We start from the raw sequence: 53,919 nt of genomic DNA, 5'->3' as shown, positions 1-53,919 counted from the left end.
GATTGGAACGATCATGTATTTGAAGCTTCGGAAACCCGTTTACTTCATGTTTCCGGTATTGTTTCAATCAAATTTGATACAACATCATTAAATTTAAGTGAAATTTCTCAACTAGATGAAGATGAATTTGATGACTACTTCCATGATGTTTATCGAGAAGCTGAATTAAATATCGAATCTATTGAAGAAATTGTATCTACCTAACTCTATCATCCCAACCCTCTCCTTTTAGGAGATAAACAGCACTGCTGCGCAAGGGAGAGGTCTGCTTTAATTTAGTACACACCCGCCACAAATCCTCCAACACCGCATCCGTCAGCCCCAACACCTCATGATTCCAATACCTCACAACGGTTAAACCCAAAGCCTCTAAAAACTTGGTTCGTTCCGCATCATATTCTTTTCCCTCATCTGTTCCATGCTTACTACCATCCAACTCAATCACCAAACCAATTTCATGACAGTAAAAATCTAGAATATAAGACTCAATCACCTGCTGACGACTAAATTTGAGCGCCATAAAGCGTTTGGCACGAAGTCGCTGCCACAGCAAATTTTCAGCATCCGTAGCAGCATGACGCATAGATTTGGCAAATTGTAATAGTTGTGAATTCATCTTCTGATTCATTATTTTTTGTATTTATAGTTTTTAGCCATCATAACAAATTTTTATTTTCCTAAACCACTCAAATAATTGCAGTTCTTTACTCAAAACCACTATTTTACCCACTCAATTTAAGCATAGTATCAAGCATCAAAATAACAAAATAGATAATCTATGGATTGGTTTACCATCTTTATTCACGATACTACATGGGCATATGTTGCCGAATTAATGATTCGGTCAGCACTCATGTTTAGCATGATTATTATATTTTTGCGCCTCACAGGAAAACGCGGAGTACGCCAGCTTTCTATTTTTGAATTGGCCATTATTTTATCGCTCGGTTCTATTGCGGGCGACCCTATGTTCACTGAAGATTTACCCTTGGTACATGCCTTGGTGGTGATGACAGTGGTGATTGGGATGTATCGCCTGACCACATGGCTCATGATGAAATACCAACCCTTTGAAGATTTGATTGAAGGTAAATCGCTATATATTGTAGAAGATGGTGAATTGGTCTTAGAAAAAATTAAGTACGGTAAAATGTCGCATGATGAATTCTTTGCCGAAATGCGCCAACAAGGCGTGGAGCATTTAGGGCAAGTACGTGTTGGCTTACTAGAAAGTGATGGAAAATTCAGCATGTTGTTTTTTCATGGCGATGCCACACGCTATGGTTTACCCTTATTTCCTAAAGCTTGCCAACTCGCGTACCGCATAGTTCCACACACTTATTATGCCTGCATGTATTGCGGGCATGTCCGTTTACTTAAACATGCCAATGAAGTCTGCCCGCGTTGTAATCACCAACAATGGACACTGGCAATCAATACTGCATATCGCAGCTAGAATATGTTGATTTTAGCTGCAACACACCTCTATGCGACTTAAACTGTCGCAGGATTGTCATAATTTAAAGTTATACTGCCTGCGCTGCCGAAGTGAAGCACTGAAAGCGCAAATAATAATTTTTGGAAATACAAAAAAGAGATCGGTATTTGCTTCAATGTGGATACCTTTTATACTCCAGCGACTCTTTAAGGGTCGCTTTTATTTTTTCCACTCAATGACTTTTTAACGTGGTTCAAGCCTATTATTCTGCATTGATGATCTACCTTCTTATTCAAGTGCTGATGATTGAACGCTTTTCGCAAGCTTTGCCCATTTCCAGATCGGTACAAGGCAAAAAATCGCAACAATACAAATCAACAATAAGTAATTCGCATAGCCTAAAGCATCGCCCAACATTCCACTCAGGGTATAGAGTACCCCGCTCACAGTCGCCATAATCGCAACCTGAAATGTAAAGTCGGTCCCTGCGTATTGTTTACGGCTGTACTGCATAATCAAGGTCAGCATCACCACAAGTAACATGGCAGAGCACAAATCTTCTGCAGCATTAATGCTATAAATCAGCCAGTGTGCAACATCAACTTGCTGTTCATACAATTCAGCCAAATAAGCATAGGCCACTAAACTCAAAATTTTAAGCACAGAAAAAATGATGAGGGCATGCGCTCTAGACCACCATTTCAGCATCAACCCTGCGATGCCTGCACCTAACAAAGCGGCCATTGCCCCCAACATGGTCACGTAAATGCCAATTTGAGAAAAGCTTAAGCCTAAATCCACCATTAAAGGTTTTAATAAGGGACCAGCCAAACCATCGGCAATTTTAAAGCTGAGTAACACCCACAGCCATGCGTACAGTACGGGCGTTTCCACAAAATAGCGCAGATATTCACGAATCGCAGCAAGGCGTGTGTGAAATGACATTTTGCTTTGAGCTTGAACAATCACTTGTTTAGCCGCATGTCGTGGCTCTTTAAACATTAAAATTGGTAAGGTATTTAAAAACACCAATGCCGCTAAAATCAGAAAGGTTTTTTGCCAATCTAGCCAATCCAATGCCCACAGCATTGCTCCACCACCCACAATAAAGCCTAGTCGTGAACCAACCACCTGAAAAGTATTGCCCCAATGTTGCTGTTTGGCTTGTAAAATATTGACCGCCAAACCATCGGTGGCAATATCTTGAGTTGCACCGACCAAATTCATGCTGAGCAAAGCTACAAAAAACACCCACAAATAGATAGGGTGATTTAAGGACTCAATCGGTAAAAAGGACAGCCCAATCAGCACCAAAACACTCAGCCACTGGCACGGCAAAATCCAGCTACGATAATGCCCAAAATATGAATGTCCAAAGCGATCCACCAAAGGTGCCCAAAACACTTTGATTGACCATGGCAGCATTAACAAACCGAAACCGCCAATATGTGCCAAAGACACACCTTGCGCACGTAAAATCACAGGCAAGGCATGGGTCATAAAACCAACAGGCAAGCCCTGCGCCCAATACAGAGAAAATAACAACAAATAAGTTTGGCGCAAATTGGGCATAGCATCTCAATTTAGATATGGGCAAAAGATCAAAAAAACGCAGTACTACACTAAAATTTTGAATAATGGATTGTTATTTTTCATCACTTTCACATTCAGATTTCGACTATTTTGCCAATGAATCAGTCAAAGCGAAAGTCTAATATCTTGAATAGATTTAGATTCATGCGTCATGATATTGGATCTTTCTTGTTGTTAATCACGCACGTCAGGATGACATCGCATTCATGAAACTCAGCAATCCTTTTGCACGCAGTGCACGGCAATTTCCACAGTTACCCGACCAAGTGCCACAACGTGGAACAGCCAGTAGTCGTGCTTTATTTAAAAATATCTTTTTGGCGCAAGGCTGGCAAATGGTGGGCGAATTTCCTAACTTGCCCAAAGCAGTTGCGATTATTTCTCCGCATACGTCAAATATTGATGCGTGGCATGGTTTTACTGCCCTACTCGGTTTAGGTCTTCAAATTACTATTTTTGGTAAGCACACTTTATTTGAAACCCCGCTCAAGCCATTTTTAAACTGGATTGGGGTGATTCCTGTGGTACGACATTCTCCACAAGGTCATACCCAAGATATTATTGAGATTGTACGAAAAAAAGAAAAAATCTGGATTGGTATGGCGCCCGAAGGTACCCGCAAACAAGCCGAAAATATTCGCAGTGGCTTTTATCATATTGCCTACGGTGCCAATATTCCAATTGTAATGTTCTCTTTTGATTATGCACATAAAACCATCCATATTTTGGGCGTGTTCGTTCCTACAGGTAATTATGCTCAAGATTTAGAGGCAATTTATGCGCACTATAACGGCAAATTTTCGGCTAAAAATCCACATTGGTTGGCGAAACCGTTACAAAAGCTTTTGAAAAAGGGCTAGTCAAAGTTTGTATTTTTTGTTCAGATGGGCGCAATATTCTTTGATCTAAATTTAGACTCGATATGCAACTGATTCGTTATTCTTTAGTGGGCGTACTTGCTCTAACTTTGGCTGGCTGCGACAAAACAACAAAAACACCGCCAAGCACCACCCCCATCCAAGCACGTGAGCCTGTGATTGCACTGGCTTTAGGTGGCGGCGGTGCCAAAGGCTTTGCACATATTGGCGTCATTAAAGTTTTAGAATCTCACGGGATTAAACCCAAAATTGTCACAGGCACCAGTGCAGGCAGCTTTGTCGGCAGTTTATATGCCAGCGGCAAAAGTCCTTATCAGCTCCAACATATTGCCCTAACCTTTAAAGAATCCGACATTCGTGATTTAACCTTAAACCGTCAGGGTTTTATTGCAGGTCAAAAGTTACAAGACTTCGTCAATCAACACGTGGCGAATAAACCGATTGAGAAATTTCCAATTCGTTTCGCTGCCGTTGCCACACGTTTAGATAATGGACGTAAAGCCGACTTTATTAAAGGTAATGCAGGTCAAGCTGTGCGCGCCTCTTGCAGTATTCCGAATGTTTTTGTGCCTGCCACCATTGGCGGAACGCAATATGTGGATGGCGGCTTGGTCAGCCCGATTCCCGTACAGACGGCTAAAGCCATGGGTGCCGATTTAGTCATTGCGGTGGATATTTCTGCACGTCCAACAGGCAATCAACCTGTCAGCATGTGGGGCTTACTCGATCAAACTTTAAATATTATGGGGCAGCAAAGTATCAATCAGGAATTGGCGCAGGCCAATATCGTGATTCAACCAAAAGTTGGACATATTGGCACACTGGATTTAAAAGCCAGTAACCAAACCATTTTAGAAGGTGAAAAAGCTGCGCAATTACAAATCAAAGCAATTCAGCAAGCCATCACTCACTTTAAAAAATCACCTGCCGCGCTGAAACCTGCACCGCGTCCGAAATTTTAAGATTCAGTGATTTTTTTTATATGGCGTATTCATAAACTTATTGATCTGTTAAAGTGATGAGAGCGCATCTTTTTAAGCCGATGCGTTTCTCTAAGCAACTAGAATCAACCAATCGTAAAAATACGCGAGTAGATGTATGGAATTCGTTCTTGAACCTTGGCACTGGTTTGTACTAGGCGTTTTATTAATGCTTTCAGAACTGCTCTTGCCTGCGTTTGCCGCTTTATGGTTTGGCATTGGGGCAATCATGGTCGGTATTTTATACTGGATGTTCCCCATGATGGGCACGACTACCCAATTGGTGATGTGGATTATCTTGTCGGTACTGTGTACCTTGGCGTGGTTTAAGTTTATCAAACCCTTATCTACCGATAAAACTAAAGCAGGTTTATCACGCGAAGCCACCATTGGACAAATTGGCATGGTCATTCAAACCAACTTGGAACATGATCAAATTAAAGTCCGATTCCCCATGCCTGTGTTGGGTTCAGACGAATGGAACTGCCGCACCACGAGCCCAGTACAAGTGGGAGATCGGATTCGCGTGATTGATATTTTGGGTAATGATTTGGTGGTGCAGCCGCATCACAGCGCACATGACAACGAAAAAGTGAGAAATTAAAATGTCTGGTGGATCTATTATTGTTTTAGCGATTTTAGCCTTTGTTGGAATTACCATTTTTAAAGGCGTGCGAATTGTTCCGCAAGGTTATAAGTGGATTGTGCAACGTCTGGGTAAATACCACACCACGCTTGCACCGGGACTTAACTTCGTCATTCCTTATGTCGATGAAGTGGCCTATAAAGTCACCACCAAAGATATTGTATTAGATATTCCATCTCAGGAAGTCATTACCCGTGACAACGCAGTTCTGCTCATGAATGCGGTAGCGTACATTAATCTCACGACTCCTGAAAAAGCAGTGTATGGTATTGAAAACTATACTTGGGCGATTCAAAACCTTGTTCAAACCTCATTGCGTTCTATTGTGGGTGAAATGGATTTGGATGATGCCTTGTCTTCGCGCGATCACATCAAAGCCAAACTCAAAGCAGCCATTTCTGATGATATTTCAGACTGGGGAATTACCCTTAAAACTGTAGAAATTCAGGATATTAAACCATCGCATACCATGCAGGCAGCTATGGAAGAACAAGCTGCAGCAGAACGTCAGCGTCGTGCTACCGTAACCAAAGCCGATGGTGAAAAACAAGCGGCTATTTTAGAAGCCGATGGTCGTTTGGAAGCTTCACGTCGTGATGCAGAAGCGCAAGTTGTATTGGCAGAATCTTCTCAACGTGCCATTGAAATGGTCAGCTCTGCGGTAGGTGATAAAGAAATTCCTGTGGCGTACTTATTGGGTGAGCAATATGTAAAAGCCATGCAAGATATGGCGAAATCCAACAATGCCAAAACTGTGGTCTTACCTGCAGATGTCCTGAATACCATTCGTGGTGTTATGGGTCGCAATAATCCATAAGCAAATCAGATAAACATCAAGATGATAGGCAGCTTTCAAGCTGCCTATTTTATGCCCATTCAGAAAAAAATCTGAAATATTTTTTAATGTATGGTTAAATTTCGCGTTTCTTGATGAAATCAGCACCGCAGATGAGATGTCTGCACTCACCAAATTGAGTGACTCACATCTAGCAGCGGTCTGTATTTTAGTCGACTGTCCAAAACCCAAATGGATACTGTATGAGCGCACTCAACCCCACCATTATTACTTTCCTGTTTTATATTGTCGCCATGATTGTCATTGGTTTATTGGCTTATCGCGCGACTCGAAATTTCTCGGACTACATTTTAGGTGGTCGTCGTCTTGGCAGTTTTGTCACTGCACTTTCTGCAGGCGCATCCGATATGAGTGGCTGGTTGCTGATGGGCCTACCCGGTGCCATTTATCTTTCAGGTTTGTCTGAAATGTGGATTGCCGTTGGTCTGATTATTGGCGCATGGCTAAACTGGCTTTTGGTGGCAGGTCGTTTACGAGTACACACCGAAGTACAGCACAATGCACTGACTTTGCCTGATTATTTTTCTAACCGTTTTAATGATCAAAGAAAAATTTTAAGGATTGTATCTGCCTGCGTAATTCTAATTTTCTTTGCGATTTATTGTGCTTCGGGCATGGTTGCAGGTGCGCGCTTATTTGAAAGTATGTTTGATCTGCCTTATAGCACTGCATTGTGGATTAGTGCTATTGCCACCATCAGCTATGTGTTTATTGGTGGTTTCTTGGCAGTCAGCTGGACGGACACCATTCAGGCTGGCTTGATGATTTTTGCGCTCTTGCTGACCCCTATCATTACCCTACTCAGCTTTTCTGACCTAAGCCAAGTCACACTTGCTTTAGAAGCGGCTCGTCCGCAGGCGCTGAATTTAGTCAGTGATTTAAGCTGGGTCGCGATCATTTCCCTCATGGCATGGGGCTTAGGCTATTTTGGACAGCCGCATATTTTAGTGCGTTTTATGGCGGTTGATTCAGTCAAGTCTATTCCGAATGCACGTCGTATTGGCATGACATGGATGACACTATGTTTAGGCGGTGCGGTGGCTGCGGGCTTTTTTGGTATCGCCTACTTCCAGCAACATCCTGAACTGGCAGGTGTGGTCAATGCCAACCCTGAAACAGTATTTATGGAACTGACCAAAATCCTGTTTAATCCGTGGGTGGCAGGTGTGGTACTGGCTGCAATTTTAGCTGCTGTGATGAGTACCCTAAGCTGTCAACTTTTGGTCTGTTCAAGTACTTTAACCGAAGATTTTTACAAATCGTTCCTGCGTAAAAATGCCTCACAAAATGAATTGGTGTGGGTCGGACGCGGCATGGTACTCATGATTGCGCTGCTTGCTATTTGGATGGCGGGTAATCCTGAATCCAAAGTTTTGGGATTGGTTTCTTATGCTTGGGCAGGCTTCGGTGCAGCATTTGGCCCACTGATTATTCTGTCTTTATTCTGGAAACGCATGACTTTAAACGGTGCATTGGCGGGGATGGTTGTCGGCGCACTTATGGTTATTCTCTGGAAAAACCTTTGGGCAGATACAGGTATTTATGAAATTATTCCAGGCTTTGTTTGTTCTTGGATTGCGATTGTCGTAGTGAGTTTATTGGGCAAAGCGCCAAGTCATGAAGTGACAGACCGTTTTGAACAGGCCGATCAGCTATATAAAGAATCGCACTAAGTTATAGATTGATCTGCATAGAGATAAAAAAGCGATAAAAAACCAGTGCCTTGAACTGCACTGGTTTTTATGTCTGAGAAAAGTTTTAGTACACTCAAATCAAGTCAATGAATCTGTAGTTTTCTCTTTCTCTGCTGCGACTTTTTTTCTTGCCTTACTAAACCGTTTGGCAGGCCAAACCATCATAAAACGTGCACCACCCAAGTTCGGACTCTGATCGACTTCAATTTTGCCACCAAACCAATAAGCAATGCGGCTTACAATAGACAAACCTAAACCATAACCACCTGAAGCACGGGTGCGGCTGTCATCTAAACGAGCAAAGGCTTCAAATACACGTTCTCGGTCTTGTTCGGGAATCCCCGGCCCATCATCTTCCACACAAACATAGGCCATGCCTTGTTCGTTAATACCGCCACTGATCAAGACTTTATGGTCACAGTAACGGACTGCATTGCCCACCAAGTTCTGTACCACACGGTGCAAGTAACGGCGTTCAGCTTCCACTTCCAAAGTCACAGGTGGGGCAAGCAATTGAATATCTTTTTGGGTTTTCAATGCTTCTGTTTCCGTAGCCACCTGCTCTAGCACTTCAACCAAAACGATCTTTTCAATTTCTAAAGATGGCATGCCCTGTTCAAGTTTGGCATAGGTCATGATCTCATCAATCAAGGTGTTTAAAGCCTCAATATCTTTATCAATCATTTCGACTTGCTGTAAGCGATATTCGTAATCATCTTCTTCTGCCAGCATTTCCATACCAAAACGAATACGTGCCACAGGCGTGCGCAGCTCATGCGATACAGCGCGCATCAGTTCACGCTGCGCTTCAATCAAACGCTGAATATGGTCAGACATGCTGTTATAGCTAGATGCCAAACTTGCCATTTCATCTGTGCCATCTACAGGCAAACGCATGTTTAAATCGCCCGATTTAGTACGGTTTAAGGCATAGTTCACTTGGCGAATCTTACGCTGCATAGGCAAGATCAGACCATAAACCCCCAAGCTCAACATAAACATACTGAGCAAGGTAATGCCTGCTGCCAACTGGAATGGCATCCAGTTAAATAACGGCACAGGCCCTAAAACCAAGACTTCTGAGGGTGAATTTGGCATCGGTGACACAATCGAGATGGTTGTACCACGCACGGTGGCATTGTCACGATATAAAATAATGCTGTGATCGAGTCTTAAACGCCCAATCTGTTCAGAATCGAGTGGCAGTTCCTGAATATTTTTAATATTGACTGGATAAGAAAAGTGCTGCTGAATTTTGGCTAGATATTCTTTTTCCTGACCTGGGTAATACACCAAATAATCTAAAACAAAAATCGGCAAAGCTTTCATTTGCCGTTCTGTAATTTTATCTGCCTTGAAATATAAATAATGATTTGGATCATCTTTCATACCCAAAATAATATAGGCAATCATATTTTCGGCATTATAGCGCACAGCCGCTTTACGTTCTTTAATCCGTCTAAGCTCTGCGCGCGACAAATCTACTTTGTCTGCCTGCACATAGTAGATGGGCAATTCCAGCAAATCGGATGCATCAGAAATCCAGTCTTTCTTTTGCTGTTCGTTTTGCTGTCGTGCAATCCCTTCACTAATAATATAAGCCATACCATCAGTTAAAGACTCACGATATTCTTGCGCACGCTGATAGTTGATGATTTGCACCAATAAGTACGCCAAAATGGCAACTACTGCAACTAAGATCACCAATCCTGCATATATGCGCAAGAATATACTGTGTTTAAGCACAAAACCCGTCCTATGTGACTTATTTTATATTTGAGTCAGTATTTGACTCAGAAAAAAGCGTATTACATGCCGTTGGTTTCTTTAACGAACAAATAACCTTTACTGCGCACAGTTTTAATACGTTTTGGATTTTCAGGATCATCGCCAATTTTTGGACGAATACGTGAAATACGCACGTCAATTGAACGGTCTTGACCATCATATTCAATACCACGCAGACGCTCAAAAATATCTTCACGAGATAAAATACGCCCTGCATTTGAAGCCAATAACCATAACAAGTCATATTCTGCGCTGGTGAAATCAACCAGTTCACCATTTAAAGTCACAGAACGACCACCGTTATCAATCACTAAATCATCAAATTCAATGCGCTGTGCGACTTCATCTTCAGTCACTTTGTCGGTACGGCGTAATAAAGCACGAATACGCGCCAACAATACGCGCGGCTGCACAGGTTTTGCAACATAGTCATCTGCACCCATTTCCAGACCTAGCACCTGATCCATATCTTCAGTACGCGCAGTCAGCATTAAAATCGGTTGATGATAATGTGGACGAACTTCACGACAAATGGTTAAACCATCGGCACCTGGTAACATCACATCAAGCACCACAAGGTCGGGCTGCTCGGCAATAATACGGCGAATCGCGCGGTTGCCATCTGGTTCTACCCCAACTTCCAAACCATTGCGAATTAAGTATTCCTGCGTAAGTCGTGCAAGGCGTTCATCATCTTCAACAATTAAAATTTTTGGTAACTTTTCTTCTTGACTCATAACCTGTCCCTTTATTGGATTCGACCTATCCTTTTAAAATCTGAGAGATAGGTCTTGATATAATTTGCAATATACACACGTTTACATTGTAAACAAGATACTGTTCACCAAACTGATACATCTGCGTATTATTTTGTTATATTTTTATTAAGCATTGAATTTATAGCACTTTTCTAGTTTTGGTGATTTTTAAACAGATTTAAGAAATATAAAGTTACAAAATGGGTATTTTTTGCACTAGATCAAGCCTTTGCCGCCTTTGGAAAAATTATCTCACAACTTTTAAAGTTATCCACAAGGTTATCTATAAGCAGTTTTTCCGAGCTTTGCTATGCTATGCCCTTGTCTGATAAGGCTTATAGCCCAAAGGACAAAATTCGGTATTTTTGAGATAAATTTGAATCCTAAAATAGTCAAAATTTAAAAGAAAAAGTCAATATTGATCTACCCTCAATTTTCCCGTATCTTGTGTTCAATTCAATTTTAAACCACTAAGTCTTGTGTTTATCCCTCAATCACTGCGGCCTAAGTTTTGCCCAGTTTAATGGTCCATAAACATAACAATAGATGACAATGGAGCTATGCTGACATGAGCGTAATCACCTCAACCCCTGGTCAATTACAAGTGATTAAACGCACTGGTGATGTTGCCGCTTTTGATGCTGAAAAAATTGCAGTTGCAATTGGCAAAGCGTTTTTGGCTGTAGAAGGTCAACAAAGCGCCGATTCAAGCCGCATTCATGATCGGATCGAACAACTGACTGAAATGGTGTTGAACACATTCAACCGCCGTTTACCGTCTGGCGGAACTATTCACATTGAAGAAATTCAAGACCAAGTTGAACTTGCGCTCATGCGTACAGGCGAGCAAAAAGTTGCTCGTGCTTATGTCATCTACCGTGAACAACGCTCAGAAGCGCGTAAGCAAGCAGGTGAAAACCATCACCCGACGTTACAAGTCACTGATGCAAACGGTCAGCTTAAACCACTAGATTTAGGTGAGTTAAAAGCAACCGTGAATAAAGCGGCAGAAGGTTTAGAAGGCATTGATGTAGATGCCATCATTGATGAAACCGTGAAAAACCTCTACAACGGTGTAAAAGAGTCTGACATCTCAACCACCATGATGATGGCGACTCGTACCCGTATTGAGCAAGAGCCGAACTATACCTATGTGACTGCGCGTTTATTGCGTAATGACTTGGTAGCAACAGGCTTAGAATTTTTAGGTTTGGCAACAGATACACCTGAAGGCGAAGCATTAGAAACTTTCCTGAAAAAAGGTGTAGAACTTGATTTGCTTTCTGCAGACTTACTTGAGTTTGACCTTGCCAAACTTGCTGCAGCGATTCAGCCTGAACGCTCAAACCAGTTTACCTATTTAGGTCTGCAAACTTTATTTGACCGTTATTTCATTCACTCAGATGGCGTACGCTTTGAACTTCCACAATTGTTCTTTATGCGTGTGTCAATGGGTCTGGCGCTTAATGAAGATGACCGTGAAGCACGTGCAATCGAGTTCTATAACTTATTGTCTAGCTTCGACTACATGGCTTCTACGCCTACCCTGTTTAACTCAGGTACGCTACGTCCACAGTTATCAAGCTGTTACTTAACTACAATTTCTGATGACCTTTACAACATTTATGGTGCAATGCGTGACAACGCAATGCTGTCTAAATGGGCAGGTGGTTTAGGCAATGACTGGACGCCAGTACGTGCCTTGAACTCATACATCAAAGGAACAAACGGTAAATCTCAAGGTGTTGTTCCGTTCCTTAAAGTTGCTAACGATACAGCTGTTGCGGTCAACCAAGGTGGTAAGCGTAAAGGTGCGGTATGTGCGTACTTAGAAACTTGGCACTTAGACATCGAAGAATTCCTAGAGCTGCGTAAAAACACAGGGGATGACCGTCGTCGTACCCATGACATGAACACAGCGAACTGGGTGCCTGACTTGTTCATGCAGCGTGTCTTTGAAGATGCAGAATGGACACTGTTCACGCCATCTGAAACACCAGACTTGCACGACTTGACGGGCGAAGCTTTTGCCGAGCGTTATGCGTACTACGAAAGCATTGCCAAAGAAACCAACATGCTGCATAAGAAACTTCGTGCGAAGGACTTATGGCGCAAAATGTTGTCAATGCTGTTTGAAACAGGTCACCCGTGGATCACATTCAAAGACGTATGTAACTTACGTTCACCGCAACAACACGTTGGTGTAGTGCACTCATCTAACTTGTGTACTGAAATTACCCTCAATACTAACCAAGATGAAATCGCGGTATGTAACTTGGGTTCTATCAACCTTGTACAACACGTTCAAGGTGGTGTGTTAGACCGTGAAAAATTAGCACGTACTATTAAAACTGCAGTGCGTATGCTCGACAACGTCATCGACATTAACTACTACGCTGTACCACAAGCACGTAATTCAAACTTGAAACATCGTCCTGTAGGTATGGGCATCATGGGCTTCCAAGATGCGCTTTATGAGATGAACTTGGCTTATGGTTCAGATGCTGCAGTTGAATTTGCCGATGAATCTATGGAAGTAATCAGCTACTACGCGATTCAAACGTCTAGCGACTTGGCGGTTGAGCGTGGTACTTACGAAACATTTAAAGGTTCATTGTGGGATCAAGGCATCTTGCCAATTGACTCTTTAGACATTGTGGCGAAATCACGTCCAGAACGTATGTTTGAAGTAGACCGTACACAGCGTTTGGATTGGGACAGCTTACGTGCCAAAGTTCAAAAAGATGGTATGCGTAACTCAAACGTGATGGCGATTGCTCCGACTGCAACCATTTCAAATATTTGTGGCGTTTCTCAGTCTATTGAGCCGACATTCCAAAACTTGTATGTGAAATCGAACTTGTCTGGTGAATTTACAGTAATCAACCCTTACCTCGTTCGTGCATTGAAAGAGCGTGATTTGTGGGATTCTGTGATGGTGAATGACCTGAAACACTTTGAAGGTTCAGTACAAAAAATTTCACGTATTCCTGAAGAATTGAAAGCGATTTTTGCGACTGCGTTTGAAGTTGAACCACGCTGGATTGTAGATGCAGCATCACGTCGTCAAAAATGGATTGATCAGGCGCAATCGTTGAACTTGTATATTGCAGGTGCAAACGGTAAGAAACTTGACCTGACTTATAAAATGGCATGGTTGCGTGGTCTGAAAACGACTTATTACCTACGTGCATTAGGTGCAACATCTGCAGAGAAATCAACCATTAACACAGGTGCATTGAACGCAGTAAAACCTGCAACTGTTACGGCAGCGCCTGTAGCAACTCCTGCACCAGAAGCGGCTGCAGCTGTTGATGAAGATTTTGCTCAAGCTGCACCAGTGCCAATGGCATGTTCAATTGACAATCCTGATTGTGAAGCTTGTCAGTAAGACTTGACCTCCCCTAGCCCCTCCTAAAAGGAGGGGGATCACAGCTCATTCATTTGAGATGTGAAAGTCCCTCTTTTTTAAAGAGGGATTTAGGGAGATTAAAAATATAAATTAAGGAACCCACCATGCCACACATGACCCACAACTATATGTTAGGACTCGCGGTCTTGCTGGTTTCCTTTGTAGTGTTGTTTTATTTACGCACCGATTGCTTACTTTTGGGTACAAGCGGCAAAACAACAGCGAAAGCAAAATAAGTCGTGAGCAAATTGGTCGGAATGTACATTTTTCAGACCAAGATGAGCAAAACTTAATTTTGCTTTCACAAATTAAGCGTATATTAAGACATCTCAGCGTGGCTGGATGTCCATAAAAGATATAAAGCAACGAAGAGAGAATTGATATGTCTATCCTAAGTTGGGACGATTTCGAAGATGATTCGCAAAAACCGGCTGCTCCTGAACACAAGTCTGCGCCCGTCGAGCCGCAAAAAACGCATGATACGCAGATGGTATCTCATGCAGAGCAACCACAGAAGACTGTGGCAGCTGCACAACCCGCTACAGCCCCTAGAAGTGGAGCAACAGATTCAACCGATCCGTTGGCAAGAGCATCTAACGCTCTAGATCAATTGGACGTTGCACCTGGTCTTGAAGAACTGGAAATGGGTGCATCGCGCGTACAGGTTGATGATAAAGCCATGATCAACTGTCGTGCAGACTTAAACCAGCTTGTACCGTTCAAATACGAATGGGCATGGCAAAAATATCTAGATGGTTGTGCAAACCACTGGATGCCACAAGAAGTCAACATGAACCACGACATCGCATTGTGGAAGTCTGAAAATGGTTTAACTGAAGATGAGCGCACCATTGTAATGCGTTCACTTGGTTTCTTCTCTACCGCAGACTCATTGGTTGCTAACAACTTGGTATTGGCAATTTATCGCCACATTACCAACCCAGAATGCCGCCAGTACATTTTGCGTCAAGCCTTTGAAGAAGCGATTCACACTCACGCTTACCAGTACTGTATCGAATCGTTAGGTATGGATGAAGGTGAAGTCTTCAATATGTACCGCGAAGTACCATCGGTTGCACGTAAAGCAGCATGGGGCTTGAAGTACACGCAATCTTTAAGTGATCCTACTTTCAAAACAGGTACACCAGAAAACGACCAAATTTTGCTACGCAACTTGATCGCCTTCTATTGTGTACTTGAAGGTATTTTCTTCTACTGCGGTTTTAGCCAAATTTTGTCAATGGGTCGTCGTAACAAAATGAATGGTGTTGCAGAGCAATTCCAATACATTTTACGTGATGAATCTATGCACTTGAACTTTGGTATCGACATGATTAACCAAATCAAGATTGAGAACCCACACTTGTGGACGGCAGAATTCCAGCAAGAAGTGATTCAAATGATTCTTGAAGGCACGATGCTTGAAATTGAATATGCGCGTGACACTATGCCACGTGGCGTATTGGGCATGAACGCAGGCATGATGGAAGAATATTTGAAATTCATCTGTAACCGTCGTTTAAGCCAGCTCGGTTTACCTGAACAGTTTGTTGGCGTAAACAACCCGTTCCAATGGATGTCTGAAATGATGGACTTGCGTAAAGAGAAGAACTTCTTTGAAACGCGTGTGACTGATTATCAGACGGGCGGTGCGTTGAGCTGGTAATATCGCGACACATAAAATATCGTTGTGAGACACATGAGTTGTCATTGAGAAAACCGCCATTCATGGCGGTTTTTTTAAAGATACGATCGAGTATTTAATGGCTAGGTTGTGCAAATACCTAACAATTTGATTTTTTTAATTTATTTATTTTTAAAATTTCCATAAACCTTTAAAAATCGTTATCTTACAAAATATTTATACAACAATGCCGTTTTTTTACTTCTTTTGTTCATTATGAGAATAGGACAATAATCCAACAGCCCAAAAACGACAAAAAACAAAATAAATAAAGGCGCATCACGCGCCTTTATTCAGGCTGCTCACATTTATGCAGGAATACGCAACACCTGTCCTGGGAAAATGTCATCGGCATTTTTTAGTAATGGACGGTTAGCTTCAAAGATTTTGTTGTATTGGTTGGCATCCCCATAAAATTCTTTAGAAATTTTAGATAAGGTATCGCCTGATTTTACTGTATAGAACTTGCTTTCTGGTTCTGGGGTTGCAACTGTGAGTTGATCATCTACTTGTGCAACATGGTCAATATTACCCACTGCAAGAATAATTTTTTCACGGTCTGCCTGACTGTTGACCTGTCCACGCACTGTCGCTAAGTCAGTAGTTGCGTTATAACTCACCGATAAACCTGTCACAGGTAAGCCTAAACTTTTCACATGCCCCAAAAGTTTATTGGCAATTTCTTGTGCTGATGGTTCTGCAGGTGTGCTTGGTGCAGCTTGTGGCTCTGCAGGTGCTGTATTTTTCTTACCAATCCCTTTTACAAAATCAAAAAGACCCATGAGGTACTCCTATTTTTTTCTGCTGTTATAAAGCGTCGCTCACTTACATAAGCACGTTTCTGTTCTCATTCATTTATAACTAAAAAAATAAGCGACTTCGGTTGTGATTAGACACTAGCCTGGTAACAAAATGTAAGCTACATCACACATTTAACAAAATGCGCCTTTTTCATATTCGATTGTAAAAACGACAGCGCATAAAAAAGCCACCTTGCGGTGGCTTTCATTTCAGCAGAGCTGAAATCAACAATTAACCAAGTTTTTTAGTTACGTAGTCGATTGCTGATTGAACTGTTGTGATTTCGTTAGAATCTTCGTCTGGGATTGTGATGTCAAAATCGTTTTCGAAAGACATTACAAGCTCTACTAAGTCTAAAGAGTCAGCACCTAAGTCATCCATAAAAGATGCTTCGTTTTTGATTTCTTCAGCTTTAAGACCAAGTTGTTCTGCAACCGCTTGTTTAACGCGTTGTTCGATATCGCTCACAGGAATTCTCCTCATTGCTTGTGGCGTTTTTAATGCCGTTAGTTTAATTGAATCTATAAAATTTTGAAAGTTTATACTTGAGCTTAGCTCATGTATAAACCACCATTTACGTGTAACACTGTACCAGTGATGTAACCAGCTTTGTCAGAAGCCAAGAAACTCACTGCATTTGCGATATCTTGTGGATCACCTAAACGGTTTAATGCCACTTGCTCACTCATTTTTTTGCGAATTTCTTCACTTAGCTGATCTGTCATTTCAGTTGCAATAAAGCCCGGAGCAACCGAGTTTACTGTAATTTGACGACTGCCCATTTCTTTGGCAAGGCTACGGCTGAATGCTTCAATACCGGCTTTTGCCGCAGAATAGTTCGCTTGTCCTGGGTTCGCAAAATGTGCTACCACAGAACTAATATTAATAATGCGTCCAAAACGTGCTTTGGTCATGCCCTTCAAGACACGTTTAGATAAACGGTAAACTGCCTTTAAGTGAATGTTGAGAATGTCATCCCAATCATCTTCTGACATACGCAGTAACAAATTATCTTTGGTAATGCCCGCATTGTTAACTAAAACCAAAACTGAACCATAGCTTTGTTCAATTTCAGAAACCAATGCATCAATGGCTGCACCATCACGGACATCCAATACTTTACCTGCACCGTTTTCTGCAAAACTTGCCGATAATTTTTCTGCGCCCGCTTCAGAAGTGGCAGTACCTACCACAAAAAAACCGTCTTGAATGAGTTGCTGAGCGATGGCTGCACCAATCCCTCGGCTTGCACCTGTGACTAATGCAACTTTACGTTCTTGTGTCATGCAATTTTCCCTTCTGCCACTAAAATGGCATTTAGTGCATCTTCCATACGACTTTGTGTGTCGAGTGGGAATGCTTTTTCGATATTCGGTAAACGCTTCGCAAGATTCGCCAATACGTTGCCTGGGCCACATTCCACGATATATTCAATACCCTGATCTTGTAGGTATTGCATGGTTTGTGTCCACTGCACCGATTGGTACAATTGCGCAGTGAGTGCCTGACCTAATTGCGCAACATCTGCCGCGATTCCAGCGTTGACATTTTGTATTACAGGAATACGCGGTAGCTCAATGGCAGTTTGTTCCAAAGCTTGTGCAAACTGTTCGGCAGCAGGTTTCATCAATGAACAGTGTGAAGGTACAGATACAGGCAGGGCAATGGCTTTACCGCCATTTTCTTTGGCCAATGCCATTACTGCTTCGACTAAAGTTTTATCGCCTGCAATAACCACTTGCCCTTGTGCATTGTAGTTGGCTGCTTCTACCGAGCCACGACCTTGCACATTCACTTGTTCACATAGCTCAAGCACTTTGGCATCTTCAAGGCCTAAAATGGCAGCCATTGCGCCCTGACCTTGTGGCACAGCGTTTTGCATTAATTTGCCGCGCAAGTTTACCAGTTTAACGGCATCGCCCAAGCTCAAGCTGCCTGCAGCTACTAATGCGCTGTATTCGCCCAATGAGTGTCCTGCCAAATATTTTGGTGCAACACCACCCAACTCTAACCACACATGCCATAAAGCGATACTTGCAGTGAGTAATACAGGCTGAGTAAATTCTGTTTGGTCTAAACCTTCACCACTTTGTGCAATGTGCCATAAGTCAAAGCCAATCGCTTCAGAGGCTTCTGCAAATGTTTCGCGCACACCGCTAAACTGTTCTGCAAGCTCAGCCAACATACCGGCTTTTTGTGAGCCTTGACCAGGAAAGACAAATGCAGTTTTAGTGGCTTGAGCTGCTTGCTCGAGTCGTTTAGCAGACATAAAAAATCCTTTAATTAAGATGCGCAAATTGTAGTTTTTTGCAGCTACAACCCACACCTTCTCATGTAAGCTCAGTTATGGAGCGGAAATTTAACACTTAATTTTGTTTTTAGTAATTGCCAAATACAACAAAAATCGGGCACAAAAAAAGGGAGCTTACGCTCCCATTTTTTCTACTAAGCTTGACGCTTAATACATCACCAATTATTCAGCATCTGCTTTAGCGAATAATTGACGACCACGGTAGAAACCATCTTTAGTTACGTGGTGACGACGATGAGTTTCACCAGTAGCTTGGTCTACAGTTAATGCATTCTCGGTTAAAGCGTCATGTGAACGGCGCATGTCACGGCGAGAGCGACTTTTACGGTTTTGCTGAACGGCCATGATGGCTCCTTACAAAGATCGAAAAAATGGATCAGAACAAATTGAGTTGTCTTAACTAAAAATTATAACATAATTTTCAGTTAAGTTTACCTTTCAAACTTGCCAAAACATCAAACGGATTATCACGTTTTTCTTCGGCAATGTTCTGAATGGCAGGTTGATGCTTATGCTCGCAAGCGTCATGCTTAGGAGATAAAGGCAACAACAATAACAATTCATCTTCTATAAGTGACAGTAAATTAGCCGTCGCAGGCGAATCATAATCGCCTTTGGTGGTGGCTTCACTTTCACCTAATACAATGAAATCAGCATCCTCATCCAAGCGCTCTATCAGTGACTCATCATCCACAAGAGCTAGATGAAAATCTGAAACGAGGTCTATTTCTACAGAACCCAAGCAGCGTTGGCATTCCATTGGAACTCTCGTTTCAATATGACCATCTAGCCATACAATGCGATGATACGCATCCATTGATAGCTTACAGTCTATGTTAACCAATTGATCATCAATTGATCCAACAGCTTCACGGGCGATACGAGCAAAGCGAGACAATGGCAGGTTACCTGACCATGTAAAGCCCTGTTCAGCCCATTTAAACGGCTCAATCTGTGCCGGAAAGGTATTTGCTGACATAATTAAGGCGGCAATTCTACAAATTCATCAGTACTCTGTCAAAGATTAAGATACAATTTTGTACTTATTTAGACAGACCAATTTTGGGTAACACAGTCATGCATCTGTTGCAGCCGCAAACAGAAGTGAATTTTTCATCACTTGAGAGCACACTTCCAACCACCAATTCTGACACTTCGCACCCCCAAGTGCAACTCTCGGACTGGGCAAAACTCAATACAGAAACGGAACAGGTGGACTGGCTCATCTTACACTTTAATCACTGGTTTTCCCACCTAAATGTGAACTTGGTCAAAGGTGATTTTGAACCTGAGTACTTTCCTGCCACAGCAACACAGCCTGCAAGAATTCAATTTGCACATGGTTTCTTTAATAGTGCCTTACATGAAATTAGCCATTGGAGCATCGCAGGCGAACAACGACGTTTACTGCCAGACTTAGGCTATTGGTATGCTCCCGATGGTCGTACTCAGGAACAACAAGCCTTATTTGAACAGGTTGAAATTAAACCTCAAGCCATTGAATGGCTGTTTGCTCAAGCGTTTGGACGAAAATTCCGTGTATCTTTAGATAACCTGACCGGTGAAGGTGGAGATGGCCGCACATTTAAAGACAATGTCTTTGCCCAAGTGCAGCGTTATTTTAACGGAGAAGCCAAATTACCACGCGATGCAAAACGCTTTATTGAATGTATTTGTTACTGCACCCGAGGTGGCAAAACATTACAAATTGCAGAGTTTGAACGAAAAAATTTGGATTAAATGTAATAAAGCACAAGGCAATGATTGCAACTGACATCAATCCCCTTTCATAATGAGCCTAACGTCACATTTACGCTACTGAGGAATTCATATGTTGCATTTAAGAGTACATCCTGAAAATCCACAGCCGCGTCTAATCAGCCAAGCGGTTGAACGCATACGCGCAGGCGATGTGGTGGTCTATCCAACCGATGCTGCTTATGCGATTGGTTGCCAAATTGGTAATAAAAACGCGATGGAGCGCATTTCACAAATTCGTGGTTTAGGTGCAAAACACCAATACGCCATTATTTGTGCCGATTTATCGGATATTGCCACCTACGCCAAAGTGGACAATGCCATGTATCGTCTGCTGAAAAACAATACGCCTGCGGTCACCACATTTATTTTACCTGCGACCAGTGAAGTTCCGCGTCGCTTGATGCATCCCAATAAAAAAACCATTGGTTTGCGTATTCCAAGCAACCCCATTTGTCGCATGCTGCTTAAAGAATTAGGCGAACCTTTACTGACCAGCACCCTGATTTTACCGGGGCAAGAAGACCCTTTAGATGATCCATACGAGATTGATCTACAACTCAACAAACGTATTGATGTACTGATTGATGGTGGCTTAGGCACACTTAGCACCACCAGTATTATTGATTTATCGGGCGACAACCCGCAAATTGTGCGTCGTGGTGTGGGAGATGTGAGTGCTTTTGAATAAGCATTCACTACCTTCAAAGTGATTGACAGCACGGCAGTTTAAAAGCCTTGCTTGCATGAATTAAACCGATGACTTTATTTCAGGTATTGTTAAATTTGCAGCAGTTCTCGGATGAGATGCACATTTATGTGCAACATCCTTGGACATTAGAGTCCGATGCAATCGTATGTTCCAAAACTGCATTCACAGCAACAATGCCTGAACCTCCCGCTACTTATACTTATTTTTTAGATGCAGCATTATGCAAAGCACTTTTGGCACAATCAGAAAGCCGTAATCTTTGCCTGCAAGATAGCTGCATGGCAATGATTGAATACGCATTACAGAATAAACAGAAATAAATACTTAAAGATTGAATGAGTTAATTTTTACAACTTGCCTTAAATCTCCCTCAATCCCGATTTATTTTAGGCTTTTTTTGATATTTGGTCGTAGAACAGATTTATTTCAATCACGATATCCTTTAGACTAGCCGCTATTAATTCTGAGCTATTTCTCCATCTCCTTCTTATCTGAAGCGGAAATAGCATTTGCATGCTTTTGAAAATTCGCGTGGCCCAACACTGTAATGAATCAATCCCTCCACAATGCGATGGAACCTGCCCAACACATTCGTGTGTTAGATGAGTGGCAAGAGTCGATTCCTGAGGATTTGTATATTCCTCCTGCAGCATTTGAAATTCTGTTAGAGCATTTCGAAGGACCACTCGACTTTTTAATTTACCTGATTCAAAAAAATGGCTTCGATTTACTTCAGTTAGATATTGCCCCGATTGCATCGCAATATTTGTCGTATATGGATGCCATGAAATCGCTAAATATTGAACTGACTGCCGATTATATGGTGATGGCGGCATTACTGGCCGATTTAAAATCCCGCCTGTTGTTGCCTAAACCTGCAAGTATCAGCAGCATTGAAAAAGACCCAAAACAAGAGCTGATTGACCGTTTAGAAACCTATTTAAGAGTCAAGCAAGCAGCTGAACGCTTGGGGCAAATGCCTGTTTTAGAACGCGATACTTTTGCTACCAATGTTAGCTTAGGGCATACCGCAGTCAATAATGTCGGCTATGCAGCCGATCAATTACGTGATGCCTTGTTCTGCATTTTTAATCGTCCTGAACCTGTCACCCATCAAATTTTACAAGAACCTGTTTTACTTGAAGAACGGATTGCATTTATTGAAGCCAAACTCGCATCGGGTGAAGTACTGAGTTTTGATGCGTTGCTTAAACCAAGTCAGGGACGCATGGGCATGGTTGTGACCTTTATGGCGATTTTAGAACTGACTCGCCAGCAAAAAGTGTGCATTATCAGCAGTGGGATTGAAGCACCATTGAGCATTCAAGGGGCGCAGGCATGAATCCAGAACCCATAATTTCGAGCTTGTCTGAAGGCGAACAACAGCATGAAGTGCTGATGCAACTCGAAGCAATTATTTTTGCCAGTGACAGTGCTGTGTCTTTAGCGCGTCTGAAAGAAGCTTTTCAAGATAAATATAGCAAAGCGCAATTACGCCAGTTTTTACAACAATTGGCCATGTTACAACATGGTCGCTCGATTGAACTGATCGAAACCGCACAAGGTTTCCGTTTTCAGGTGCGGGCAAAGTATCGTACAATTATTACACAGGTGTGGCCTGAACGTCCGACCCGACTTTCGCCCTCACTGCTAGAAATACTGGCGGTGATTGCCTACCACCAACCTGTGACCCGAGCAGATATTGAACAAATTCGCGGAGTATCAAACAATAGTCAAATTTTACGCACATTGTTTGATTGGAACTGGATTAAAGAATCAGGTTTCCGAGAACTCCCAGGAAGACCTGCGTTGTTGGTTACAACGCCTCAATTTTTAAATGCGTTTGGCTTGAATTCCTTAAGTCAATTGCCTCCCCTACAGGATGCCAAGGAAGCTTTCATGGCACTCGATGCATCTGCGTCTGTGTCTTGAATAGGTAAACTGTTGATGATCATTTCTAAGGTTATGCTGTCATGAGTGAAAAGTTGCAAAAGGTACTCGCACGAGTAGGCTTGGGTTCTCGCCGTTATATGGAAGAAGTCATTGCCGCTGGTCGTGTGAGTGTCAACGGCCAAGTTGCCCAAGTGGGTGAACGTATCGAACCAGGTGATGAGCTTCGCATCGATGGTCGTAAAGTTCAGTTCCAAATTGAAGATGAAATTCGTCGTCGTGTTCTGATTTACTACAAACCAGAAGGCGAAATTTGCTCACGCAACGACCCAGAACAGCGCCCAACTGTATTTGATAACCTGCCTGCAATTGCCAATGATCGTTGGGTAATGGTTGGTCGTCTGGACATTAACTCGACAGGTTTATTGCTATTCACCAACGATGGTGAATTAGCCAACCGTTTAATGCACCCATCGAACGAAATTGAACGTGAATATGCAGTTCGTGTGATGGGTGAAGTGACACCACAACTGAAAAACAACATGCTGCGCGGCGTAGTGCTAGATGATGGCCCTGCCAAGTTTGAATCTTTCTCTGAAATTGGCGGTGATGGTATTAACCGCTGGTATCAAGTGGTGGTAAAAGAAGGTCGTAACCGCGAAGTTCGTCGTATTTTTGAATCACAAGGTCTGAAAGTCAGCCGTCTATTGCGTACCCGTTACGGCACGGTAATTTTACCGCGTGAATTACGTACAGGTCGCTGGATGGAATTGGATAAAAATGACATCGATAACCTTGCCAAAGCGGTTGAGTTAAAACCACGTCAAGGCACAGGTTTGTACGGCATGGCAAAACGTCGCAATGAGCGTATGCAGGAAAAACCGTTGGCAGCACGTCGTGGTGGTTTCTTGCGTCAGCAACGTCGTGACACCGAAGAAGCTGCACAAAACACAGGTTTTGCACCGCGTGAACGTCGTCAGGACGGTAACAGTTACGGCAACCGCGAACCACGCCAAGACGGTAACAGTTACGGCAACCGTGAACGTCGCCAAGACGGTAACAGCTATGGCAACCGCGAACGTCGCCAAGATGGCAACAGCTATGGCAACCGTGAACGTCGCCAAGATGGTAACAGCTATGGCAACCGTGAACGTCATCAAGATGGCAATAGCTACAGCAACCGTGAACCACGTCAGGATGGCAACAGCTACGGCAACCGTGAACGTCGTGACGAAAATGCACCACGCAAACCGTTTGGCAATAAAAGCTTTAAAAAATTCTAAAAGCTGAAATACGCCAAATTGATAAAAAGCCACACGTTCATGTGTGGCTTTTTTATTGGGCAAATTGGTTGGACAAAAAATAATAAAAATTAAATATTTGGCAATACAGGAATTTCAATCCACTGTGCTTTTGGAAAGCTTTTTGACAAATAATTTTTTAAATATTTGGCAGTATCCTGCGAAATTAAAGGGTCTTGTGATTCATCGTTCAAATTATATGCCAATGCATGTAAATTCAAACCACGTGTTTTTAAAGCTTCCAAACTGAGCAAAGTGTGGTTAATACTGCCCAAACGCCCAGAACTCACCAAAATAACAGGATATTGTTTTTGCTCAATATAGTCGATGGTGAGTAGGTCTGTGGTCAGCGGCACCATGAGTCCACCCGCACCTTCTAATAATACTGCATCATACTTTGCTGCCAGTTGCGCAGTCGCAGCCTCAATTTTAGCAAAGTCAATCTCACGACCATCAATTTGTGTAGCCAAATGCGGTGAAGCAGGATAGCTAAAAATTTCAGGCATGGTGAGTTTGTCATCATCTTCAGGCAACCATTCACTGCCCATAATTTTACGATGCTGCTCAATATCTTCTGAAACGTCTTGATTGCCTGTTTGAATCAGTTTTTGGGTAATGGTCTGAATACCCTGTTCATTCATGGTCTTGGCTAAATAACCCGTGGCATAGGTTTTGCCAATCCCTGTATCAATACCACTCACAAAATAGACTTGAGCTGTCATGGCATTCTCCGTGCAAGACAATAAATAGGATGATACGTGAGCGTATAACTTTTTTGCTGTGAGCTATGCTGCTGACTAAACTGTTCATAGCCCCGATAAAATTCGGTTAAAGTCGTTTTGTTCCAACGCTGCCCTTGTGCTGTACCCGTGACACCTGTGGCTTTTAAATGCTGCAAAATCTGTTTGGGATGTTCAAAACTTAATGATTCAAGCTGCTCTGAACAGTGTAATACTTCAAAGCCCTGCTGTTTAAGCTGTTGTTGTAACGCATCCATACTCAAATAATGTAAGCCTTGACCTGTTAATTGCTTAATTTCAGTCAAGTTTTGAGGGCCAAATGTCGAAAAGCACAAATACCCTTGCGGCTGTAACGCTTGATTCGCCTTGCGCAATAATGCTCCAAAATCTTCCACCCATTGCAAAGCCGAACTCGAACAAATTAAATCCAAAGACTGCGGAAAATCGAGCTGTTCTATATCGCCTATTAAGCCATGTATTTGCGTAGTAGTTGACTGCTGATGATGCAGATAGGTTTGTAACACTTCGGCATATAAATCATTTAAAATCAGGTGTTGAATTTGAAATTCACGCAGTAATAAGTCGGTCAGGTTTCCCGAACCACAACCGATTTCTAAGACTTTTTTAAAGCAAAGCTGAGATTGATCTGGCAACTTTTGCTGCACAACATGTTGTTGCATTTTTTCCATTAAGTGCTGACAAATGTGCTGCTGTACAACGGCGTGCGTTTTATAACTCTGATGTGCACGGGCAAAACGCTGTGCAACTTTTGCTTTATCTATACGCATATGCACACTCAAAGCAAATCCAGTAACGGCGTTAAATTTACCGTTTCAAATTGCGTATTTAAACAAATCCGTAGTCTGGAACTGCCTTGCGGCACAGTCGGTGGACGTACAGGCATCACATAAAAACCTGCAGTCTGTAACTGTTGGGCTTTGCTTACAGTTGCACTAGAGTCGCCAATCATCACAGGTACAATTTGCGAAGTGGATGGGCAAGCAAAACCTTTGGCCTGAATCCCCTGCTGCATATATTGGCTCAAGGCAGCCAAATGCTGACGCTGTGCCTGCATCTGCACAATCTGATTCAGCATAAACTGCGTCCATGCCATACAAATAGGTGGCTGCGCGGTACTAAAAATTAGCGGACGCATCCGATTAATCAAGTAATCACGGATAATCGGATCACAGATCAAATATCCCCCAACTGAAGCAACAGCTTTACCAAACGTCCCGACCAGAAAATCAATGGCATCAATCACGCCATATTGTTCGGCACAACCTAAACCTTGCTGCCCACGCACACCAATCGCATGTGCTTCATCGACATATAACATAACTTTGGCAAACTGCTGTTTCAGCGCGACCAATGCGGCTAAATCAGTTTCATCACCATCCATACTAAAAATGGATTCAGTCACCACAATAATGCGTTCATAATTGTCATCAGCATGATATTGCATCAGCAATTGCTGCAAATGTGCCAAATCATTATGCCGATAACGCAAATATTTGGCAGATGACAAACGAATCCCATCAATCATGCTGGCATGTACCAGTTTATCGGCCAAAATGAGCGTTTTCGCATCTGCCAATGCAGGTAAAATACCAATATTCATGTGATAGCCGCTATTAAACAGCAAGGCAGCTCGCCCATGAAATAATTGACTCAGCTCGGCTTCAAGCTGTTCATAGGCAGGGAAATTTCCTGTCAATAAACGGGATGAAGATGCACTCATCAAGCGTTCAGTATTTGGCGTTTCATCAAAAAACTGTTCACGCAAGCGCAAGTCAGAGGCCAACCCCAAATAATCATTGGAAGATAAGTTCAGCATGTGCTGTTGCTGAATTTCGATCATTTTGCCGTGTTGCTGATTGCTGCGAAATTGACGAAAATTACCTTGCTGACGAAGCTGATCGAGCTGTTCTGCGTAGTGGTCAAGTAAATTCATGCGTCTGCTTCCTGCATTTCACACACTACGGCCACCAATTGCTGCAACAACGTATCCAACTCTTGTGCTGTAATCACATACGGTGGCATCACATATACCAATTTACCAAATGGACGCACCCAAATACCGCGTTGCACAAATTCTTGTTGCAAGCTTTGCATATCGACAGCATGTTTAAGTTCTACCACACCAATTGCACCTAAAACCCGCACATCCTGCACCCATGCCAAATTAGCCAATGGCGTTAAATGCTGTTCAAGTTGCTGCTGAATGCGTTGAATATTGGCTTGCCAGTCTTGTTCTAATAATAATTGGGTACTTTTTACTGCAACCGCGCAAGCCAGTGGATTTGCCATAAAGGTCGGGCCATGCATAAACACACCTGCCTCACCCTGCGAAATCATTTCTGCAACATGCTTCGTGGTCAATGTGGCAGACAAAGTCATATAACCGCCTGTCAGCCCTTTGCCGATACACATAATATCGGGTTCGACCTGAGCATGTTCCCATGCAAACAACTTGCCTGTACGCCCAAAACCTGTGGCAATTTCATCAAAAATTAACAACACATCATATTGTTCACAGAGCAATTTGGCTTGACGCAAATATTCAGGATGATAAAAACGCATGCCGCCTGCACCTTGCACAATTGGTTCAATAATCATGGCGGCAATCTGCTGATGATGCTCTACCAAACTTTGCGCCAATTCTGCAATATCGGCAGGATTCCACTCTTGGTCAAAACCTGTTTGTGGTGCAGATACAAAATAACGACGCGCCAAACTTGAGCCAAAAACCTGATGCATCCCTGTAACAGGATCACAAACCGACATGGCATTCCATGTATCGCCATGATAGCCAGAACGGGTGGTAATAAAATTGGTTTTTTCAGTTTTGCCTTGTGCAGTCCAGTATTGCACAGCCATTTTCAGCGCCACTTCAACGGCGACGGAGCCTGAATCTGCATAAAAAATTTTATCTAAACTCGGTGGGGTAATTTCGAGCAACAAACGCCCTAACTCAATAGCAGGACGATGGGTCAATCCACCAAACATGATATGCGCCATACTGTCGAGTTGCTCAGTCACAGCACGGTTCAGCTCAGGATGGTTATAGCCATGAATCGCGCACCACCACGATGACATGCCGTCAATCAACTGGCGACCATCTTCAAGTTCAATGGTGCTGCCAAATGCCCGCTTAACCTTAAAGGTTGTTAAGGGCTGAGTCATAGAGGTGTAAGGATGCCAAAGATGTTCACGATCAAAAGCCAAATCCATCAGTTCTGTCATCCCACCATCATCCTTGATCTTGTAAAAAACTTGATGTGCTAAATCTTAAACCTGTCTACAGATAAAATAAATTGCGAGATTTGTCACTTATGGATCTGTTGGCAGGTTTTTCTGTAAATATTGGCAGATTTTGCTAGTCAACTCATCGGCATGGAACAATGGCAGCCCATGCGAGCCTTGCAAAACATCTACGCTTAAAAACTTTGCAGCTAAATTTTGCAGTTTAGCTGCAACTTTGCAATCAACTAAAACATCCTGCTCGGCAAAAAGATGATACTGCAGACCTGTATAATTTTTAAGCTTAGTCACCAAGTTTAAGTTTTCCAATAAATCCAAACCGTGTTGAAGCAAAGATTGCGGCTGTGGCTGAACCAAACTTTGTAATTGAAATAGGTCGGTTTTACTACTAGTGACACCCTGACACACCATAAAACCAAAACGCTTTAGGGTCAGAATTGGGTCTTGTGCAAAAGATTGTTTAAACTGGGCAAACGTGGCTTGTGGCATAGCGGTATCCCAATCGGCTTGTGCAACAAAACACGGATTGGATGCAATGGTAATTAAGGTTTTATATCCTGCATATTGGCTGGCAATCGCATCGACCAGTAGCGTTGCCAATTGCCCACCCAGTGACCAGCCCATAATTACATCAAACTGACGTGCAAATTCAACCTGTTGCTGCATGACTTGAGCATCAGTAGCGTTAAAAATATTGATGAGCTCAACCCGAAAACCTTGTGCAGTTAAGGCTTGCTGTAACGGATTTAAGAGTGCAGTACCACCGCCCCAGCCTGTAATCAATAAAATCTGTTGTTGCACGTGGCTTGCTCTCAAGTTAGAAAATCACCTCAGTATAATACTGAATCGGCTCAATCGACATCTGCAAAGCACCAAGATACATCCTTAAAAAAACCAATTGATATAAAAAAGCCAATCTATAAAAACCGATCTATAAAAAAACCCGACTTATCATAAATCGGGTTTTGGTCTATTTTGCTTTGATCAGATTACATTTGCGATTGAATGTAGTTTTGTAAACCAATCAATTCAATTAAACGTAATTGTTTTTCCAACCAGTACGTATGATCTTCTTCTGTGTCGGTCATTTGCTGACGCAACATATCACGGCTGACATAATCGCCTTTTTCTTCACACAATTTTACGCCTTGCGCCAATTTTTCACGTACTTCGTATTCCAGTTTTAAATCGGCTTTTAAGCAAGACACCACATCTTCACCCACGTCGATGTCATCGCGCTGCATATTTGGAGTGCCTTCAAGGAACAATACACGACGAATTAAAGCATCGGCATGCTGCGCTTCTTCCTGCATTTCATGGTCAATGCGCTCAAAAATTTTGCTTAAACCCCAATCTTCATACATACGCGAATGAATCAGGTATTGATCGCGAGCAGCCAGTTCGCCACCAATCAACATATTTAAATAGTCTACGACTTCTGGATTGCCACGCATTTGCTGTACTCCCTTTCTTAATACAGTCATTATGGACACATTCAGGCAAAATTGCAAAAGTTAATTATTGTAAACCCATGATTTTTATAAAATTAAAATGAGAAACATACGCATTTGCAATATAACTTAAAAATTCCCATATATAAAACAACTGCTTGGCAAAACTTAGCTTTAAAAATGACAATACAATGATTTTGCATCATTTTGTAAATATTGAAAGAAACCATACTTTGACGCTCAAGTATCGTAAAAAACGCCTAAAAAGCGGATTTTAAAACCCAGCTGCTTTATGATAGTCACGAGTTCCATCACTTTCTTAAAATAATGACAAATCTAAATACATCTGCACCCATTTTAGTCACAGGCGCAACAGGCTATATTGCCAGTTGGGTCATTAAAAACCTGCTTGAACAAGGACATACCGTACACGCGACGGTGCGTGATCTGAATAAAACCCACAGTTTTCAACATCTGACTGATATCGCGGCAAAAAGCACAGGCAACTTACAATTATTCCAAGCCAACTTACTTGAAGAAGGTGCTTTTGATGCCGCCATGCAAGGTTGTGAAATCGTGCTGCACATGGCCTCGCCTTTTGTGGTCACCAATTATAAAGATGCAGTTAAAGACATTATTGAACCTGCCGTCATAGGCACCGAAAATGTATTAAACAGCGTTAATCGTACTGCATCGGTAAAGCGTGTAGTGGTGACTTCAAGTATTGCTGCAACCTATGGCGATGCGATTGATATTTTAAATACGGCCAATAATCGCTTTGATGAAAGTCACTGGAATACCAGCAGCAGCCCTGAGCATCAGCCTTATCCTTATTCAAAAGTGGCAGCTGAACGCAAAGCTTGGGAAATGGCAAAGGCACAAAACCGCTGGGATTTGGTCTGTATCAACCCTGCTTTGGTGCTTGGCCCATCGTTGACCAAAAACACCCAATCGGGCAGCGTGGAAGTGTTATTGCAGTTTGCCAACGGTATGACCTTGGCAGGTGTCCCTGCTATGTGGAATGGCATTGTCGATGTGCGTGATGTTGCCGATGCTCACATTCAGGCCGCATTCAACCCTGCTGCTGAAGGTCGCTATATTATTAGCGGTGGCACACTCAGCTTATTGGAAATGGGCAAAATTTTAGCGCAGCACTTTGGACGTAAATACCCTTTCCCACGCAATCAGTTACCTAAATTTGCCTTTAAAGCCTTTGGCCCTCTACTTGGTTTTTCCCGTAAATTTGTGGAACTGAATATGGGCTACCCAATTTATTTTAATGCGGAAAAAAGTCAGCGTGAATTGGGTATGCACTACCGCAATATTGAAACCAGTCTAGTCGAACATTTTCAGCAACTCATTGATGATGGCATTGTGAAGAAACGTTAAACCTTCGACTTCTCTCAGTAAAAACCAAGGCACTTCATCGTTGAAGTGCCTTTGTACCTATTAGTGGATAAAATGTAGGATGATGCTTATTCAAGCACACCATATTCCTGCATCAGCTGAATAAACTCAGCTTCATTCATGACCTGCACACCCAACTTCTCGGCTTTTTCCAGCTTTGAGCCAGCTTTCTCACCTGCCACGACACATTTGGTTTTACCTGAAACACTGCCACTGACTCGCGCACCCAAGGCCTGCAACAACTGAGTCGCTTCATCGCGTCCCATTTGGCTCAACGTCCCTGTAATCACCCAACTTTCACCATTCAAAGGCTGACGTGTCGGTGCAATCGGAGCATCCCAATGAATGCCTGCCGCTAATAAACGATCCAACACTTCTAAATTATGCGGCGCTTGGAAAAAGTCCAAAATCCATTCTGCCGTAATATCTCCCACATCTGGAGTTTTCTTTAATGCTTCTAAATCAGCTTCACGCAAAGCCTCTAAAGTCTGAAAAGTATTGGCAAGCATCCGCGCGGTAGTTTCGCCCACACCACGAATTCCCAAGGCATAAATAAATGCAGCCAACGTGGTTTTTTTGCTGTTTTCAATCGAGTCAATTAAGTTTTGAACCGACTTCTCACCCATTTTTTCAATGCCGAGCAAAGTGTCGCGGTGTTCGTGTAAATGATAAATATCAGCCACATTTTGTAGCAAGTTCAGATGCAGTAATGACTCCACCCAACGATCACCCAAACCTTCAATATCCATGGCTTTACGTGACACAAAATGACGAATCGCTTCAATACGCTGTGCCGCACAATACAAACCGCCTGAACAACGCGCCAAAGCCTCACCTTCAGGCATCACCACAGGCGAATCACACACAGGGCATTGTTCAGGTAAATGCACTTCTTGCGCATCGGCAAGGCGAAATTCAGGCCAGACTTTTTCAACTTTGGGAATCACATCACCACTACGGTAAACACTGACCGTATCGCCTAAACGCACATCCAAACGGTGAATTTCACCAATATTATGCAAAGTAACATTGGATACCGTCACACCACCTACCGCAACGGGGTTTAAACGTGCCACAGGCGTCAACGTACCTGTGCGCCCCACTTGCCAATCAATATTTTCAATGGTGGTTAAAGCGGCAACTGCAGGGAATTTATAGGCAGTCGCCCAGCGCGGCTCACGACTTAAAAAGCCCAATTGCTGTTGCTGTTTCAAGTCATTGACCTTGACCACCATGCCATCAATTTCAACGCTTAAATTCGGACGCTCAAGGTTAATTTGCTCATAGGCCGCCTGAACATCTTGAATGCTCTTGCAGACAAAATGACGTTCGCCAATTTCAAAACCAAACTGCCCCAACCATGCCAAACTGTCGGACATGGTGCTTTGTCCATGAGGCGGCACACATTGCGCAATGCCATAAGCATAGAATGCTAAAGGACGTGAAGCCGCAATATTCGGGTCTAACTGACGCAAACTGCCTGCTGCTGCATTGCGTGGATTGGCAAAGGTTTTTTCACCTTTGGCTGTATTGGCCGCATTGAGTTTTTCAAAACCAAGTTTTGGCATCAACACTTCACCACGCACTTCCAAAAATTCAGGAATAGCCGTTTCTGTCGCACTCAAAACTTTCGGTAAATTGCGGATAGTTTTGACGTTGTGGGTAATGTCTTCCCCTGTTTCCCCATCACCACGGGTCACACCACGCACTAAAACACCATGTTCATACCAAAGTGAAATCGCCAAACCATCAAATTTGAGTTCGACATCGTATTCAATATTTTGGTTGGGCAAACGCTCTTCGACACGTCTTGCAAAGGCAAATAATTCTTCCTGATTAAACACATTGCCTAAAGACAACATTGGCACAGCATGTGTAACCGTGGTGAACTTTGCCAAAGGTGTGCCACCGACTTTATTGGTCGGTGTATCGGGTTGAACTAAATCTGGATACTGTTGTTCCAACGCTTTTAGTTGATGGAAAAGCTGATCATATTCACTGTCTGCAATTGTCGGTTGATCCATCACATAATAGGCATGATTGTGCTTGGCAAGCAGTTGAATCAATTGACGCATTTGCGCCACGACGGTTAAATCTACAGACATATTTTCCACCATAAAAAAGGGCGGTCTTGTTCCGCCCTTCAATTTTTTCTATGTAGCGCATGCTACAGCTTGTATTGCTGCGCACATTATAAAAATGCGGCTGCAAAGTTGCAATTTATCCTACTGCACTCAGTTCAATTGCCAAACACTTGACGTAGCTTATACCCAGTACGAGATCGCAATTCTAGGCATGACTTGCCTGACCAGCACGATAATCTATCGCCTGATGACGCCAGTGTTCACGTAATTGTGGAGTAAACTCTAAATGGTTTTGGTCATAGACCGTTCCATCAATTTCACGTGCAATCAGTCCTGAAATGCTGACCATGGTATCAAAGGCATTTTGCACATCGCTGTGCGGCAAAGCGAGGAAGAACGCTAAACCTTTAACTTGTTCGCTCGATAAAGTTTCTAAATCAAAACCATCTGCGCCTTCATCATTAATTTGTAAAACTGAAAATAATAATTTAGTGCCATCTTCGTTATAGCGATGGAAACATGACATTTCACCGAAACGTAAACCATATTTCATCAAGACTTTTAAGGCTTTATCGCCCGAAAGTATGCGACGTTCAGGGAAGACATTCAGCGCGATAAAAGATTCAGCGGTTGCCAAGGCACTTTCTTCATCCATGATTTTTTGTTCATACAAATGCGAATCTAAAATGCTGCTTTCTTCATTAAATTCTGAAATTTCGGCAGTTTCAATGTGTTGATTCAGGCTGTATTCAGTCGAAGCTTTGTTTTGCTCGACAGTCTGCGCATTCGGTTCAGTTTCTACAATCACTTGCTGAATTTCATCCGATAATGAATATTCTGAAGTTGTCGCTGTCGGGCTTGGCGTGTCTTGTGCAACTTCAGACTTCGATATCGTTGTGGATGGATCAAGCTCAGAATTTTCTGTATTTGCCTGCAAACTCGGTTCAACTTTGTCAGTTTCTGTGCTTGAAGAAGCCACGACATCATCCGTTAAAGCCTGTGGTTCAGACTTGGCAGGCGCATCTTGCGTAACTTCATCTACCGTTAAAGTCGGCTCCACACGCGGTGGCGTAGCGTCGCTTTGCAATTGGTCACGTACATGGCGTGGAATAATCGGTTTTTGGCTTTCTGCATTAAATTGCAGTTCCGAATCTAAGGATGGCGCTGAATCTACAGGTTTTTTTAGAATCATTTTCAAACCAAACGCCATGATCACAATAGCGATGACAATTCCAACGATTGTGGTGATTTCCATATTATGCCTCCGCGACTAGGCCGTATTCTGCGGCTTCTTCTAAATTTACGGTTACTAATTTTGAGGTTCCCGGTTCAGGCATGGTAACACCTAAGAGGTCGGTTGCCATCGTCATAGCAAGTTTATTATGTGTAATGTAAATGAATTGCACTTGTTCAGAAAGTTCTTTTACTAAATTACAAAAGCGCCCCACGTTAGCATCATCTAACGGTGCATCAACTTCATCGAGTACGCAAAATGGCGCTGGGTTTAAACGGAAGATTGCAAAAACCAAAGCCAAAGCTGTCAGTGCTTTTTCACCCCCTGAAAGTAAGGCCAAAGAACTGTTGCGCTTACCCGGTGGACGCGCCATCAATTTCACCCCAGATTGCCAGTCATCTTCCAAGCTCAGACTCGCTTCACCGCCATTAAAGACTTTAGGAAACAGCTCCTGCAATTCGGTATTCACCTGATCAAAAGTGTTCATAAACAGTTTACGAGTTTCCTGATCAATACTTTTCATTGCCGCCTGCAACTGAGAAACAGTATTTTCCAAGTCTTCAATTTGATGGCTTAATTCTGCAAAACGGGCAGATACTTCTTCATATTCTTCCGAAGCCGCCAAATTGACCGCACCCAATTTATCAAACTGTTGCTGTGCTTTCGCCAGTTTTTGTTGATGCGCAGCGACATCAATCTGTAAACCTGTGATGATCTCGCTGTTTAAATCTTTTAACTGTTCAGAATAATGCTGATAGTCCGACTTTGCCGATTGCCATGCCAAGCGCTTTTCTTCGAGTTTGGCACGTAATTGTTCATCTTGCTGCTGTTGCTGCTGCCGCTGTTCGGTCAGTTGCTGCTGCTTGGACTGCACACTGTTCAATTCCACTTGCCATTCCTGCCAAGTTTTTTGCAGCTTTTCAGTCTGCTGCTGCTGCTCTGAAAACTGAGTTTCCAAGTCAGGCAATTCCAACTGAACAGGATCGACAAACTTTTTGGCTTGTTCCATTTGCGCCACAATTTGTTGATATTGTGCTTTTAAGAAAGTGGCATCTTTTTCTAACAGTTCAATTTGCTGCTGAGTTTGTACCGCTTGACGACGTAACAGATCCACTTCTTGTTGCTGCTGCTGAAACTGTTGCTGTGAACTATCCAGCTGCTCATTCAGCTGCTCGACCTGAAATTGCAAGATTTTATACTGCGGTAAGGCTTGCTCAAGTTTAAAAGCCAAAGCATGCAAATCAATTTCCAGATCATCTTTTTGCATGGCATCTTCTTCAAGCTGCTCATCTAATTGTGCCAATTGATGCTGTAATTGCTGTTGCTGTACTGCAAAAGCCTGTGCCGCACTTTCGGCTTTCGCCATTTGCACATCTAGCGTTTGCAAGGCTTGCTGTTGCTGTTTGAGCTGTTGCTGTTGTTGCTGCAATTGCTGCTGCAACTGTTTTACCTGTTGCTGCAATTCAGGCAGTTGCTGTTCTGCTTGCTCATATTGTGGCAGTTGCAACGCCAACGCCTGTTCAATTTCATCCAAGCGAATCCGATGGCTTAATGCCCCTTGCCCTGCCTGTGCCGCTTCATCATAAAACAGCCCGATTACCCAGTCTGCTCCCACATGATAACCATCTAAACTAAGGATAGACTGCCCTGCTTGTAATTGCACTTGCAATGCCAAAGCCTGCGATAAACTTTCTGTAATTGCGACACTTTGCCACAAGCTACTTTGCGGTGAAGCAATCCAGTCACTGAGCGACTCACACCCCGAAAGCTGTATTTTTGATGTTTTTGAATCTACAGCCAAATGAATTTTTAGCTGACGTGCGCGGCTGTCCTGAAATTCAATATCTGCTTCTACCACCTGCGCAGATAACCATTTAGCCAAGAACTTTTCAATTAAATTGGCATGTGGTTTCGCCACATCTGCAAGTTGTAATACTTGCATCAACTGCACCACATCGGTTTGGGCTTTTGGACTTTGCTTAATGAGCAATTGATTGAGGTTTTTCTGTTCTGACTGCAAAATCTGAATCTCAGATTTTAAGGTCGCACACTGTGCTTTGTGCTCATTATAGTTGGTCTGCAACGTGGCGAGTTGCTGAGTGCTGTCTTGAATATTCTGTTCTAGTGTTAGCATTTCAGCCTGCAAGCGGGTCTTTTCGTCTTGCAGTTGTTGCATTCCCTCTTGCTGATCTTGCGGCTGAATTTGTGCAAACTGCTGTGTCAGGGTTTGTTTTTGCTGTTCAATACGGCTGATATTTTTGGCTAACTGCTCACTTTGCGCCTGCATGTGCACATGCTTTTGTTGTTGCTGTTCTACTTGCGCTTTGACTTGGGCATATTGTGCAGCTTGGGTTTGTTGCTGTGCTTTTAAATCCTGAAATTGCTGGCTCTGCTGCTGCGCCAAATGATCTTGCTGCTGTAGATTTGCCTGTTGGTTTTCTTGCTGATCGACCAAACTCTCTAGCTGCAATTCAATCAACTGCAAACGCTCTTTGGTTTGTGCTTTTTGCTGTTCAAGCTGCGATAAAGTCGCGGTATTTTGCTGAAACAAACTTTGTTTTTGTTCCAAAGTCATTTTCAGTTCAGCCAGTTTCTTTTCTGCCTGTTGCCATTCTTGCTGTAGCGGTGTCGATTGCTGAATCAAACGCTGAAACAACTCACTGGTCGCAGTTAAGTCATGTTCCAAAGTAGTCAGCTCAGAGCGCACCAATTTAAAACTTTCCCCTAACTCATTCATACTCAGGGTATATTCTTGCTGTAAACGTGCACTTTGTTCACACTGAAAAGACAACACTTCGACTTTAATGGTGCGAATTTCGCTCTCAAGCGCTTTGTATTGAATTGCTGTTTCTGACTGACGTTTTAAGGTTTTTAATTGCGATTTTAGTTCTGAAGCAATATCTTCCAAACGCGCCAAGTTCTGCGTGGTGTGATCCAAATGCAGCATGGTTTCACGACGACGCGCCTGATAACGTGACACGCCTGCCGCTTCTTCAATAAACACCCGCATTTCTTCAGGTTTAGCATCAACCAAACGATTAATCATGCCCTGTTCAATAATTGCATAAGAACGCGGGCCTAAACCTGTACCCAGAAAAATATCGGTGATGTCACGACGACGACACTTGGTTCCATTTAAAAAATATTCAGACTTACCATCACGGTTGACCTGCCGACGTACCGACAGTTCATTATAGGCGTTATAAGCACCGCCCAATTTGCCATAGGTATTGTCAAAACGCAGTTCAACACTGGCTACACCTACAGGTTTGCGTTTGGCAGTTCCTGTGAAAATTACATCCTGCATACTGCCGCCACGCAACTGGCGCGCACTAGATTCGCCCATCACCCAACGAATGGCGTCAATCACATTGGATTTACCACAACCATTCGGCCCCACCACAGCGGTACGGTTGGCTTTAAAATGTAAGGTCGTACTGTCGGCAAAAGATTTGAAGCCAGAAAGTTTTAAACTGCTTAAACGCATAATGTCCCAATTAACGGCGTGAACGTCTTGCCCATGCAAGCTCGATCTGTTTCATACGGGTCAGAGATTCCAACACCAAGTTGCGCAAGTGTCGGCAAAAATCTTCCATAAATAAAGTGGCTTGTTGTGATTTTCTGCTTAAAATTGCATCACTCACCAGTTTAAATAATTCAAAAGATTCTTGTAACTCCCGACGCGAAGTATTTAAGGTCAAAAAGTAACTGCGTCTTAACGATGGCAATAACTCTTGATAGAACTTCATTAAATATAAATTTCCCACCATATCAGGCTGCCGTGCCAGATATTGAAAAATTAAATCATAAAACTTTTCAGTATTGCCCAAGCGACATTGCTCTGCCAGTTGCAGCAAAAGTTGTTGTAAGGCTTCGGCTTCATGCATTCGCCACGTGTCCGCAATACGCTGCACAATATAACCCAATAACAAACTGCTGCTGTCAAACAAAGCTCGGACTTGCTGTGCCGACATTTCCGACACAATTGCACCACGACGTGGAAAAATTTCAATCAGATGAGTACGTTGCAATAACAACAGCGCTTCACGTACCGAACCACGACTCACGTCCAGTTCTTTGGCGATGCGCAATTCCTGAATACGCTCACCTTCAACCAAATCACCGCTAATAATCTGTTCTGCGATGTGTCGGGCAATTTGTTCCGATAAACTTTCTGATTCTTGTTGTTGCATACTGTTCCTATCTTGTTTTTATAAGATGCAGTGATGAAAATTCGGAGCTACTCTCATTTAAGACATCTCAGGATCATCCTTCGACTGCAAGCATAGCTCCGATACAAGCATCTTTCTTTTTACTGCGAAACAGATCACAACGCCATGACATTGTCCGACAATTTCATGGCGCTAGAGCCAATTTTACATGGCTTAAAACAAAGAAAATAGCGACTCAACTTAGAAAAATACTCGCATACCCTGATATACAAAATAACAGCCAACGGTGGTCAGCAAGCAGGCAAAACATTTTTTCAACATCGCTGGCGATAACAAATGTGCCACTTTCGCACCAACTTTGGCAGTAATAAAGCTCATCACACTAATGCCTATAAATGCATAAATGTGGATATAACCAATGGTATTGGGTACTGCAACTTCGGCTTGCTTACCAAACCACATAAAGCCTAATGCGCCCGCCACCGCAATTGGCAAACCACAAGCGGCTGAGGTTGCTACCGCTTTTTGCATGACCACGCCGTAACGGTTTAAGTACGGCACTGTTAAACTGCCACCGCCAATCCCAAAAATTGCAGAGGCAATGCCAATCCCACCGCCCGCCATGACTTGCTTTGCAGTTGAAGGCAAATGATGTGAAGGATCAACCGCAATATTTGCGCCTCTAAACATCTTAAAAGCCACCCACAGTGCAAAACCGCCAATTAATAATTGTAAGCCTTGCCCCGAAAGGAAATCGGCAATACCTGCACCAACAAATGCACCCACAATTAAACCAGGCGCAAGATTACGAAATACAGGCCACATCACCGCACCTTTTTTATGGTGTGCCGTAACTGAGCTGATCGAAGTTACAATAATGGTTGCCAATGATGTCCCCACCGCCATGTGCATTAACACCGATGGGTCATAATTGAGTTGAGTGAACACAATATATAAAATTGGCACAATAATTAAGCCGCCGCCCACGCCAAACAGCCCTGCTGCAAATCCAGCAATTGCACCAATCAATAAATATATGATTAACTCCATAAATATATTCCACTATTTGTAAATTCGTATGGATGTAGAAACCCGACAACTGCAACAACAACTCACAGAAGCAGGACAGCTTCCAGAAGTACTCATCCTGAAGCCGATTACCACTTCCACCAATGATGATGTACGGGAAATTGCACAAAAAGGTGTGCAGAGTGTCTTGGTATGCAGTACCAGACAAACGCATGGTCGAGGACAACGTCAACGGCAATGGGTATCACCCGAAGGGAACATCTATTTAAGCACATTGCTAAATTTACGAACACCTGTAAATGGGCGTTTGGCTTTAGAAATTGCGTTAAATATCTTGCAAATGCCGAGTCTACAGGCGCTGAATCTACAAGTAAAATGGCCAAATGACTTATACAGCCCGCAAGGCAAATGGGGCGGCATCTTAATTGAGCCAATTTCTGCACAGCAAGTCATTGTTGGGGTTGGGCTTAATCTTGCACCTGTCAGCTCAGCAGTTATTGATCAAAAAACCACATCTTTAACCGAACTGGGTTTGGTATCTATTGATCGTGTGCGCCTGATCGCAGAGCTTTATCTTGCCATTCAACAAGCCTGCGACTGGTTTAATCACGATTGCTATAATTTGGCATCTCGCTTCAATCATCATGCCGCATTTATGCAACAACAAGTTGAATTTGAACATTTTAAAGGTACTTGTCAGGGTACTTTTTTAGGCATTCAGGATGATGGCGCAGTGCAAATTGAAACGGCACAAGGGCTTGAAGTTTTTTATCAGGGACGTTTACGCCCTATCGATCATGCCGAGTCATCTTCATGAAAAATTTATGGCTAGATATTGGTAACACCCGCCTGAAATATTGGGTCACAGAACAAGACCGCATCATCGAACATGAAGCAGAATTGCATTTGCAATCTCCTGCCGATTTGTTGCTGGGTTTGATTCAACACTTTAAAAGTCTGAATGTGCATAAAGTAGGCGTGTCATCGGTACAAGATCAGAAGAATAATCAACGCATTCACTTGATTTTAAAAACCCTGAATGTGCCTGTGATTTATGCCAAAGTGCATGCAGATTATGCAGGTTTGCATTGTGAATATGATATTCAACAACTGGGGATAGATCGCTGGCTGCAAGTGCTTGCCGTGGCAAATGACCCACAAGAAAATTATTGTGTCATTAGTTGTGGTACGGCGCTGACTATTGATTTGGCGGATGGACTGACGCATTTAGGCGGCTATATTTTACCGAACTTATATTTGCAACGTGATGCACTGATTCAAAACACCAAAGGCATTAAAATTCCCGATGCTGCATTTGATGAACTCACCCCAGGACGCAGCACCATTGATGCTGTTCATCATGGTATTTTACTCGGCTTGCTCAGCACCATTGAGCATGTAATTCGACAGTCACCACGTAAACTGATTTTAACGGGTGGCGATGCACCGCTGTTTGCCAAATTCTTGCAGCAATATCAACCGCAAGTCGAGCAAGATTTATTGCTCAAAGGTTTGCAGCGTTATATTCAATATGCAACCCATGAAGTGCACTAAAAACCAAACATTGCTCCATCTACGCTGATAAATCTTTCGGTGTAGCTGTCATCTACGAATAAAGAACAACAAAAAAGCAGGCGCATTTTTATGCGCCTGCTTTTTTAACACTTTGATTCTAAGATGTTTTTAACAATTATTTCTTGGTTGGGTCGTTGCCACCAAACAATGGTCCCATACCGCCGCCACTGAATTGCTTTTGTAAACCGCCCAGTGAACGCATCATTTTTGCCATGCCCGATGGATTGGCAAATTTTTTCATCATTTTTGCCATTTGTGCATGTTGCTTGATCAACTTATTCACTTCTGACACATCCATACCACAACCCGCAGCAATACGTTTTTTACGGCTTGGATTCATCAGGTCTGGGTTACGACGCTCTTTGATGGTCATCGACTGGATAATCGCTTCCATCTTTTTCACTTGCTTTTCAGGATTGGCTTGCGCAATTGCATCTTGAATACCTGAGTTGCTCATGCCAGGCAACTTGTCTAAGAAGCCCATCATGCCGCCCATTTTATTCATTTGTTCAAACTGCATCAGCATATCTTCAAAGTTGAAGCTGCCGCCTTTTTGCAGTTTTTTCGCCATTTTTTCGGCTTTTTCTTTGTCGATTTTACGTTCAACTTCTTCGACCAAAGACAGCACGTCACCCATGCCCAAAATACGTTGTGCAACACGTTCTGGGTGGAATGGCTCTAGGGCATCGAGTTTTTCACCCATCCCCAAGAATTTAATTGGTTTACCCGTAATCGCACGAACTGAAAGTGCTGCACCACCGCGCGCATCACCATCAGTTTTAGTAAGGATTACACCTGTTAATGGCAAGGCATCATTAAAGGCTTTGGCTGTATTTGCCGCATCCTGACCCGTCATGGCATCGACCACGAACAAGGTTTCAGTCGGTTTAATCGCTGAATGTAATGCCTTGATTTCATCCATCATGTCATCATCGACGTGCAAACGACCTGCAGTATCGACAATTAACACATCAGCAAACTGAATTTTTGCCTGTTCGATGGCACGGTTGGCAATATCGACAGGGTTTTCATTGGCATTTGAGTCAAAGAAAATTGCGCCAACTTCGCCTGCAACCGTTTGTAGCTGTTTAATTGCCGCAGGACGGTAAACGTCGGCAGACACCATCGCCACTTTTTTCTTTTGACGTTCTTGTAAGAAACGTGCCAATTTTGCTGCAGTGGTGGTTTTACCCGCACCCTGCAAACCTGCCAATAACACCACAACTGGTGGCTTGGCAGCAAGGTCAAGGCTTTCATTGGCCTCGCCCATCATTTTTGTGAGTTCGTCATAGACAATTTTGACGAACGCCTGACCAGGGGATAACTGAGTCATCACTTCCTGACCCAATGCCTCTTCCTTAACTTTCGCGATGAATTCACGAGTTACAGGTAACGCCACATCGGCTTCAAGAAGTGCCATACGTACTTCACGTAACGTATCTTTAATATTGTCTTCGGTTAGCTGCCCTGAGCCAGTAACATTTCTTAAACTCTGCGTGAGTCGTTCTGTTAAGGTATCAAACATTGCAAATTCCGCTTAAAATAGCCATTAGCAAAAAAATGTTTCTTTAAAATAGAAAATTTATGCACAAGATGCTATAGGATACTGTAGTTCGCATCGAATTTATATAAATGAATATTCATCATCCTGAAAAAGGTTTGACATGATCAGTCTCCCCTTGGTTTATACGATTTTAGCATTAATCGCTTATACCAGTTCTTTTTGGTATTTATTTTCACATTTAATGTCTAAACGTGCGCCAAATCACTGGTTTATTCGTTCTCTGCTCAGTTTGGGCTTATTGCTGCATGCTGCCGTGTTGTATAACGATATGTGGACGCCGATGGGTGTCAACTACAACGTGTTTAACCTAATGTCATTTACTGCGGGTTTAATGTTGTTATTGAGCTTGCTGTTCAGCAGTTACCGACCTGTAATTGCGCTGAACCTGATTGGTATTCCTGTAGCAGCAGTGGGTTTAATTGCAGGTTTTTCATTCAGCCAACATAATTTATTTATTAACCAAAACTCGATTGGTTTAGATATTCATATTATTTTATCGCTGTCTGCTTATGCCGTATTGTTGATGGCGACCATTCATGCCGTGCTCATGTGGTTTCAAAACCGCGAACTGAAAAACAAACAAAAACGTCGGGTTTGGGTAAATTTGCTGCCGTCTTTGCAAGATATGGAATCTTTGCTGTTTGATATGTTGATTGCAGGTTTTGCCTTACTCACAGTCGCACTAGGTTTTGGTTTCTTTACGGTAGAACATTTCTTTGCACAGCATTTAGCACATAAAACTGCCTTTAGTATTATTTCTTGGTTTGTCTATGGGTCGTTGTTACTTGGGCGTTATAAGTTTGGCTGGCGTGGACAAAAAGCGATTCGCTTTACCATTATTGGCTTCTTTTTATTGGCGCTCGGTTTTATTGGTTCTAAATTTGTGTTGGAAATGATTTTGAGTAAGTAAGGTGTTTTTATTTTGCTCATTCAAAGTGTAGGATGATCAATTATTTAATAGCATAGTCGAGGGGGAATGGGCTGTTTAAATTAAGCCAATCATTTAAATGATTTCTAACGATGTAAGAACTCAATTAAAAGATCTGGTCTAGGATGCACATCAACTGCATGGACTAGATAAAACTTGAGATACAGATCACTGTGTCAAATAAAACAGCTTAAATACCAGAACCTTAGCTACAACCACTTCAATTCAAAACCCTTTTCCTAGACAACCCACAGAAAAAAACGTATAACTCCACTTTTGTTTGAACTGGCAGCATCTTGTGAAACTGATTCTTGCACCCATGGAAGGCTTAACCGACCCCATCATGCGTGATGTAATCACGTCTGTAGGCAGTTTTGACTGGTGTGTAACAGAGTTTATTCGGGTCACAGACAGCATTTTGCCAGACCATATCTACCACACCTATTGCCCAGAACTACTCACCAATGGCAAAACTGCGGCAGGTACGCCTGTGCATGTTCAGTTTTTGGGGAATAATCCTGAAATGTTAGCCGCCAATGCAGCCAAAGTTGCGGCTATGGGTGCACCTGCAATTGATATGAACTTTGGCTGCCCTGCCAAAACAGTCAATCGGCATCGTGGCGGTTCAGTTTTACTCGATGAACCCGAAGTAGTATATGAACTGGTTAAAGCGGTTCGCGATGCCGTTCCTGCTCATATTCCAGTTTCCGCCAAAATGCGTCTAGGCTATATGGATCGGAACTTCATGCTAGAAAATGCGCACGCCATTGAAGATGCAGGCGCAGCATGGGTTACAGTACATGCACGTACCAAAGCCGATGGCTATACGCCTCCCGCATTTTGGGATCAGCTACGTCCTATTCGTGAAGCCTTGAAGATTAACGTCATCGCCAATGGTGAAATTTGGAACAATGCCGATGCCAAACAATGCCAGTTAGAATCGGGCTGTGAAGATTTGATGATTGGTCGTGGTGCGGTCACCACCCCAGATTTGACCCAATGTATTCGTCAAAATTCAGACCTGCCTTTGCTGAGTTGGCAAGATTTGCTGCAACTACAAATTCGCTTTATTCACGGCCCTGCCAAAACAGAAATTGGGATGCTGGGACGTTATAAACAATGGCTCGGCATGATGTCGAAACATTATCCCGAAGCCAAAGCTTTGTGGGATGAAATCAAGCGTCTGAAAAAGCTGGATGAAATCATTGAAAAATTAGTCGCGCACACGACTTAAACATTGAATCCATCAAACTCAAGCTTCATCTAAAAAATTTCAGCTTTTATTAGGGTCTGCTGACAATTCGTCTATGTTTGCGGCGATGCATATTTTTTAGCTGATATAAGGCATGGGACAGGAAATTTAGTCATTCTAAATGACTGGCACATAACGCAATAGCAGCAAAAAATATGCTCGCCCTGAAAGGCTGTGGCTAAAACTTTCTCAGATTGTGCTATGAAACTTAGCAATAGTCTCGCTATTACTTGCGTTTCATGCCTAATCTGCTCAGTTTTAGCCTACAGCGCAAGCCATTTATGAAATGTCAAAAGCCCCTAGTGAATATCGGCTATTCAACCTTGCTGACAAAGCTTGGCATTTCCCATGCACTGCCTGCAAAACCTTTGCATTGTCTTGCATCGAATTGATAGCTTTTGACAAACTGCTGACCATTCCACGCCCACTCAATTTGACTGAAACAATCGCCAATTCCACGCCCTTTTTGATAGGCAAAAATCTGTCCATTGCTAAATTCTGAAGCAGAATCAGTTACAAATTGCTGTATCTTTTGCAGTTTTTTATCCATAATCCAATAAGCCACACCCCAATTATAAGCCCCTCGCCAACAGCTTGCCTCAACCAACACGCTATCTTGATTTAAGGGATAAGTATGAATCTGCTGTTCTGCTTGTTCAGGTTCAAACAGCATATAACAATCTTCACGATCTACGGTTTTTTGTAAAATTGGATATAACTTTTCTGCACTGGCCGCGGTAAGCACCTGTGCTTTGGCGGTTCGGTGTTGAGGCTGCATGAGAATGTTAATTTTAGGCATCGCTTGCGCTTTTAAGACCTGCGTGGATGCTTGATTGCCTTTTGCCAATATTGCGGAGTCTGTACCCACACGTTTTTGAAATTCATCCATTTTTAGCAACACTGCACTCATGCCTGCATCAGACAATTTCCAGCGTTGTTGACCATGTTTCAACTCGATCACTGCATGCTGACGCGCCTGTGCCAACAGCTTTTGCACACTGGCAGCAGATAAATTGGCGATACTTTCATGAAAGTTTAATTGCTGCAAAGCGCGTTCATTTAAAAATAAAGTGGCTTGAGCAATATCCTCTTGAATTTGCAATTGTCCTTGTACAGCAGTCTTTGCACCTGCTTGACGGGTCAATAACATACTGATCGGTTGTTCAAAATCATCATCGGCTTGGTAGCCTGCAGCACGGCAAGTTCCTGTATTATCACAGGCCAACTCCCAATCTTGATGCTGAAAATACAGTCCTTGCAAAGCAGTCAGCTGGCTTGAAGCAATCGTTTTTTCAGTAGTGATTGGTACTGCAAAAATATTAACACTACCCAACAAACCACTGATCGCTAGCAATATTTTTAGATTGCATCTGAAATTCATGATCTTCACAACTCCTGAAATGGTCATCTATAATTCAATGGCTCAATCAAAGCGAAATTTAACGCCTTGCCTATTTAGCTCAATAAAAAAGCACGCCGCAGCATGCTTTCCTAATGCAATTGAACATCAAGATTTAATGTAAAAAATTACGATTCCTGCGTTAAATCCTTGACCGTGGTGCTTGCGCCATTGGTTTTCACTGACTCAATTCCTTTGTCACGCGATTGTTCAGAAGTATAGAGCTGACTCGTACCAATAATCTGATGGTTGGCAGCTTTTAAATTAAAATACGGCTTATCATTCTTAGATGTCAGTCGATCATAACGCCCATCATCCTGACTGTTCTTTTGTACCGAAGCGATGCCATTTTTTGCCGATGCTTTCGCCTTATACTGTTCACTGGTTAAGATAATTTCGCCATTCCCTGCTTTAAGTACAAAGCGATACTGACCATTGCTTGCTTGTGAAATCTCAAACCATCCTGATATACTTGCCCCCAGTTTTCTTATGAGTGGTGAAGTGTGTTGTTGAATGATGCTAGGCTTTAAACTGCCTAAAAATTATTCTTTTCACTTAAAATATAAAGGACTTAGGCACAAGAAAACAGTATTAATTTTGTACACTCTTAAAGTTATTGTTGCTCAATTTGAATACTAAAATACTTTTATAAACTCCATAAAAAAGCGCAGGCAACTCAAGTCGCCTGCGCTGTTGAAATCTGCTTAAACTTAAGCTTTTTTCACATATTCAGATTTTAATTTCATAGCCCCCATGCCATCAATCTTACAATCAATGTCATGACCATCTGCTGCATCTGGAATTAAGCGAATATTTTTCACTTTCGTTCCCACTTTTACAGCAGCCGAAGAACCTTTAATTTTCAGGTCTTTAATCACAGTCACCGTGTCGCCATCTGCCAACACGTTGCCGTTTGCATCTTTAATCACAGCAGCAGTTTCTTCTAGCTGTTCCCCTTCTTTCCACTCATGTGAGCATTCAGGACAAATCAGTAGGTCGCCATCTTGGTAAGTGTATTCTGATTGGCATTTTGGGCAATTTGGCAAAGACATAAAAAACCTCAAAAACTATATTATAGCATTTTTTACTGAATTTTCATAAACTTAAAATCCTTATAAAGCACAAGGATAATCAAATAAAACTCTTTAATTGGACTGTGCTAAGCGTTGCAGCATCACCCGTTTTAATACCACTACATGATTGTGCTGCTCATCTTTAGCTGCTGTGACCAGAGTGATTTTTTGCTGCTGTGCCAGTTCACACAACGCCTGTAAAGCCTCTTCTTGCTCTGCTAATTCAGCTATATAACGCTGCTGAAACTCATCCCAATGTTGTTCAGGGTTTTGATGATACCATTTACGCAGCCCAGTCGAAGGCGTAATTTCTTTGGGCCATAAGTCAATACGAGCGCGTTCTTTACTCACACCACGCGGCCATAAGCGATCAACCAGCACCCGTGTTCCATCTGCCTGAGTCGCTTCAAGATAAGCGCGTTTCATTGCAATATCCATATTTGCACCTCTGCATCTTTTATGATGACGTCATCAGCGCCAAAGTTTTAGGCAGCAGATTATGTATCACAAATAAAAAAGCATGTGATCAACACATGCTTTTCAGATACCCGATTTAATCTTCGTAATCGTCTTCGTCTTCATCATCGTAGACGTAAGCCATACAGCCCCAGCCATCGTATTCACCGCCATGTTCTTCAGCAATTTTGCTGAACCATTGCTCTAAATCGACAATGTCTGAATACTCTGGTTCCATGTAAACATAAATGGTAATGATCCATTCAACTGCGTCAGATTCTTCATCTTGGAATAATGAAATTTTTTGTTCTTCGGCCAACAAATACAAAGCACATTTTTCAGCTTGTTCTTGTGTGGTAAAAGCGATGGAGTACTCAATCTCATGTGGCTCTGTCAGGTCATCCCCATCTTCATGCATTTGCCAAAGTACATTGCCATTATCATCATCAGGGAATTGTTCATAGTCACGTGTCATGCGAATATCCTTGTTATCTTTTTAGCCAATATATATCTGGCAAGTGACAAAATAGTGAATTCAACATAGCACAAATTTGCCCGAAGGACTCAATTTTCATTTCGTTATACACTGACTTTAGTCTGAAACACCCAAAAGCTTGCTTTTACATGACACTACAATTGCTTTAAGCATTTGCAGCCAGTTTAATTTGTGGCATCTGACAAGATGCTTTCCTGTTTAAATGCCAACAGTAAAGCAGCAAACTTTAATTCTTCTTGTCGAAGTGTTAAGTAAGAGTCTAGAATTTTTGCGTGTCCAAATGCAGCCGCATAATGATTCAGCAAAGTAAAATCATCCTGCAAAGCTTGAAGCGATTCAGCCAGATTATGTTCAGTCAGCTGCGCCAAATATAAATCTGCTTTACTATTAAATGCTTGAGCCAGCAAAGTCACTGCCGCTAGACGGCGTTGCTCATCGACAAAAGCACAATGCGCAACTTCTTGATTTTTGACCGCATCTTGAATCTTGTGTCGTACTTGCTGCAGGTGTTGTGCTGCATCACTATAGCCATAACCTTCAATCAGATCATCCAATAGCTGCTGTGCAGGCAACTGAAAAGCAGGCGTATGATGTTCAATTTTATGATACAGCGCGGTCATAATCTGTTCGAGTTGCTGACGTTCTTCAACCAAGTTATAAAAAGCACCCAATTGATCTTGTGCTGTTTTAAGCGTTTTGGCTTTGGTTTTTTGCTCATGCTCGGCTAAAAAATCTCGGACTTTTTCAACTTGTTGCTTGCACTGCTCCCGCGTATTTTCCGCTTCGGATTTAATCATTTCTACAAACATTTCTACTTGTTGACGACGTTCTAATACATATTGCTCAACGTCTAAAATATGTTGATAGTGCTGCAAGGTTTCTAAACGATCTTTTAAACTGCCTATTTCGATGCGTAGCATGGTGAGCTGATGCTCTAATTCATTACTTTCTAACTCATCGGACGCTAAATTGGAGCGAGTGCGGTCTAAATTGCTTTGTAAAGATTGAATGCTGGCAGACAACTCACGGCGACGCTGAGATTGCCAAAAAATAATCACCACCAAAACAATAATGATTGCACCCAATATATACAGCATATAACTTCTCCCACCCGCATTGGTCTGCCATATTTTGAAAAACCATCTTCAGTTTTTAAAGACGCTTTCTAACCCGCTTTGACAGCCCACCACACTCAAAAACACAAAGTTTTAAAACAGCGAGTTATTCACATCCTTTATTTATGCCAAGGCAAATGAATAACGACAGCTCTAAGGATACGTTAGCGAGTTAGCGGCACGAAGACTATCCCAATTTTTGAGTATTTTCACAAAAAAATTGAAAAATATGCGCCTGTTAGAAAAATTGAATCCAAAAATCTCTAAAAAGGAAGCTGTGCCCGAATTGCAACAGGAATTTGGCTTAACGGTTGCGTAAAAGCCAAATAACTAGCATGCAGCGCCATCCGACCTAAAGTGCTTTTTTTCGGTTCAGGATGATATAACTTATCGCCTGTAATGGGATGTCCAATATATTGCATGTGTACTCGTAACTGATGTGAGCGCCCTGTAATCGGGGTGAGCAATACACGGGTAATATCTTCAACCGCACAATATTCCAAAGCCTGATACAGCGTTTGCGCAGGCTTGCCTAAATCGAAATGCACAATTTGGCGTGGACGGTTTTCCCAATCGGTAATTAAAGGCACATCGACACTGCCCTCACCTTCAAGTTTGCCTTGAATTAAAGCAATGTAGTTTTTTTCTACTGTTCGCGCCTGAAACATTTTACTCAATGCGACTTCTGCATCACGATGCTTGGCAAACATGAGAATACCTGAGGTGGCCATATCTAAACGATGGGCAATTTTTGCCTGAGGATAATCTGCGAGTACTCTTAAATATGCGCTGTCCTGATGTTCGGGCAAACGCCCAGGCACCGACAATAAACCTGCGGGCTTATCAATCACCAATAAATCGTCATCTTCATAGACAATTACTAAGGGATCTTGTGGAGGTGCATAAATAAAGTTGTCGTTTAAAGCCATGAACATACAGCATACAAAGCGGTGCGGGCAAAATATCAAGCACAGCCCGAACTGTCAATTCAGTCGGGCGATGTACTTTTTAGTGTAAAGATTTAGATTTTGAATTGGCTGAGTCTGCCAAGCTTAATCTGTCAAACTTAGTCTGCGAAACTTAGTCTGCGAAACTTAGTCTGCTAAATAGTATTCCACCGTAGACACCACACGTACTTTTTTCAAATATGGCGTGTTGCTGTCACGATCTTCAATACTAAATACACCCTGATTGGCTGATTTAATTTTACCTAGACGACTGTCAGAATCTGCGGCAAATTTTTCTGCAACACTGCGGGCATTTTGTGTGGCTTGCTCAATCATGGCAGGTTTAATGTCATTTAGTTGTGTATATAAATATTCGGTACGTTGCCCGTAATCTTCACCACCAAAGGCAATTCCATTTTTGCCTAAATCGACCAAACGGCTTTGTGCGCTGCGCACTTTATCAATATTTTTGGTATAGACCGTAATGGTTTGATGTGCGGTATAACGCAAAGCAACATTGCCATCGCCACCATATTGCTGGGCGTATTTATCGGTAATTACAGGAGCAGCAATGGTGATTTCTTCAGGACTAAAACCTTCATTTTTTAAAAAGTTTTGAATCTGGGATGTTTGGCTTTGCATGGTGTCGTACAGCGCGGCCAAGTCTTGACTGGCGCTACTAAAACGAATTGGCCACACCGCGACATTGGCTTTTACTTCACGTTCAGACAAACCTTTGACTGAAACCACACGCTCATATTGTTTAATTTTGAGTGCGCTATTGCCCAATATCCAACCTGCGAGCACCATTCCCAAACAAATTAGACCGCCTAAAATCAATGCAGGTTTAAATTGATTCATGTTTGCCAACTCCTCAAATTGCGGGCTTTTCGCCTCTATTTCAATGACCGTGTGTTTTTAATGTACTGTCTAAAGCGGTTGTTTCTATGCTTTTCGATGCTTGTTTATAGAGTTTTAAATTAAGGTCGCATCATATACAGCGCAATGAGTGGCGCAATATTCAATAGCAATACCCCAATTTTATAGACTGCCATGCCGCCATAATGAATGGCATCAAAACTTGCATCTGACAATTTGAACCATCTGCCATGTAACTGTCGCAGCCAGTCATGCGCGAAAATCACCACCACAAACCACAGCATTAAAATGGCATAGTTAATGAGTGCGCAGGTCAGTAATAAACGACACCAAAAATCGTAATCAACACTCATATCACACCTAATTAGATGTAGATGATCATTGCAAATTAACAGATTTGAATGAAAAATTTGATGGGAGTTTTGTAGCAGAAAGATGGTTTAAAATTCATTTAAGTTTTTATTTTATCTGGATTTTATTTACTTGATCTTGTTTTAGTTTTTATATTTTTAACAATATTCTTTAGGGTGTTAGGGAAAACAACTGTGGTTTACTTCAACTATCATGCTGGATAAGCCATGATCTTATAGCCTATAAACTTCTGGTTTATAGCGTCCTAAGCCGAATCGAGACCTTTTGGGTAAGTACTACACGCACGTTGTACGCAACTGGTAGCAATCTACTCTTTTCGATCCCCATCACACCCTTGAGATATATAGTAGTGATTTGAGGATGGGATTGTTTCCCCGAAATGATTTTATTTTGATTAATTTTTAAAATTTTTATCACTTTTTAAGTCATATTTTAAAAAATTTTCCAAATAGACATTTTTTATGCACTTAAATCATCAAATAAAGCTCAAATATCAAATTTATTACCATGCTTGTTTTTAAAATATTTTCAAACTGACCCAAAAACCTATGTTGAGGATTCAACAACTTTCTTTTTGCCTCGAATCCAGCGAATTGCCCAAATTAAAGTCAGGAGCACCACAAAAACCACCAATACAGGCACAATGAAGGACAACACTGAAAGTACGGCAGCCCCAATCCACTCTCCTGTAGAAATCACAGGATTTGCAACACCGCCTGTGGTTGCGGTTGATACACCACGTGCCGCAACTGTACTCATTTGCACCACACCTGCTGTTCCACCACCGACAATAATGGCAGAAGCCCAACTGGCAAATTGCGACATTTCGCCACTGCTTACAGCCATTGTGGTGAGTGTACCTGCAATCATGGCGGCAGGCGTTGCAACGGTATCGAGTAAGTTATCAACCCACGGTACATAATACGCAGCAATTTCACTGATTGTTGCCACGGTCAAAGCCAGACAAACAGCAGGCATCGCCAACCATTCAAAACCTTTTAAGGGTTCAAACCAACCCATGAGCGCGGCAACACTCATAACCAATAAAGGTACGAAAACCCGAAAACCACTGGCAGCACTTAGCCCAATGCCGACACATAAACCGAGTATTGTTTCCATGTTGTACCTCATTGCCTTGGGTTTTCTTTAGGTAAAATAGCAAAAAGCCCCATCGGGTGATAGGGCTTTAGATTAAAAACAGGATCAGCTGTTTTAAGTCGTGTAGCTTAGGCAACCTTGTTGTTATATTCGGTGCCATGGCATTTGGTACACGGTGGTAGACGGTCTGTACCAATTTCTAAGTAAACGCGATGCCCGCATTGGACACAAAAATAGAAGCCTGTTCCTGGTTTATCACCTGCAGTTACCATCTTTGTTCTCCGTGTGGTTTAGAAATGGTCAATCCAGTATATCTATTCTGTGATGATTGTCTATTGTCCATTTTGACGGGTGATGAGGGCAGTTGGGCGAAGGATGATTTTTATAAAAAATCTAACTCAATTACAAAGGATTAGATACCCAGTTTTCGACTTTTAATCCATCGACACGAGTAAATTCTTTTTCGTTATTGGTGACCATGACCCAATGATTTGCACGTGCATGTGCTGCTAACCATAAGTCATTTTCGCCAATGATCTGCCCCTTAGATGCAAAGTTCTGGCGTATTTCTGCATAATGGTGTACAACATTTTCATCCAATTCAACCACTTGAATCATTGATGTTAATTCATCTATGACTTTTAAAGCCTTTTCTTTATGTTGACTTTTTTCTGCACCAAAACGTAATTCTCCCAACGTAATGACAGAAATTAATATATTTCGATGCGGAAGATGTTTTTCAAAATACTGACGCACAATTTCAGGTTGGTATTTAATAATGTAAATACAAATATTTGTATCTAATAAATATTGTACTTGCATTAGAACATTTCCCGTTCTTGATGCGGCAGATCTTCTCTTTCATCTGCATAAAAGTCATTTGG

The 53,919-nt window shown here is 42.4% G+C and carries 51 protein-coding genes and 4 pseudogenes; 21 read left to right on the top strand and 34 right to left on the bottom strand.

All coding sequences use genetic code 11. The features are described 5' to 3' along the window. A pseudogene (locus tag VF675_RS06420) lies at positions 1 to 204 on the top strand (PIN domain-containing protein); the annotation flags it as partial. Positions 205 to 256: 52 nt separating this feature from the next. Here the strand turns inward: VF675_RS06420 and VF675_RS06415 are convergent. Then, a pseudogene (locus VF675_RS06415) lies at positions 257 to 628 on the bottom strand (endonuclease domain-containing protein); the annotation flags it as partial. A 150-nt stretch (positions 629 to 778) separates the two neighbouring features. Between VF675_RS06415 and VF675_RS06410 the strand changes: the two are divergent. Beyond that, positions 779 to 1,456 carry a YetF domain-containing protein gene (locus VF675_RS06410; RefSeq protein ID WP_440204956.1) on the top strand — a complete coding sequence of 226 codons (678 nt, stop codon included), beginning with the start codon at positions 779 to 781 and terminating at the stop codon, positions 1,454 to 1,456. 270 nt (positions 1,457 to 1,726) lie between these two features. Here the strand turns inward: VF675_RS06410 and VF675_RS06405 are convergent, their stop codons facing one another. After that, positions 1,727 to 3,010, bottom strand: coding sequence for an MFS transporter (locus VF675_RS06405; RefSeq protein WP_440204955.1), 1,284 nt, complete (start codon positions 3,008 to 3,010; stop codon positions 1,727 to 1,729). A 227-nt stretch (positions 3,011 to 3,237) separates the two neighbouring features. On the opposite strand from VF675_RS06405, the gene VF675_RS06400 reads away from it, so the two are divergent. The 5 genes from VF675_RS06400 to putP all read left to right on the top strand — a co-directional run bounded on the left by VF675_RS06400 (position 3,238) and on the right by putP (position 8,064). Then, positions 3,238 to 3,891 carry a 1-acyl-sn-glycerol-3-phosphate acyltransferase gene (locus VF675_RS06400; RefSeq protein ID WP_440204954.1) on the top strand — a complete coding sequence of 218 codons (654 nt, stop codon included), beginning with the start codon at positions 3,238 to 3,240 and terminating at the stop codon, positions 3,889 to 3,891. A 62-nt stretch (positions 3,892 to 3,953) separates the two neighbouring features. Continuing rightward, the gene (locus VF675_RS06395) at positions 3,954 to 4,871 is read left to right on the top strand and encodes a patatin-like phospholipase family protein (protein WP_440204953.1); all 918 of its coding nucleotides are present in this window, start codon (positions 3,954 to 3,956) and stop codon (positions 4,869 to 4,871) included. Between the two features lie 136 nt (positions 4,872 to 5,007). Then, complete coding sequence (locus VF675_RS06390) at positions 5,008 to 5,493, top strand: NfeD family protein (protein WP_019837036.1); 486 nt, start codon at positions 5,008 to 5,010, stop codon at positions 5,491 to 5,493. 1 nt (position 5,494) lies between these two features. Beyond that, a complete protein-coding gene (locus tag VF675_RS06385; RefSeq protein ID WP_004972306.1) occupies positions 5,495 to 6,352 on the top strand; it encodes an SPFH domain-containing protein in 858 nt (285 codons plus the stop codon). Positions 6,353 to 6,573: 221 nt separating this feature from the next. Beyond that, the gene (gene putP / locus VF675_RS06380; RefSeq protein ID WP_004972313.1) at positions 6,574 to 8,064 is read left to right on the top strand and encodes a sodium/proline symporter PutP; all 1,491 of its coding nucleotides are present in this window, start codon (positions 6,574 to 6,576) and stop codon (positions 8,062 to 8,064) included. 99 nt (positions 8,065 to 8,163) lie between these two features. Here putP and bfmS read toward each other — a convergent pair whose 3' ends face one another. Both bfmS and bfmR read right to left on the bottom strand, forming a co-directional pair. Beyond that, positions 8,164 to 9,831 carry a sensor histidine kinase BfmS gene (bfmS, locus tag VF675_RS06375; RefSeq protein WP_440204952.1) on the bottom strand — a complete coding sequence of 556 codons (1,668 nt, stop codon included), beginning with the start codon at positions 9,829 to 9,831 and terminating at the stop codon, positions 8,164 to 8,166. A 62-nt stretch (positions 9,832 to 9,893) separates the two neighbouring features. Continuing rightward, positions 9,894 to 10,610 (bottom strand): response regulator transcription factor BfmR, encoded by a 717-nt coding sequence (gene bfmR / locus VF675_RS06370; RefSeq protein ID WP_096902057.1) that lies wholly within the window; start codon positions 10,608 to 10,610, stop codon positions 9,894 to 9,896. A gap of 589 nt (positions 10,611 to 11,199) precedes the next feature. Between bfmR and VF675_RS06365 the strand changes: the two genes are divergently transcribed. The 3 genes and pseudogenes from VF675_RS06365 (at position 11,200) to VF675_RS06355 (ending at position 15,709) form a co-directional block, all read left to right on the top strand. After that, positions 11,200 to 14,022, top strand: coding sequence for a ribonucleoside-diphosphate reductase subunit alpha (locus tag VF675_RS06365; RefSeq protein ID WP_440204951.1), 2,823 nt, complete (start codon positions 11,200 to 11,202; stop codon positions 14,020 to 14,022). 125 nt (positions 14,023 to 14,147) lie between these two features. Then, positions 14,148 to 14,286: pseudogene (locus VF675_RS06360) on the top strand (hypothetical protein). A gap of 139 nt (positions 14,287 to 14,425) precedes the next feature. After that, positions 14,426 to 15,709 (top strand): ribonucleotide-diphosphate reductase subunit beta, encoded by a 1,284-nt coding sequence (locus VF675_RS06355; RefSeq protein ID WP_225530998.1) that lies wholly within the window; start codon positions 14,426 to 14,428, stop codon positions 15,707 to 15,709. Positions 15,710 to 16,035: 326 nt separating this feature from the next. Here VF675_RS06355 and lysM read toward each other — a convergent pair whose 3' ends face one another. From lysM to VF675_RS06325, 6 genes are all read right to left on the bottom strand, one after another. Further along, positions 16,036 to 16,509 (bottom strand): peptidoglycan-binding protein LysM, encoded by a 474-nt coding sequence (gene lysM / locus VF675_RS06350; protein ID WP_004972325.1) that lies wholly within the window; start codon positions 16,507 to 16,509, stop codon positions 16,036 to 16,038. Positions 16,510 to 16,759: 250 nt separating this feature from the next. Beyond that, complete coding sequence (gene acpP, locus VF675_RS06345) at positions 16,760 to 16,996, bottom strand: acyl carrier protein (protein ID WP_001279871.1); 237 nt, start codon at positions 16,994 to 16,996, stop codon at positions 16,760 to 16,762. 83 nt (positions 16,997 to 17,079) lie between these two features. Continuing rightward, positions 17,080 to 17,814, bottom strand: coding sequence for a 3-oxoacyl-ACP reductase FabG (gene fabG / locus VF675_RS06340; protein WP_004972328.1), 735 nt, complete (start codon positions 17,812 to 17,814; stop codon positions 17,080 to 17,082). Next, positions 17,811 to 18,797 (bottom strand): ACP S-malonyltransferase, encoded by a 987-nt coding sequence (gene fabD / locus VF675_RS06335; RefSeq protein WP_179988534.1) that lies wholly within the window; start codon positions 18,795 to 18,797, stop codon positions 17,811 to 17,813. Before fabD ends, fabG begins: the two co-directional genes overlap by 4 nt. Before the next feature lie 204 nt (positions 18,798 to 19,001). Then, complete coding sequence (rpmF, locus tag VF675_RS06330) at positions 19,002 to 19,184, bottom strand: 50S ribosomal protein L32 (RefSeq protein WP_004972331.1); 183 nt, start codon at positions 19,182 to 19,184, stop codon at positions 19,002 to 19,004. Between the two features lie 76 nt (positions 19,185 to 19,260). After that, positions 19,261 to 19,818, bottom strand: coding sequence for a YceD family protein (locus VF675_RS06325; protein ID WP_131260705.1), 558 nt, complete (start codon positions 19,816 to 19,818; stop codon positions 19,261 to 19,263). A gap of 98 nt (positions 19,819 to 19,916) precedes the next feature. Between VF675_RS06325 and VF675_RS06320 the strand changes: the two genes are divergently transcribed. The 6 genes and pseudogenes from VF675_RS06320 to rluB form a co-directional block, all read left to right on the top strand. Beyond that, positions 19,917 to 20,579 carry an elongation factor P hydroxylase gene (locus VF675_RS06320; RefSeq protein WP_180064422.1) on the top strand — a complete coding sequence of 221 codons (663 nt, stop codon included), beginning with the start codon at positions 19,917 to 19,919 and terminating at the stop codon, positions 20,577 to 20,579. Positions 20,580 to 20,670: 91 nt separating this feature from the next. Next, positions 20,671 to 21,288, top strand: a complete 618-nt coding sequence (locus VF675_RS06315; protein ID WP_004972336.1) for an L-threonylcarbamoyladenylate synthase — start codon at positions 20,671 to 20,673, stop codon at positions 21,286 to 21,288. Between the two features lie 68 nt (positions 21,289 to 21,356). Further along, positions 21,357 to 21,629: a hypothetical protein gene (locus VF675_RS06310; RefSeq protein ID WP_096902074.1), complete on the top strand. Its 273-nt coding sequence runs from the start codon at positions 21,357 to 21,359 to the stop codon at positions 21,627 to 21,629. Between the two features lie 227 nt (positions 21,630 to 21,856). After that, complete coding sequence (locus VF675_RS06305) at positions 21,857 to 22,651, top strand: segregation and condensation protein A (RefSeq protein WP_096902076.1); 795 nt, start codon at positions 21,857 to 21,859, stop codon at positions 22,649 to 22,651. Beyond that, entirely contained in the window at positions 22,648 to 23,241 is a 594-nt protein-coding gene (gene scpB / locus VF675_RS06300; RefSeq protein WP_004972340.1) for an SMC-Scp complex subunit ScpB, read from the top strand. Before VF675_RS06305 ends, scpB begins: the two co-directional genes overlap by 4 nt. Positions 23,242 to 23,282: 41 nt before the next feature. Next, a pseudogene (rluB, locus tag VF675_RS06295) lies at positions 23,283 to 24,203 on the top strand (23S rRNA pseudouridine(2605) synthase RluB); the annotation flags it as partial. Positions 24,204 to 24,571: 368 nt separating this feature from the next. Here rluB and bioD read toward each other — a convergent pair. The 6 genes from bioD to ftn all read right to left on the bottom strand — a co-directional run bounded on the left by bioD (position 24,572) and on the right by ftn (position 29,958). Beyond that, positions 24,572 to 25,222 carry a dethiobiotin synthase gene (gene bioD / locus VF675_RS06290; protein ID WP_096902081.1) on the bottom strand — a complete coding sequence of 217 codons (651 nt, stop codon included), beginning with the start codon at positions 25,220 to 25,222 and terminating at the stop codon, positions 24,572 to 24,574. Beyond that, positions 25,219 to 26,028 carry a malonyl-ACP O-methyltransferase BioC gene (bioC, locus tag VF675_RS06285; RefSeq protein ID WP_440204950.1) on the bottom strand — a complete coding sequence of 270 codons (810 nt, stop codon included), beginning with the start codon at positions 26,026 to 26,028 and terminating at the stop codon, positions 25,219 to 25,221. Before bioC ends, bioD begins: the two co-directional genes overlap by 4 nt. Before the next feature lie 8 nt (positions 26,029 to 26,036). Then, positions 26,037 to 27,194 (bottom strand): 8-amino-7-oxononanoate synthase, encoded by a 1,158-nt coding sequence (locus tag VF675_RS06280; protein ID WP_440204949.1) that lies wholly within the window; start codon positions 27,192 to 27,194, stop codon positions 26,037 to 26,039. Continuing rightward, positions 27,191 to 28,474, bottom strand: a complete 1,284-nt coding sequence (gene bioA, locus VF675_RS06275; protein WP_440204957.1) for an adenosylmethionine--8-amino-7-oxononanoate transaminase — start codon at positions 28,472 to 28,474, stop codon at positions 27,191 to 27,193. The genes VF675_RS06280 and bioA overlap by 4 nt, the downstream gene beginning before the upstream one ends. 99 nt (positions 28,475 to 28,573) lie before the next feature. Then, positions 28,574 to 29,305, bottom strand: a complete 732-nt coding sequence (locus VF675_RS06270) for an alpha/beta fold hydrolase (RefSeq protein ID WP_440204948.1) — start codon at positions 29,303 to 29,305, stop codon at positions 28,574 to 28,576. A 188-nt stretch (positions 29,306 to 29,493) separates the two neighbouring features. Further along, entirely contained in the window at positions 29,494 to 29,958 is a 465-nt protein-coding gene (ftn, locus tag VF675_RS06265; RefSeq protein ID WP_004972356.1) for a heteropolymeric bacterioferritin subunit Ftn, read from the bottom strand. Between the two features lie 324 nt (positions 29,959 to 30,282). On the opposite strand from ftn, the gene VF675_RS06260 reads away from it, so the two are divergent. Beyond that, complete coding sequence (locus tag VF675_RS06260; RefSeq protein ID WP_004972358.1) at positions 30,283 to 31,344, top strand: SDR family oxidoreductase; 1,062 nt, start codon at positions 30,283 to 30,285, stop codon at positions 31,342 to 31,344. Positions 31,345 to 31,430: 86 nt separating this feature from the next. On the opposite strand, the gene ligA is transcribed toward VF675_RS06260, so the two are convergent. The 5 genes from ligA to VF675_RS06235 form a co-directional block, all read right to left on the bottom strand. Next, positions 31,431 to 33,467, bottom strand: coding sequence for an NAD-dependent DNA ligase LigA (gene ligA / locus VF675_RS06255; RefSeq protein WP_004972359.1), 2,037 nt, complete (start codon positions 33,465 to 33,467; stop codon positions 31,431 to 31,433). 184 nt (positions 33,468 to 33,651) lie between these two features. After that, on the bottom strand, positions 33,652 to 34,701 hold the full coding sequence (locus VF675_RS06250; protein ID WP_096902089.1) for a cell division protein ZipA C-terminal FtsZ-binding domain-containing protein: 1,050 nt from the start codon (positions 34,699 to 34,701) through the stop codon (positions 33,652 to 33,654). A 1-nt stretch (position 34,702) separates the two neighbouring features. Then, the gene (smc, locus tag VF675_RS06245; protein ID WP_179996296.1) at positions 34,703 to 38,167 is read right to left on the bottom strand and encodes a chromosome segregation protein SMC; all 3,465 of its coding nucleotides are present in this window, start codon (positions 38,165 to 38,167) and stop codon (positions 34,703 to 34,705) included. A gap of 10 nt (positions 38,168 to 38,177) precedes the next feature. Beyond that, a complete protein-coding gene (locus tag VF675_RS06240; protein ID WP_004972365.1) occupies positions 38,178 to 38,873 on the bottom strand; it encodes a GntR family transcriptional regulator in 696 nt (231 codons plus the stop codon). A gap of 219 nt (positions 38,874 to 39,092) precedes the next feature. Continuing rightward, positions 39,093 to 39,902 (bottom strand): sulfite exporter TauE/SafE family protein, encoded by an 810-nt coding sequence (locus VF675_RS06235; protein ID WP_004972366.1) that lies wholly within the window; start codon positions 39,900 to 39,902, stop codon positions 39,093 to 39,095. 28 nt (positions 39,903 to 39,930) lie between these two features. Here VF675_RS06235 and VF675_RS06230 point away from each other — a divergent pair, with 28 nt between their 5' ends. Continuing rightward, positions 39,931 to 40,698: a biotin--[acetyl-CoA-carboxylase] ligase gene (locus tag VF675_RS06230; protein WP_004972369.1), complete on the top strand. Its 768-nt coding sequence runs from the start codon at positions 39,931 to 39,933 to the stop codon at positions 40,696 to 40,698. After that, positions 40,695 to 41,435 carry a type III pantothenate kinase gene (locus VF675_RS06225; RefSeq protein ID WP_004972372.1) on the top strand — a complete coding sequence of 247 codons (741 nt, stop codon included), beginning with the start codon at positions 40,695 to 40,697 and terminating at the stop codon, positions 41,433 to 41,435. Before VF675_RS06230 ends, VF675_RS06225 begins: the two co-directional genes overlap by 4 nt. Positions 41,436 to 41,571: 136 nt before the next feature. Here VF675_RS06225 and ffh read toward each other — a convergent pair whose 3' ends face one another. After that, positions 41,572 to 42,981, bottom strand: coding sequence for a signal recognition particle protein (gene ffh, locus VF675_RS06220; protein WP_096902093.1), 1,410 nt, complete (start codon positions 42,979 to 42,981; stop codon positions 41,572 to 41,574). A gap of 139 nt (positions 42,982 to 43,120) precedes the next feature. Here ffh and VF675_RS06215 point away from each other — a divergent pair, with 139 nt between their 5' ends. Together VF675_RS06215 and VF675_RS06210 are read left to right on the top strand one after the other, a co-directional pair. Continuing rightward, positions 43,121 to 43,930, top strand: a complete 810-nt coding sequence (locus VF675_RS06215; protein ID WP_004972376.1) for a cytochrome C assembly family protein — start codon at positions 43,121 to 43,123, stop codon at positions 43,928 to 43,930. 316 nt (positions 43,931 to 44,246) lie between these two features. After that, entirely contained in the window at positions 44,247 to 45,182 is a 936-nt protein-coding gene (locus VF675_RS06210; protein WP_026438289.1) for a tRNA dihydrouridine synthase, read from the top strand. Between the two features lie 331 nt (positions 45,183 to 45,513). Here VF675_RS06210 and VF675_RS06205 read toward each other — a convergent pair whose 3' ends face one another. The 12 genes from VF675_RS06205 to vapC form a co-directional block, all read right to left on the bottom strand. After that, a complete protein-coding gene (locus VF675_RS06205) occupies positions 45,514 to 46,581 on the bottom strand; it encodes a DUF1176 domain-containing protein (RefSeq protein WP_440204947.1) in 1,068 nt (355 codons plus the stop codon). 146 nt (positions 46,582 to 46,727) lie between these two features. Next, positions 46,728 to 47,069, bottom strand: a complete 342-nt coding sequence (locus VF675_RS06200) for a YegP family protein (protein ID WP_004972386.1) — start codon at positions 47,067 to 47,069, stop codon at positions 46,728 to 46,730. Between the two features lie 240 nt (positions 47,070 to 47,309). Further along, positions 47,310 to 47,651, bottom strand: a complete 342-nt coding sequence (locus VF675_RS06195) for a zinc ribbon domain-containing protein YjdM (RefSeq protein ID WP_004972388.1) — start codon at positions 47,649 to 47,651, stop codon at positions 47,310 to 47,312. Between the two features lie 93 nt (positions 47,652 to 47,744). Beyond that, positions 47,745 to 48,110 (bottom strand): DUF488 domain-containing protein, encoded by a 366-nt coding sequence (locus tag VF675_RS06190; RefSeq protein ID WP_004972391.1) that lies wholly within the window; start codon positions 48,108 to 48,110, stop codon positions 47,745 to 47,747. 115 nt (positions 48,111 to 48,225) lie between these two features. Continuing rightward, on the bottom strand, positions 48,226 to 48,603 hold the full coding sequence (locus VF675_RS06185; RefSeq protein ID WP_004972392.1) for a ribonuclease E inhibitor RraB: 378 nt from the start codon (positions 48,601 to 48,603) through the stop codon (positions 48,226 to 48,228). Positions 48,604 to 48,788: 185 nt separating this feature from the next. Then, positions 48,789 to 49,721 (bottom strand): DUF4041 domain-containing protein, encoded by a 933-nt coding sequence (locus VF675_RS06180; RefSeq protein WP_416652842.1) that lies wholly within the window; start codon positions 49,719 to 49,721, stop codon positions 48,789 to 48,791. A gap of 281 nt (positions 49,722 to 50,002) precedes the next feature. Next, complete coding sequence (locus VF675_RS06175; protein ID WP_104853295.1) at positions 50,003 to 50,668, bottom strand: RluA family pseudouridine synthase; 666 nt, start codon at positions 50,666 to 50,668, stop codon at positions 50,003 to 50,005. Positions 50,669 to 50,833: 165 nt separating this feature from the next. Next, positions 50,834 to 51,547, bottom strand: coding sequence for an SIMPL domain-containing protein (locus VF675_RS06170; RefSeq protein ID WP_440204946.1), 714 nt, complete (start codon positions 51,545 to 51,547; stop codon positions 50,834 to 50,836). Positions 51,548 to 51,666: 119 nt separating this feature from the next. Next, complete coding sequence (locus tag VF675_RS06165; protein ID WP_004972400.1) at positions 51,667 to 51,918, bottom strand: DUF6868 family protein; 252 nt, start codon at positions 51,916 to 51,918, stop codon at positions 51,667 to 51,669. 565 nt (positions 51,919 to 52,483) lie between these two features. Further along, positions 52,484 to 53,056 carry a DUF4126 domain-containing protein gene (locus VF675_RS06160; RefSeq protein ID WP_096901555.1) on the bottom strand — a complete coding sequence of 191 codons (573 nt, stop codon included), beginning with the start codon at positions 53,054 to 53,056 and terminating at the stop codon, positions 52,484 to 52,486. Positions 53,057 to 53,163: 107 nt separating this feature from the next. Next, complete coding sequence (locus tag VF675_RS06155; protein ID WP_096901556.1) at positions 53,164 to 53,307, bottom strand: zinc ribbon-containing protein; 144 nt, start codon at positions 53,305 to 53,307, stop codon at positions 53,164 to 53,166. 130 nt (positions 53,308 to 53,437) lie between these two features. Beyond that, positions 53,438 to 53,857, bottom strand: coding sequence for a type II toxin-antitoxin system tRNA(fMet)-specific endonuclease VapC (gene vapC / locus VF675_RS06150; protein WP_440204945.1), 420 nt, complete (start codon positions 53,855 to 53,857; stop codon positions 53,438 to 53,440). Positions 53,858 to 53,919: the final 62 nt, after the last annotated feature.

The sequence above is a fragment of the Acinetobacter sp. Lyrl_1 genome, from assembly GCF_051948795.1.
Classification (GTDB): Bacteria; Pseudomonadota; Gammaproteobacteria; order Pseudomonadales; family Moraxellaceae; genus Acinetobacter; species Acinetobacter towneri.
This window is presented reverse-complemented; position numbering and strand designations above follow the sequence as displayed.

Bases quoted from the DNA above. Each gene is read 5' to 3' on its own strand.
- VF675_RS06410 (WP_440204956.1), top strand. From the start codon at position 779: ATGGATTGGTTTACCATCTTTATTCACGATACTACATGGGCATATGTT.
- VF675_RS06405 (WP_440204955.1), bottom strand. From the start codon at position 3,010: ATGCCCAATTTGCGCCAAACTTATTTGTTGTTATTTTCTCTGTATTGG.
- VF675_RS06400 (WP_440204954.1), top strand. From the start codon at position 3,238: ATGAAACTCAGCAATCCTTTTGCACGCAGTGCACGGCAATTTCCACAG.
- VF675_RS06395 (WP_440204953.1), top strand. From the start codon at position 3,954: ATGCAACTGATTCGTTATTCTTTAGTGGGCGTACTTGCTCTAACTTTG.
- VF675_RS06390 (WP_019837036.1), top strand. From the start codon at position 5,008: ATGGAATTCGTTCTTGAACCTTGGCACTGGTTTGTACTAGGCGTTTTA.
- VF675_RS06385 (WP_004972306.1), top strand. From the start codon at position 5,495: ATGTCTGGTGGATCTATTATTGTTTTAGCGATTTTAGCCTTTGTTGGA.
- putP (WP_004972313.1), top strand. From the start codon at position 6,574: ATGAGCGCACTCAACCCCACCATTATTACTTTCCTGTTTTATATTGTC.
- bfmR (WP_096902057.1), bottom strand. From the start codon at position 10,610: ATGAGTCAAGAAGAAAAGTTACCAAAAATTTTAATTGTTGAAGATGAT.
- VF675_RS06365 (WP_440204951.1), top strand. From the start codon at position 11,200: ATGAGCGTAATCACCTCAACCCCTGGTCAATTACAAGTGATTAAACGC.
- VF675_RS06355 (WP_225530998.1), top strand. From the start codon at position 14,426: ATGTCTATCCTAAGTTGGGACGATTTCGAAGATGATTCGCAAAAACCG.
- lysM (WP_004972325.1), bottom strand. From the start codon at position 16,509: ATGGGTCTTTTTGATTTTGTAAAAGGGATTGGTAAGAAAAATACAGCA.
- fabG (WP_004972328.1), bottom strand. From the start codon at position 17,814: ATGACACAAGAACGTAAAGTTGCATTAGTCACAGGTGCAAGCCGAGGG.
- fabD (WP_179988534.1), bottom strand. From the start codon at position 18,797: ATGTCTGCTAAACGACTCGAGCAAGCAGCTCAAGCCACTAAAACTGCA.
- rpmF (WP_004972331.1), bottom strand. From the start codon at position 19,184: ATGGCCGTTCAGCAAAACCGTAAAAGTCGCTCTCGCCGTGACATGCGC.
- VF675_RS06325 (WP_131260705.1), bottom strand. From the start codon at position 19,818: ATGTCAGCAAATACCTTTCCGGCACAGATTGAGCCGTTTAAATGGGCT.
- VF675_RS06320 (WP_180064422.1), top strand. From the start codon at position 19,917: ATGCATCTGTTGCAGCCGCAAACAGAAGTGAATTTTTCATCACTTGAG.
- VF675_RS06315 (WP_004972336.1), top strand. From the start codon at position 20,671: ATGTTGCATTTAAGAGTACATCCTGAAAATCCACAGCCGCGTCTAATC.
- VF675_RS06310 (WP_096902074.1), top strand. From the start codon at position 21,357: ATGACTTTATTTCAGGTATTGTTAAATTTGCAGCAGTTCTCGGATGAG.
- VF675_RS06305 (WP_096902076.1), top strand. From the start codon at position 21,857: ATGAATCAATCCCTCCACAATGCGATGGAACCTGCCCAACACATTCGT.
- scpB (WP_004972340.1), top strand. From the start codon at position 22,648: ATGAATCCAGAACCCATAATTTCGAGCTTGTCTGAAGGCGAACAACAG.
- bioD (WP_096902081.1), bottom strand. From the start codon at position 25,222: ATGACAGCTCAAGTCTATTTTGTGAGTGGTATTGATACAGGGATTGGC.
- bioC (WP_440204950.1), bottom strand. From the start codon at position 26,028: ATGCGTATAGATAAAGCAAAAGTTGCACAGCGTTTTGCCCGTGCACAT.
- VF675_RS06280 (WP_440204949.1), bottom strand. From the start codon at position 27,194: ATGAATTTACTTGACCACTACGCAGAACAGCTCGATCAGCTTCGTCAG.
- bioA (WP_440204957.1), bottom strand. From the start codon at position 28,474: ATGGATTTGGCTTTTGATCGTGAACATCTTTGGCATCCTTACACCTCT.
- ftn (WP_004972356.1), bottom strand. From the start codon at position 29,958: ATGCGTGGCAATCCAGAAGTCGTAGACTATTTAAATATGTTGATTGGT.
- VF675_RS06260 (WP_004972358.1), top strand. From the start codon at position 30,283: ATGACAAATCTAAATACATCTGCACCCATTTTAGTCACAGGCGCAACA.
- ligA (WP_004972359.1), bottom strand. From the start codon at position 33,467: ATGTCTGTAGATTTAACCGTCGTGGCGCAAATGCGTCAATTGATTCAA.
- VF675_RS06250 (WP_096902089.1), bottom strand. From the start codon at position 34,701: ATGGAAATCACCACAATCGTTGGAATTGTCATCGCTATTGTGATCATG.
- smc (WP_179996296.1), bottom strand. From the start codon at position 38,167: ATGCGTTTAAGCAGTTTAAAACTTTCTGGCTTCAAATCTTTTGCCGAC.
- VF675_RS06240 (WP_004972365.1), bottom strand. From the start codon at position 38,873: ATGCAACAACAAGAATCAGAAAGTTTATCGGAACAAATTGCCCGACAC.
- VF675_RS06235 (WP_004972366.1), bottom strand. From the start codon at position 39,902: ATGGAGTTAATCATATATTTATTGATTGGTGCAATTGCTGGATTTGCA.
- VF675_RS06230 (WP_004972369.1), top strand. From the start codon at position 39,931: ATGGATGTAGAAACCCGACAACTGCAACAACAACTCACAGAAGCAGGA.
- VF675_RS06225 (WP_004972372.1), top strand. From the start codon at position 40,695: ATGAAAAATTTATGGCTAGATATTGGTAACACCCGCCTGAAATATTGG.
- ffh (WP_096902093.1), bottom strand. From the start codon at position 42,981: ATGTTTGATACCTTAACAGAACGACTCACGCAGAGTTTAAGAAATGTT.
- VF675_RS06215 (WP_004972376.1), top strand. From the start codon at position 43,121: ATGATCAGTCTCCCCTTGGTTTATACGATTTTAGCATTAATCGCTTAT.
- VF675_RS06205 (WP_440204947.1), bottom strand. From the start codon at position 46,581: ATGAATTTCAGATGCAATCTAAAAATATTGCTAGCGATCAGTGGTTTG.
- VF675_RS06195 (WP_004972388.1), bottom strand. From the start codon at position 47,651: ATGTCTTTGCCAAATTGCCCAAAATGCCAATCAGAATACACTTACCAA.
- VF675_RS06190 (WP_004972391.1), bottom strand. From the start codon at position 48,110: ATGGATATTGCAATGAAACGCGCTTATCTTGAAGCGACTCAGGCAGAT.
- VF675_RS06185 (WP_004972392.1), bottom strand. From the start codon at position 48,603: ATGACACGTGACTATGAACAATTCCCTGATGATGATAATGGCAATGTA.
- VF675_RS06180 (WP_416652842.1), bottom strand. From the start codon at position 49,721: ATGCTGTATATATTGGGTGCAATCATTATTGTTTTGGTGGTGATTATT.
- VF675_RS06175 (WP_104853295.1), bottom strand. From the start codon at position 50,668: ATGGCTTTAAACGACAACTTTATTTATGCACCTCCACAAGATCCCTTA.
- VF675_RS06170 (WP_440204946.1), bottom strand. From the start codon at position 51,547: ATGAATCAATTTAAACCTGCATTGATTTTAGGCGGTCTAATTTGTTTG.
- VF675_RS06165 (WP_004972400.1), bottom strand. From the start codon at position 51,918: ATGAGTGTTGATTACGATTTTTGGTGTCGTTTATTACTGACCTGCGCA.
- VF675_RS06160 (WP_096901555.1), bottom strand. From the start codon at position 53,056: ATGGAAACAATACTCGGTTTATGTGTCGGCATTGGGCTAAGTGCTGCC.
- VF675_RS06155 (WP_096901556.1), bottom strand. From the start codon at position 53,307: ATGGTAACTGCAGGTGATAAACCAGGAACAGGCTTCTATTTTTGTGTC.
- vapC (WP_440204945.1), bottom strand. From the start codon at position 53,857: ATGCAAGTACAATATTTATTAGATACAAATATTTGTATTTACATTATT.